The organism is Roseovarius atlanticus, from assembly GCF_001441615.1.
GTDB classification, from domain to species: Bacteria; Pseudomonadota; Alphaproteobacteria; order Rhodobacterales; family Rhodobacteraceae; genus Roseovarius; species Roseovarius atlanticus.
The window spans coordinates 1-54,822 of record NZ_LAXJ01000024.1; the positions used below are offsets into that span (position 1 = coordinate 1).

Annotated in this window: 63 protein-coding genes and 1 tRNA gene (1 of these 64 only partly in view); 19 read left to right on the forward strand and 45 right to left on the reverse strand. The window is 63.3% G+C overall.

The annotated features are described in order from the left end of the window. Positions 1-1,275, reverse strand: a 1,275-nt coding sequence (gene miaB / locus XM53_RS18100) for a tRNA (N6-isopentenyl adenosine(37)-C2)-methylthiotransferase MiaB (protein WP_057795895.1), incomplete at its 3' end; no start/stop codon positions are given. Between the two features lie 114 nt (positions 1,276-1,389). On the opposite strand from miaB, the gene XM53_RS18105 reads away from it, so the two are divergent. Next, entirely contained in the window at positions 1,390-2,259 is an 870-nt protein-coding gene (locus XM53_RS18105; protein ID WP_057795897.1) for a hypothetical protein, read from the forward strand. Positions 2,260-2,266: 7 nt separating this feature from the next. Here XM53_RS18105 and XM53_RS18110 read toward each other — a convergent pair whose 3' ends face one another. The 7 genes from XM53_RS18110 to XM53_RS18140 all read right to left on the reverse strand — a co-directional run bounded on the left by XM53_RS18110 (position 2,267) and on the right by XM53_RS18140 (position 8,093). Next, a complete protein-coding gene (locus tag XM53_RS18110; protein WP_057796002.1) occupies positions 2,267-2,869 on the reverse strand; it encodes a ferric reductase-like transmembrane domain-containing protein in 603 nt (200 codons plus the stop codon). Positions 2,870-2,879: 10 nt separating this feature from the next. Next, positions 2,880-3,380 (reverse strand): hypothetical protein, encoded by a 501-nt coding sequence (locus XM53_RS18115; protein WP_057796004.1) that lies wholly within the window; start codon positions 3,378-3,380, stop codon positions 2,880-2,882. A gap of 191 nt (positions 3,381-3,571) precedes the next feature. Then, the gene (locus tag XM53_RS18120) at positions 3,572-4,003 is read right to left on the reverse strand and encodes a PACE efflux transporter (RefSeq protein WP_057795899.1); all 432 of its coding nucleotides are present in this window, start codon (positions 4,001-4,003) and stop codon (positions 3,572-3,574) included. A gap of 171 nt (positions 4,004-4,174) precedes the next feature. Beyond that, complete coding sequence (locus tag XM53_RS18125; RefSeq protein WP_057795901.1) at positions 4,175-4,489, reverse strand: hypothetical protein; 315 nt, start codon at positions 4,487-4,489, stop codon at positions 4,175-4,177. A gap of 92 nt (positions 4,490-4,581) precedes the next feature. Then, entirely contained in the window at positions 4,582-5,373 is a 792-nt protein-coding gene (locus tag XM53_RS18130) for an enoyl-ACP reductase FabI (protein ID WP_057795903.1), read from the reverse strand. Positions 5,374-5,380: 7 nt separating this feature from the next. Next, on the reverse strand, positions 5,381-6,610 hold the full coding sequence (gene fabB / locus XM53_RS18135) for a beta-ketoacyl-ACP synthase I (RefSeq protein WP_057795905.1): 1,230 nt from the start codon (positions 6,608-6,610) through the stop codon (positions 5,381-5,383). A gap of 76 nt (positions 6,611-6,686) precedes the next feature. Further along, on the reverse strand, positions 6,687-8,093 hold the full coding sequence (locus tag XM53_RS18140; RefSeq protein ID WP_057795907.1) for a PAS domain S-box protein: 1,407 nt from the start codon (positions 8,091-8,093) through the stop codon (positions 6,687-6,689). A gap of 291 nt (positions 8,094-8,384) precedes the next feature. Between XM53_RS18140 and XM53_RS18145 the strand changes: the two genes are divergently transcribed. Beyond that, positions 8,385-9,269 carry a sulfotransferase gene (locus tag XM53_RS18145; RefSeq protein ID WP_057795909.1) on the forward strand — a complete coding sequence of 295 codons (885 nt, stop codon included), beginning with the start codon at positions 8,385-8,387 and terminating at the stop codon, positions 9,267-9,269. A 96-nt stretch (positions 9,270-9,365) separates the two neighbouring features. Beyond that, positions 9,366-9,587, forward strand: coding sequence for a hypothetical protein (locus XM53_RS18150; protein ID WP_057795911.1), 222 nt, complete (start codon positions 9,366-9,368; stop codon positions 9,585-9,587). Positions 9,588-9,611: 24 nt separating this feature from the next. On the opposite strand, the gene fabA is transcribed toward XM53_RS18150, so the two are convergent. Continuing rightward, positions 9,612-10,121, reverse strand: a complete 510-nt coding sequence (gene fabA, locus XM53_RS18155; RefSeq protein WP_057795913.1) for a bifunctional 3-hydroxydecanoyl-ACP dehydratase/trans-2-decenoyl-ACP isomerase — start codon at positions 10,119-10,121, stop codon at positions 9,612-9,614. A 155-nt stretch (positions 10,122-10,276) separates the two neighbouring features. On the opposite strand from fabA, the gene irrA reads away from it, so the two are divergent. Together irrA and XM53_RS18165 are read left to right on the forward strand one after the other, a co-directional pair. After that, positions 10,277-10,702 (forward strand): iron response transcriptional regulator IrrA, encoded by a 426-nt coding sequence (gene irrA / locus XM53_RS18160; protein ID WP_057795915.1) that lies wholly within the window; start codon positions 10,277-10,279, stop codon positions 10,700-10,702. A gap of 10 nt (positions 10,703-10,712) precedes the next feature. Beyond that, the gene (locus tag XM53_RS18165; protein WP_057795917.1) at positions 10,713-11,699 is read left to right on the forward strand and encodes an NADPH:quinone reductase; all 987 of its coding nucleotides are present in this window, start codon (positions 10,713-10,715) and stop codon (positions 11,697-11,699) included. 39 nt (positions 11,700-11,738) lie between these two features. On the opposite strand, the gene XM53_RS18170 is transcribed toward XM53_RS18165, so the two are convergent. Both XM53_RS18170 and XM53_RS18175 read right to left on the reverse strand, forming a co-directional pair. Then, positions 11,739-12,389, reverse strand: coding sequence for a hypothetical protein (locus XM53_RS18170; RefSeq protein ID WP_057795918.1), 651 nt, complete (start codon positions 12,387-12,389; stop codon positions 11,739-11,741). Positions 12,390-12,634: 245 nt separating this feature from the next. After that, on the reverse strand, positions 12,635-13,066 hold the full coding sequence (locus tag XM53_RS18175) for an FKBP-type peptidyl-prolyl cis-trans isomerase (protein ID WP_057795919.1): 432 nt from the start codon (positions 13,064-13,066) through the stop codon (positions 12,635-12,637). A gap of 169 nt (positions 13,067-13,235) precedes the next feature. On the opposite strand from XM53_RS18175, the gene XM53_RS18180 reads away from it, so the two are divergent. From XM53_RS18180 to XM53_RS18220, 9 genes are all read left to right on the forward strand, one after another. Further along, positions 13,236-13,919, forward strand: a complete 684-nt coding sequence (locus XM53_RS18180) for a haloacid dehalogenase type II (protein WP_057795920.1) — start codon at positions 13,236-13,238, stop codon at positions 13,917-13,919. Then, complete coding sequence (locus XM53_RS18185; RefSeq protein ID WP_057795921.1) at positions 13,919-14,752, forward strand: alpha/beta fold hydrolase; 834 nt, start codon at positions 13,919-13,921, stop codon at positions 14,750-14,752. Before XM53_RS18180 ends, XM53_RS18185 begins: the two co-directional genes overlap by 1 nt. Then, entirely contained in the window at positions 14,749-15,735 is a 987-nt protein-coding gene (locus XM53_RS18190) for a threonine ammonia-lyase (RefSeq protein ID WP_057795922.1), read from the forward strand. The genes XM53_RS18185 and XM53_RS18190 overlap by 4 nt, the downstream gene beginning before the upstream one ends. Continuing rightward, on the forward strand, positions 15,732-16,196 hold the full coding sequence (locus XM53_RS18195) for a macro domain-containing protein (protein WP_057795924.1): 465 nt from the start codon (positions 15,732-15,734) through the stop codon (positions 16,194-16,196). Before XM53_RS18190 ends, XM53_RS18195 begins: the two co-directional genes overlap by 4 nt. Positions 16,197-16,311: 115 nt before the next feature. Next, a complete protein-coding gene (locus tag XM53_RS18200) occupies positions 16,312-17,517 on the forward strand; it encodes an endonuclease/exonuclease/phosphatase family protein (RefSeq protein ID WP_057795926.1) in 1,206 nt (401 codons plus the stop codon). A gap of 8 nt (positions 17,518-17,525) precedes the next feature. After that, positions 17,526-18,314: a 3-oxoadipate enol-lactonase gene (pcaD, locus tag XM53_RS18205; RefSeq protein WP_057795928.1), complete on the forward strand. Its 789-nt coding sequence runs from the start codon at positions 17,526-17,528 to the stop codon at positions 18,312-18,314. Positions 18,315-18,393: 79 nt separating this feature from the next. Beyond that, entirely contained in the window at positions 18,394-19,632 is a 1,239-nt protein-coding gene (locus XM53_RS18210) for a TCR/Tet family MFS transporter (RefSeq protein WP_057795930.1), read from the forward strand. Positions 19,633-19,685: 53 nt separating this feature from the next. After that, positions 19,686-20,771: a zinc-binding dehydrogenase gene (locus XM53_RS18215; RefSeq protein ID WP_057795932.1), complete on the forward strand. Its 1,086-nt coding sequence runs from the start codon at positions 19,686-19,688 to the stop codon at positions 20,769-20,771. Between the two features lie 256 nt (positions 20,772-21,027). Then, a complete protein-coding gene (locus XM53_RS18220; protein WP_057795935.1) occupies positions 21,028-22,260 on the forward strand; it encodes a mandelate racemase/muconate lactonizing enzyme family protein in 1,233 nt (410 codons plus the stop codon). A gap of 78 nt (positions 22,261-22,338) precedes the next feature. Here the strand turns inward: XM53_RS18220 and XM53_RS18225 are convergent, their stop codons facing one another. The 10 genes from XM53_RS18225 to XM53_RS18270 all read right to left on the reverse strand — a co-directional run bounded on the left by XM53_RS18225 (position 22,339) and on the right by XM53_RS18270 (position 31,385). After that, positions 22,339-23,631: a S8 family serine peptidase gene (locus XM53_RS18225; RefSeq protein WP_057795937.1), complete on the reverse strand. Its 1,293-nt coding sequence runs from the start codon at positions 23,629-23,631 to the stop codon at positions 22,339-22,341. A gap of 1 nt (position 23,632) precedes the next feature. Next, complete coding sequence (locus XM53_RS18230; protein ID WP_057795939.1) at positions 23,633-24,259, reverse strand: hypothetical protein; 627 nt, start codon at positions 24,257-24,259, stop codon at positions 23,633-23,635. Further along, positions 24,256-24,807 (reverse strand): RNA polymerase sigma factor, encoded by a 552-nt coding sequence (locus XM53_RS18235; protein WP_057795941.1) that lies wholly within the window; start codon positions 24,805-24,807, stop codon positions 24,256-24,258. The genes XM53_RS18230 and XM53_RS18235 overlap by 4 nt, the downstream gene beginning before the upstream one ends. A 119-nt stretch (positions 24,808-24,926) precedes the next feature. Beyond that, on the reverse strand, positions 24,927-25,856 hold the full coding sequence (locus XM53_RS18240) for an AEC family transporter (protein WP_057795942.1): 930 nt from the start codon (positions 25,854-25,856) through the stop codon (positions 24,927-24,929). Positions 25,857-25,860: 4 nt separating this feature from the next. Further along, on the reverse strand, positions 25,861-26,658 hold the full coding sequence (locus XM53_RS18245) for an MBL fold metallo-hydrolase (protein WP_057796006.1): 798 nt from the start codon (positions 26,656-26,658) through the stop codon (positions 25,861-25,863). Then, entirely contained in the window at positions 26,658-27,464 is an 807-nt protein-coding gene (locus XM53_RS18250) for a TatD family hydrolase (RefSeq protein ID WP_057795944.1), read from the reverse strand. Before XM53_RS18250 ends, XM53_RS18245 begins: the two co-directional genes overlap by 1 nt. 22 nt (positions 27,465-27,486) lie before the next feature. Beyond that, a complete protein-coding gene (locus XM53_RS18255; RefSeq protein WP_057796008.1) occupies positions 27,487-28,644 on the reverse strand; it encodes a DNA polymerase III subunit delta' in 1,158 nt (385 codons plus the stop codon). Then, positions 28,644-29,270 carry a dTMP kinase gene (gene tmk, locus XM53_RS18260; protein ID WP_057795946.1) on the reverse strand — a complete coding sequence of 209 codons (627 nt, stop codon included), beginning with the start codon at positions 29,268-29,270 and terminating at the stop codon, positions 28,644-28,646. Before tmk ends, XM53_RS18255 begins: the two co-directional genes overlap by 1 nt. Next, positions 29,267-30,433, reverse strand: coding sequence for a D-alanyl-D-alanine carboxypeptidase family protein (locus XM53_RS18265; protein WP_057795948.1), 1,167 nt, complete (start codon positions 30,431-30,433; stop codon positions 29,267-29,269). The genes tmk and XM53_RS18265 overlap by 4 nt, the downstream gene beginning before the upstream one ends. Positions 30,434-30,446: 13 nt before the next feature. Next, positions 30,447-31,385, reverse strand: a complete 939-nt coding sequence (locus XM53_RS18270) for an SPOR domain-containing protein (RefSeq protein WP_057795950.1) — start codon at positions 31,383-31,385, stop codon at positions 30,447-30,449. A gap of 202 nt (positions 31,386-31,587) precedes the next feature. Between XM53_RS18270 and XM53_RS18275 the strand changes: the two genes are divergently transcribed. Continuing rightward, a tRNA-Ser gene (locus tag XM53_RS18275) sits at positions 31,588-31,677 on the forward strand. Positions 31,678-31,830: 153 nt separating this feature from the next. Beyond that, positions 31,831-33,102, forward strand: a complete 1,272-nt coding sequence (locus XM53_RS18280) for a tyrosine-type recombinase/integrase (protein WP_057795952.1) — start codon at positions 31,831-31,833, stop codon at positions 33,100-33,102. On the opposite strand, the gene XM53_RS23175 is transcribed toward XM53_RS18280, so the two are convergent. From XM53_RS23175 to XM53_RS18305, 6 genes are all read right to left on the reverse strand, one after another. Then, the gene (locus XM53_RS23175; RefSeq protein ID WP_144435605.1) at positions 33,084-33,269 is read right to left on the reverse strand and encodes a hypothetical protein; all 186 of its coding nucleotides are present in this window, start codon (positions 33,267-33,269) and stop codon (positions 33,084-33,086) included. The two genes, XM53_RS18280 and XM53_RS23175, sit on opposite strands and share 19 nt — an antisense overlap. A gap of 98 nt (positions 33,270-33,367) precedes the next feature. Continuing rightward, on the reverse strand, positions 33,368-33,811 hold the full coding sequence (locus tag XM53_RS18285; RefSeq protein WP_057795954.1) for a hypothetical protein: 444 nt from the start codon (positions 33,809-33,811) through the stop codon (positions 33,368-33,370). After that, positions 33,812-34,162: an STAS-like domain-containing protein gene (locus XM53_RS18290; RefSeq protein WP_057795956.1), complete on the reverse strand. Its 351-nt coding sequence runs from the start codon at positions 34,160-34,162 to the stop codon at positions 33,812-33,814. Next, positions 34,155-35,354: an ATP-binding protein gene (locus XM53_RS23180; RefSeq protein ID WP_144435606.1), complete on the reverse strand. Its 1,200-nt coding sequence runs from the start codon at positions 35,352-35,354 to the stop codon at positions 34,155-34,157. The genes XM53_RS18290 and XM53_RS23180 overlap by 8 nt, the downstream gene beginning before the upstream one ends. Positions 35,355-35,597: 243 nt before the next feature. Then, complete coding sequence (locus XM53_RS18300) at positions 35,598-36,299, reverse strand: hypothetical protein (protein ID WP_057795960.1); 702 nt, start codon at positions 36,297-36,299, stop codon at positions 35,598-35,600. A 64-nt stretch (positions 36,300-36,363) separates the two neighbouring features. Continuing rightward, positions 36,364-36,813, reverse strand: a complete 450-nt coding sequence (locus XM53_RS18305) for a hypothetical protein (protein WP_057795963.1) — start codon at positions 36,811-36,813, stop codon at positions 36,364-36,366. Positions 36,814-37,091: 278 nt separating this feature from the next. On the opposite strand from XM53_RS18305, the gene XM53_RS23185 reads away from it, so the two are divergent. Next, a complete protein-coding gene (locus tag XM53_RS23185; RefSeq protein ID WP_057795965.1) occupies positions 37,092-37,574 on the forward strand; it encodes a hypothetical protein in 483 nt (160 codons plus the stop codon). A 41-nt stretch (positions 37,575-37,615) separates the two neighbouring features. Here XM53_RS23185 and XM53_RS23190 read toward each other — a convergent pair whose 3' ends face one another. Genes XM53_RS23190 through XM53_RS18345 form a run of 8 tightly spaced genes read right to left on the reverse strand, consistent with a single transcriptional unit; the run spans position 37,616 to position 43,638 of the window. Continuing rightward, positions 37,616-37,789, reverse strand: coding sequence for a phage tail protein (locus XM53_RS23190; protein ID WP_144435607.1), 174 nt, complete (start codon positions 37,787-37,789; stop codon positions 37,616-37,618). Then, the gene (locus tag XM53_RS18315; protein WP_057795967.1) at positions 37,789-40,143 is read right to left on the reverse strand and encodes a hypothetical protein; all 2,355 of its coding nucleotides are present in this window, start codon (positions 40,141-40,143) and stop codon (positions 37,789-37,791) included. Before XM53_RS18315 ends, XM53_RS23190 begins: the two co-directional genes overlap by 1 nt. A gap of 10 nt (positions 40,144-40,153) precedes the next feature. Further along, the gene (locus tag XM53_RS18320; protein ID WP_082631109.1) at positions 40,154-41,797 is read right to left on the reverse strand and encodes a terminase large subunit; all 1,644 of its coding nucleotides are present in this window, start codon (positions 41,795-41,797) and stop codon (positions 40,154-40,156) included. Between the two features lies 1 nt (position 41,798). After that, complete coding sequence (locus XM53_RS18325; RefSeq protein ID WP_057795971.1) at positions 41,799-42,188, reverse strand: P27 family phage terminase small subunit; 390 nt, start codon at positions 42,186-42,188, stop codon at positions 41,799-41,801. Then, positions 42,185-42,502, reverse strand: coding sequence for a phage head closure protein (locus XM53_RS18330; protein WP_057795972.1), 318 nt, complete (start codon positions 42,500-42,502; stop codon positions 42,185-42,187). Before XM53_RS18330 ends, XM53_RS18325 begins: the two co-directional genes overlap by 4 nt. A gap of 2 nt (positions 42,503-42,504) precedes the next feature. Then, positions 42,505-42,924, reverse strand: coding sequence for a DUF3168 domain-containing protein (locus XM53_RS18335; protein ID WP_057795973.1), 420 nt, complete (start codon positions 42,922-42,924; stop codon positions 42,505-42,507). Continuing rightward, positions 42,921-43,355: an HK97-gp10 family putative phage morphogenesis protein gene (locus XM53_RS18340; RefSeq protein WP_057795975.1), complete on the reverse strand. Its 435-nt coding sequence runs from the start codon at positions 43,353-43,355 to the stop codon at positions 42,921-42,923. Before XM53_RS18340 ends, XM53_RS18335 begins: the two co-directional genes overlap by 4 nt. Next, positions 43,342-43,638 (reverse strand): head-tail connector protein, encoded by a 297-nt coding sequence (locus XM53_RS18345; RefSeq protein ID WP_082631110.1) that lies wholly within the window; start codon positions 43,636-43,638, stop codon positions 43,342-43,344. Before XM53_RS18345 ends, XM53_RS18340 begins: the two co-directional genes overlap by 14 nt. 173 nt (positions 43,639-43,811) lie before the next feature. Here XM53_RS18345 and XM53_RS22715 point away from each other — a divergent pair, with 173 nt between their 5' ends. Beyond that, a complete protein-coding gene (locus XM53_RS22715) occupies positions 43,812-44,621 on the forward strand; it encodes an HNH endonuclease (protein WP_082631111.1) in 810 nt (269 codons plus the stop codon). An 11-nt stretch (positions 44,622-44,632) separates the two neighbouring features. On the opposite strand, the gene XM53_RS22720 is transcribed toward XM53_RS22715, so the two are convergent. The 5 genes from XM53_RS22720 to XM53_RS18370 are packed head-to-tail and all read right to left on the reverse strand — an operon-like array spanning position 44,633 to position 48,665. Next, positions 44,633-44,977, reverse strand: coding sequence for an HNH endonuclease (locus XM53_RS22720; protein ID WP_082631112.1), 345 nt, complete (start codon positions 44,975-44,977; stop codon positions 44,633-44,635). Continuing rightward, on the reverse strand, positions 44,977-45,603 hold the full coding sequence (locus XM53_RS18355) for a hypothetical protein (protein ID WP_057795979.1): 627 nt from the start codon (positions 45,601-45,603) through the stop codon (positions 44,977-44,979). Before XM53_RS18355 ends, XM53_RS22720 begins: the two co-directional genes overlap by 1 nt. 7 nt (positions 45,604-45,610) lie before the next feature. Continuing rightward, positions 45,611-47,164, reverse strand: a complete 1,554-nt coding sequence (locus XM53_RS18360; protein WP_057795981.1) for a phage major capsid protein — start codon at positions 47,162-47,164, stop codon at positions 45,611-45,613. Further along, a complete protein-coding gene (locus XM53_RS18365; RefSeq protein WP_057795983.1) occupies positions 47,161-47,490 on the reverse strand; it encodes a gene transfer agent family protein in 330 nt (109 codons plus the stop codon). Before XM53_RS18365 ends, XM53_RS18360 begins: the two co-directional genes overlap by 4 nt. Continuing rightward, on the reverse strand, positions 47,487-48,665 hold the full coding sequence (locus XM53_RS18370; RefSeq protein WP_057795985.1) for a phage portal protein: 1,179 nt from the start codon (positions 48,663-48,665) through the stop codon (positions 47,487-47,489). Before XM53_RS18370 ends, XM53_RS18365 begins: the two co-directional genes overlap by 4 nt. 425 nt (positions 48,666-49,090) lie before the next feature. Here XM53_RS18370 and XM53_RS18375 point away from each other — a divergent pair, with 425 nt between their 5' ends. Further along, positions 49,091-49,690 (forward strand): hypothetical protein, encoded by a 600-nt coding sequence (locus XM53_RS18375; RefSeq protein WP_057795988.1) that lies wholly within the window; start codon positions 49,091-49,093, stop codon positions 49,688-49,690. A 263-nt stretch (positions 49,691-49,953) separates the two neighbouring features. Here the strand turns inward: XM53_RS18375 and XM53_RS18380 are convergent, their stop codons facing one another. The 5 genes from XM53_RS18380 to ctaD all read right to left on the reverse strand — a co-directional run. Next, positions 49,954-52,266: a matrixin family metalloprotease gene (locus tag XM53_RS18380; protein ID WP_057795990.1), complete on the reverse strand. Its 2,313-nt coding sequence runs from the start codon at positions 52,264-52,266 to the stop codon at positions 49,954-49,956. A gap of 303 nt (positions 52,267-52,569) precedes the next feature. Next, positions 52,570-53,643 (reverse strand): c-type cytochrome, encoded by a 1,074-nt coding sequence (locus XM53_RS18385; RefSeq protein ID WP_057795992.1) that lies wholly within the window; start codon positions 53,641-53,643, stop codon positions 52,570-52,572. Further along, positions 53,640-54,182: a cytochrome c oxidase assembly protein gene (locus tag XM53_RS18390; protein WP_408006092.1), complete on the reverse strand. Its 543-nt coding sequence runs from the start codon at positions 54,180-54,182 to the stop codon at positions 53,640-53,642. Before XM53_RS18390 ends, XM53_RS18385 begins: the two co-directional genes overlap by 4 nt. Before the next feature lie 20 nt (positions 54,183-54,202). Further along, positions 54,203-54,574, reverse strand: coding sequence for a hypothetical protein (locus tag XM53_RS18395; protein WP_057795996.1), 372 nt, complete (start codon positions 54,572-54,574; stop codon positions 54,203-54,205). 10 nt (positions 54,575-54,584) lie between these two features. Further along, on the reverse strand, positions 54,585-54,822 hold the final stretch of the coding sequence (ctaD, locus tag XM53_RS18400) for a cytochrome c oxidase subunit I (RefSeq protein ID WP_236544558.1). Its footprint extends 2,273 nt past the window's final position; only the last 238 of its 2,511 coding nucleotides appear in the window; the start codon falls outside the window, past its right edge; its stop codon occupies positions 54,585-54,587.

A 54,822-nucleotide genomic window follows, 5' to 3' on the forward strand; every position in this document is an offset into this window, starting at 1 on the left:
CCGGCGCAGGTCGCCGGGCCGAACGTCGGAATCACTCACATGCACCGCGTGCAGGTAATCCGACTTGCCCACCATCTGCCCCTCGCGCCGCCCGGCCTTCTCGAACAGCACCCCAACCTCGCGGCCCACCATGGCATCCTGGATGGCCCGCTGCTGCGTGGTGATCAGCGCTTGCAGGCGGTGCAGACGCTCGGTCTTGACGTCCTCGTCCAGCTGCGCACGCTCGGCCGCCGGAGTGCCGGGGCGTGTGGAATATTTGAACGAATAGGCATAGCCGTAGCGCACCTCCTCGATCAGCGCCATCGTGTCGGCGAAATCGGCCTCGGTCTCTTCGGGAAAGCCCACGATGAAATCCCCCGACAACAGGATATCGGGCCGGGCCGCGCGGATGCGCTCGATCAGCCGGATATAGCTTTCCGCCGTATGGCTGCGGTTCATCCGCTTCAAAATCCGGTCGCTGCCCGACTGTACCGGCAGGTGCAGGTAGGGCATCAGCTTGCCGCACTCCCCGTGTGCGGCGATCAGGTCGTCGCTCATGTCGTTGGGGTGGCTGGTGGTGAACCGGATGCGCTCCAGCCCGTCCACCTTGTCCAGCTCCCAGATCAGCTGCGCCAGCGACCAGTCGCGCCCGTCGGGCCCCGCCCCGTGATACGCATTCACGTTCTGCCCCAGCAGGGTGATCTCGCGCACGCCCCGCTCCACCAGTTCCTTGGCTTCGTCCACGATGCGGGCCACCGGACGGCTCACCTCGGCCCCACGGGTATAGGGCACCACGCAGAACGCACAGAACTTGTCGCAGCCCTCCTGCACGGTCAGGAACGCGGTCGGGCCGCGCCTGGCCTTGCCACCGCGCTTGCGCAGCGTCTCGAACTTGTCATCCAGCGGAAACTGCGTATCCAGCGCCTTGGCCCCGCCCCGCGCCTTGGCCTCGAGCTGCGGCAGGTTGTGATAGCTTTGCGGCCCCACCACGAGGTCCACCATCGGCTGACGGCGCATGATCTCTTCGCCCTCGGCCTGGGCGACACAGCCCGCCACGCCGATCTTCAGGTCCGGCTTGGCGTCCTTCAGCCCCTTGAACCGGCCCAGTTCGGAATACACCTTCTCGGCGGCTTTCTCGCGTATGTGACAGGTGTTGAGCAGAATCATGTCCGCGTCGTCGGGCGTGTCCGTCTCGACATAGCCCGCGCCGCCCATGGCCTCGGCCATGCGCTCGCTGTCATAGACGTTCATCTGGCACCCGTAGGTCTTGATGTATAGCTTTTTCGTCTCGGACATGGCCACACCCTGCTTCTCAAGCGGTTTCAAGGCGCCTGCCTACACCACCTGCGGCCCGACTTGCAATGCGCCGCGAATTGCGGAATTTTACCGGCGCAGCCCCGAAGGATGACGATGCAATATCACAGCCTCTCCGCCTTTCTCGACAGTTCCGCCGCGGCGCTGGCCAAGGGCCCCGTCGCCATGATCTTCGTCGAGGATCAGGTCGAGGTCGACAGCGCCATCCGGCACCATCTCGACACCGGGTTCGCCTCGGTGCTGGTGCTCATGCCCCCCGCGTTCTCCCTCGCGCCCGACGTGGCCGACCGGGTCGAGCGGATCGGCTATGACATCGCGGCGGGCGACAGTTTCGTCGAGGCGGTGAACCGCGTGATCGAGGCCGCGCCGGGTCTTTGGCTCTATTACTGCTTCAACGCCGAGTACCTGTTCTTTCCCTTCTGCGAGACCCGCACCGTGGGCGAGATGCTGGCCTTTCACACCGAGGAACGGCGCGACGCCATGCTGACCTACGTGGTCGATCTCTACGCCGGCGACCTCGACCTGCACCGCGACGCCGTCTCGCTGGAGGATGCGCATCTCGACCGTTCCGGCTATTACGCGCTGGCGCGCAACGATCCCGACAACCACAACCACCCGCGCGAACGGCAGCTCGATTTCTTCGGCGGCCTGCGCTGGCGATACGAGGAACATATTCCCCCCGAACGCCGCAAGATCGACCGCATCGCGCTTTTCCGGGCCAAACCGGGCCTGCGCCTGCGCCCCGACCACACGTTCAATGACGAAGAATACAACACCTACGCCTGCCCGTGGCACCACAACCTGACGGCCACGGTCGCGTCCTTCCGGACCGCCAAGGCGCTCAAGCGCAATCCCGGCTCGACTTTCGATATCCACACGTTCAAATGGCACAATTCCGCGCCCTTCGAATGGCATTCGCGGCAATTGCTGGACCTGGGCCTGATGGAACCCGGCCAGTGGTTTTAAGGCGCGCCTAGCGCGACGCCCGCCGCCGCGCCGCCCAGATGCGCAAGTCCCAGATCACTTTTACTGTCGCGCCCAGCGCCAGCGCGAACAGCGCGTATTTGCTCAGCGTCTCCATCGTGCCCTGAATAAGCACCGCGTGCAGACCCGTGCCCGCGACGATCAGCACCGCCAGCGCCGTATGCGCCCGCCGCCACGTCATGGGCCGCATCCCCAGCCGCTTGCGCAGCACCGCCAGCGCGGCCGTGGCAAAGATCAGCCACATCACCAGCACACCCCAGACCGAGAACGGCGTGGGCGAGCGCAACAGCAGCGCGTCCACCACGTCCGGCGGGCTGGTCAGCCACAGGCCGCCCACGTGCAGCACCACCAGCGCCACGATCCCCGCACCGACCCAGCGATGCACCCGCCGCCCCTTCAGCGCGGGCAGTCCGGGCAGGTAGCCCCCAGCCAAAAGCGGCTGCAACAGCATCAGTGCAAAGCCCACGATCCCGGCGAACCCGGCCACGATATAGACGGGTTGCCGCCATTGCAGCAGCGGGCTGAACCCCGCCGCCGCCACCGGCACAAGAAGGGCGGCGCAAACCGCCGCCCATATCATACTCTTTCGCATCATCGGAACTTTACGCCGGAACCAGCGCGAACTCCACGTCAAGCGAGGTCTCGGACGGGCTCGACATCACCGGGCGCAGGAACACGGTCTTGAATCCGCCATCGTCATACTCGGCGTCATAGGCCAAATGCCCATGCGGCTGGCCGAAGGCCGGAACGATCTGCGGCATGTCCATTACGAAGCGCCCGTTGCGGTCGGTCAGGGTCGCGCCATGACTTTCCGGGTCGCGTTCGTGCCCCTCTGTCGTATGCGCCCACATCTGGATGCGGCGGCCTTCCAGCGGCGCACCATCGCCCGCCCGGCGCACCGTCCCGGTCATCGTAAAGCCGCCATTGCCGATCCGCTCCACGATCTGCGCGCCGGGGCGGTAATTGTTGGCCCCGCCCGGCATCGTCGGCGTCGGCTGCACGCCCGCCGCCCGCGCCGGAACGGTCAGGCCGGTGCCCAGCGTCAAGGCGGCCGCGCCGCCGGTCGCGATCAGGCTGCGTCGATTGATCAGTCGGATACTCATATCGGTCTCTCCTGTCAGGTCGGGGGCGCAGGCTGCCACCACGTGCGCGCCATGCGCCATCGTACGCCTTTCAAGATAACGCCAATCCGGCGCTGGCAAACCACCCTCACGCCACCGTGACCGCGCGATTTCGTCCCGGTCGGCAAGGTTCGGCCCAGCCGCCGCCCACGGCGCGGCACCGCCGCTTGGCGTCATGCCTTCTGCCCGGCCCACTCCGGCAACGGAAACACCATGTCGTACAGCCAGTTAAAGCCCAGCGCATAGATCATGTAAAACAGGGCAAACGACAGGTCCATCACCAGCGCGTGCCACAGCGACACCTGCAAATACCACGCGATGAAGGGCATCAGCACCACCAAAAGCCCCACCTCGAACAGGCCCGCATGAACGACGCGCATCATCGCGGTCTTGCGGGTCGATCCTGTCCGGCGCTGCAACACCAGGTCAAAGCCGAAATTGAACACCATGTTCCAAAGCGTGGCCAGGGTCGCGCTGACCAGCCCCACCACCCCGATATCATGCATCGGCACGCCAAAGGCCACAGCCCCCAGCGGCACGATCAGGATCAGGGCGATGATTTCAAAACTCAGCGCATGGCGCAGACGGTCGAACGGGGATCTCATAGAACCCTCCCACATCAAACCGGGCCGTCCCGGATGCAAGCAACCCGACTGGGGAGGTCGTCCTCTGTGATCTCAGATGATGCGGCACCGCGCCGCTTTCAAGCGACACTGCCTGGATAAAAAAGGATGTGGCCGAAAAGGCACCACCGGCACGCCGCCCGGCGCGCCCGGTTACTGCCGCAGGTTCAACAGCGCACGCGTGATCGCGTTATGCTCGTGGTTGCTGCCGATGCCGCCGCCCAGGTCACCCATCGCCGTCAGATAGCTGCTGCCGGTCTCGGTGCTTTCCAGCCAGTCGACGCCATAAGCATAGGTCTCCTGCATCCGGTCGTGCATCCCGGGGTAAAGCGCCCGCTCCTGCCAGACCGCCGTCATGCACAGCCCCATCAGGCAAACCTGAACGCCACGCGCCCACTTGCGGGCGGTCTTGCCCTTGGTCCGGCGTTTTTCGAGGCGTACCTCTTGGGGAGAGCGCATGAAGGTCATGCGCACACAGTCCCCGAATCCCGTGGCGATAATGTGGCAACACCCGGACCAAACCGGGACATCTTAAGGTATAGTCGACTGCGGCCGCGCCCCTAGAGGTTTTCGGGCTGCGGCATCCCCAGCACGTGATAGCCACCATCGACCTTGATCACCTCGCCGGTGGTGCAGGCGCCCGCCGGGCTCGCCAGGTACACCGCCGTGCCCCCGATCGCCTCCAGCGTGGCATTGGCCCGCATCGGCGCGTTTTCCTCGGTGTGCCGAAAGGTCCGTCGCGCCCCGCCGATGGCCGCGCCCGCCAGCGTCTTCATCGGGCCGGGGCTGATCGCGTTGACGCGGATCTTGTCGGGACCCAGGTCATTGGCCAGGTACCGCGTCGTCGCCTCCAGCGCCGCCTTGGCCACGCCCATCACGTTATAGTTCGGCACCACCCGGTTCGACCCCTGGTAGGTCAGGGTCAGCATCGTGCCGCCCTTTTCCTTCATCATCGGATAGGCGCGGCGCGCCACCTCGATGAAGGAATAGACCGAGATATCCATGGAATGCTTGAAATTCGTCCGGCTGGTGTTCAGGAACCGGCCCGACAGTTCGGACTTGTCGGAATAGGCGATGGCGTGCACCACGAAATCGATCGTGGGCCACGTCTCGGCGAGCGTGGCAAAGGCCGCGTCCAGCGACTCGTCTTTCGTGACGTCCACGTCCATCAGCAGGTTCGACCCCAGCGAATTGGCCAGCGGCTCGACCCGCTTGGCAAACGCCTCGCCCTGGTAGGAAAACGCCAGCTCCGCTCCCGCCGCGTGCATCGCCTTGGCAATGCCCCACGCGATCGAGCGGTCGTTGGCCACGCCCATGATCAGGCCACGCTGTCCTTGCATTGACTGTGTCATGGCCGTCCTATCCGTCGAACCGGCTCAGCAGCATCGAGCCATTCGTGCCGCCGAAACCGAAAGAGTTGGTCATCACCGTATCAAGCCCGGCATCGTCCACCCGCGCCGTGGCAATCTCGCCCTCGTGGATCGCGGGGTCCAGCGTCTCGACATTGATCGACGGGATGATGAAATCGTGGTGCAGGGCCAGCAGGCAATAGATCGCCTCCTGCGCGCCCGTGGCCCCCTGGCTGTGGCCGGTCATCGACTTGGTGGAACTGATCGGGGGCACATTGCCTTCGCCGAAAATGCGCCGCACCGCCTCGACCTCGCCCGCATCGCCTACGGGCGTGCTTGTGCCATGCGCGTTGATGTAACCGACGCTGCGATCCTCCGGCAGCGTCTGCAACGCCAGGCGCATCGCCCGCTCGCCGCCCTCGCCCGAGGGCGCCACCATGTCATGCCCGTCGCTGGTGGCGGCATAGCCCGTCACCTCGGCATAGATCTTGGCGCCCCGCGCCTTCGCGTGCTCCAGCTCTTCCAGCACGACAATCCCGCCGCCGCCGGAAATCACGAACCCGTCGCGCCCGGCGTCGAACGCCCGGCTCGCCTTTTCGGGGGTGTCGTTGTACTTCGACGACATCGCGCCCATCGCATCGAACAGGCACGACAGCGTCCAGTCCAGCTCCTCGCCGCCGCCCGCGAACATGACGTCCTGCTTGCCCATCATGATCTGTTCCGCCGCGTTGCCGATGCAATGCAGGCTGGTCGAACAGGCCGAGGTGATGGAATAGTTGATGCCCTTGATCTTGAACGCGGTCGACAGGTTGGCGCTGATGGTCGAGGACATGCATTTCGGCACCGCGAACGGCCCGATCCGCTTGGGGCTGCCCTTTTCCAGCACCGTCTGGTGCGCCGCCAGCATGGCCGAGGTCGATGGCCCGCCGGACCCCGCCACCAGCCCGGTGCGCGGGTTCACGATCTCGCCCTCGTCCAGCCCGGCATCGGCGATGGCCTGCTGCATGGCGATATGGGCATAGGCCGCACCCGGCCCCATGAAACGCAGGGTGCGCTTGTCCACATGCTCGGTCACGTCCAGCTTGACGTCCCCGGCGATCTGGCTGCGGAACCCGTGTTCCGCCATCTGCTCATTGGCGGTGATGCCCGAACGCCCTTCTTTCAAGGCGGCCAGCACCTCCTCGGCATTGTTGCCGATGCTGGAGACGATACCCAGCCCGGTGACGACGACGCGACGCATGTTGCCTCCCTACCTGATTGCTCGCGTTGTAGGCCATGCAAGGCGGCGGGTGCAAGATGATTGCCCGTCCGGGCGCTTATCCGACCAGCGAAAAATGCGCCGGTTCGATGCGGATCGACCAGTGAACGCCCTCTTCGGTCACGTGATACCGCGCCTGGGTGCCCAGCATCGACGGCGCCAGCGACGTCAGCACCGTGCTGCCGAATCCCGGCGCGGTGTCGTCGGGGGGATGGGCCAGGTTGGTTTCCTGCCAGCTCAGGTCCAGCGCATGGCCCTCGGTGTCCTGCGCCAGCGCCCAGCTCAGGTGCACCACGCCATCCTCGTACGCCAGCGCGCCGTGCTTCATGGCGTTGGTCGCCAACTCGTGCAACGCGATGCCCAGCGTCTGAACCGCTTGGGGCATCAGCCGGACATCGGGGCCCGACAATCCCACACGGGCATCGTTCTCGGACGTGAAAGGCCGCAAATGGCCCATCACCAGCGCGCGCAGATCCGCGTCTTCCCATTTCCCGGCGACCAGCAGGTCGGTCGACTCCGACAGGGCCGAAATCCGCGCCCCGAACTTGTCGTGAAATTCCTCGATCGTCGCGGCGCCGCGTGCGGTCTGGCGCTGCACCGCCGACACGATGGTCAGCATGTTCTTGGCCCGGTGAATCACCTCGCGCGACATCAGTTCGCGCGCCTTCTCGGCGCGGCGCAGCTCGGTGATGTCGCGGTGAATGTTGGAAATCGCCACCACGTCGCCATCCGCACCCCGGATCGGCGCGCAGCTGATCCAGACCTCGCGCGCAATGCCGTCGCGCCCCACGCGCACCGCCTCGAAATCGTTCAGCCGCCCGGCGATGATCTCGTCGCGGTACCATGTCACGCGCTTCGTCTCGTCCGCCGGGTAAAGCGTCTCCAAAGATCGTCCGATGATCTCGTCTCCGGCATAGCCATACAGGCGCGCGGCCGCCGGGTTCCAAGACGTGATCCTGCCCTCCAGGTCATAGGTCAAGATCGCGTCCGACGTGCCCGCCACCAGCGCGGCCAGCGCGTTGCTGTCCACCGCCGTGCGCTTGAGGGCATCCCGCTCCTGATGGCGCTGGGTCACGTTGCGGTGCTGGATCGTCAGAAAGGGCTTGCCCTCGCACATCATCCGCGTCGCGGTCAGCTCGAACCAGCGTTTCACCGTGGGGCTGTCACAGGGGTATTCGCACACGAACGGGTCGCCCGAGCGCAACGTCTGTTCCAGCGAGGTCGCGATCAGGTTCGCCTCCATGCTCGACGCGCCATCCGCCGCGCGGCAGATATCGAAATAATTGGTGCCGACATACCCCGACGGCGCACCGCCATTTTCCGCGCCGAACTGCTTCCAGGCGGAATTGGCGGCGACGACCACCCCGTCGCGATCCACAATGACGAACTCGTCGGGCAGCGCATCGATGAACTCGGTCACGCCCATCCGGCCGACCGGCCCGAAAGCATCACTGTTGGTTTGCACGCGCTCTTGCCTCGTCACTCTCTTGCAGTTGCCCAAACACGTGGGAACGTGGTCCCGTTGGTGCAACCTTCGTCAATTGAAGCGGCCTTATCCCAGCGCGACAAGCCGGCTGCAATAAACTCGTTTAAACGTAGTTAACTTGACGTCACGTAAGCAAAAAATCGCCGAAATGCCGCGAAATCAGTCGCTTAACCGGGCGATTCCCCCCTACTCGGCGAAAACTTGAGCGGCACCGCCCGTTGTGGCAGCATTTCGGCCAGATCGCGCCCATCGGCGCGATGGACATTGCAAATGACGTTGCGTAACCCGCCTCCGCCCCGCCAGCCGGGCCTCGACGAGACCACGTTTCTGGTCTGCATCGGGGCGGCCAAATGCGCCACAAGCTGGCTGCACGCCTACCTGTCCGGCCTGCCCGGCTGCGCCCCCTCGCCGCTGAAAGAGGTGCATTTCTTCGATGCCCGCCACCGCGACCACGCCCTGGGCGACCCCGACGCGCTGGCGCTGGCGCGGCTGAAATTCCACCTCGACCAGCCTGGCGCGACACCCGACACCCTGAAACGCAGCGCCGCGTTCCGCGCCAGCCTCGACCGGGTGCAGATGATCCACGACGACAGCGCCTATTTCCGGCATTTCGCCACTCTGCGCGGCCCCGACACCCGTTGCGTCGCCGACATCACGCCGGGCTACTCCGCTATCGGTCCGGCGGGGCTTGCCGATATTCGCGAATTTTTCGCCCCTCAAGCCTGCCGCCTGCGCCTTCTGTTCATCATGCGCGACCCGGTCGCCCGCTTCTGGTCGCAGCTGCGCCACCTGGAACAGATCGCCCCCGACACCCGCGCCACGCAGGACTGGGACAGGGTCCGCCACATGCCCGCCCTTGTCGCGCGGGCCGACTACGCGGGCATCGTCACCGCGCTCGACGCCACCTTCCCTGCAGGCGACGTGCTCTATCTCTTCTACGAAACCCTCTTCTCCACGACCGCCCAGCGCCGCCTCTGCGCGTTCATCGGCATGCCCCATGCGCCCGCCGACGCCGGCACACTGCGCAATGAAACCACGCTAAAGACCCCGCTGCCCCCCGCCGCCCGCGACGCGCTCGCGGCCCAGCTTGCCCCGCATTACACCTTCTGCCGCGACCGCTTCGGCGCAGAGGTACCCGCCGACTGGCAGAACTGACGCCCGAAAAACTTTGAACCGTCCTGCCCCGCGCGCCGACACATCCCTGTAGAAAACGCGCCGTTTCCCTTTGGCGCCTCAACGGAGGATACCGACATGCCCGAAGATCTCGCCCCCAGCTTCACCGACGACACCCTGCGCGATCCTGCGATCCGGTCCCTGGCCGAACGCATGGCCGACGACATCATCGCCCGCAGCGTCATGCAGTCTTTCGAGCCCAAGGATCAGGAAACCGTTCCGATGAAGGATTTCGCCGAGCCCGAATGGGACAGCCTCGTGCCGCCCGACATGACGGACAGCTTCGACTTCCTGCTCTAGCGGTACACCTTCGAGGGTCGCGCCTCAGTTCTCGCTCAGCGCGACCTTCATGTCCTTGACCTGATAGATCACCTCGCCATCGGCCTCGACCCGGCCATCGGCGACACCCATGGTCAGCCGCCGCGTCTGCACGGCCTTGGTGAAATCCACGTAATAGGTCAGCATCTTGCGGTCCGGGCGCACCATGCCGGTCAGCTTCACCTCGCCCACGCCCAGCGCATAGCCGCGCCCCTGCCAGCCGCGCCAGCCCAGGTTGAACCCCGTCAGCTGCCACAGCCCGTCCAGGCCCAGACACCCGGGCATGATCGGATTGCCCGGGAAATGGCATTCAAAGAACCACAGGTCCGGCTTGATGTCGAACTCGGCCACCACGTGCCCCTTGCCATGCGGCCCGCCATCGCCCGAGATATCGGTGATCCGGTCCATCATCAGCATCGGCGGCTCGGGCAACTGCGCGTTGCCGGGGCCAAAAAGCTCGCCACGTGCGCATTTCAGCAGGTCTTCACGGTCGAAGCTGCTCGGGAAGTCGGCCATAGGGTCGCACCCTTTTCTCAGTTGGTTCCGTCACCCGATCCTGTAACACCCCGCAAAACCCCCGCGCAAGCCCTGCCGCGTTGCGCTATGGTGCAGAATTTTGTTTGAAATTACCCTGTGGTGACCCCTATATTGTCATTGAGACAGGAGCTTTCATGACCGATACCGAGGCAACAACCCGAGGCACCGAATGGCTCGCAGGCGCAGGACTGCGCCCGACCCGTCAGCGCGTCGCGCTGGCCACGCTGCTCGTGGGCGACGGCCAACACCGCCACGTCACCGCCGAAAGCCTCTTTGCCGCCGTCTGCGAAAACGGCGACAGCGTCTCGCTCGCGACCGTCTACAACACCCTGCGCGCCTTCTGCGACGTGGGCCTGTTGCAAGAGGTCACGGTCGACGGCTCCAAAAGCTATTTCGATACCAACACCCACGATCACCCGCATTTCTTCTGGGAGGATGAGCAGCGCCTTTCCGACGCGCCCGCCGACGAGCTTGAGATCGCCCGCCTGCCCGGTGCGCCCGAAGGCGCGGAAATCGCATCGGTGGACGTGGTGATCCGCCTGCGCCGCAAATCCGGCTGACCCGCCCGGAATGCGCGCCGCCCATTACGAACAATTCGGACCCGCCGAAGACGTCCTCAGCGTCGGAGAGGTCGACACCCCCACCCCCGGCCCGGGCGAGGTTCTGGTGCGGCTCACCCATTCCGGCGTAAACCCGTCCGACGCCAAGTCCCGCGCGGGCTCCCGCCCCGGCGTGACCAAACCCGATTTTCCGCGCATCATCCCCCATTCCGACGGTGCCGGCACGATCTTCGCCGTGGGCGAAGGCGTCGATCCCGCCCGCATGGATCAGCATGTCTGGCTCTGGAATGCCCAGTGGCAACGCGCCCACGGCACCGCCGCCGAGATGATCGCCCTGCCCGCCGACCAGGCCGTGCCCCTGCCCGACGGCGTCAGCCACGAGGTCGGCGCGACGCTGGGCATCCCCGGCCTCACCGCATGCCAGACAGTCTTTGGCGGCGGCGAAGTGGCGGGCCAGACGCTGCTCATTTCCGGCGGTGCGGGGGCCGTGGGCCACATGGCCGTGCAACTGGCCAAGTGGGGCGGCGCCACCGTCATCACCACCGCCTCGGCAGACGCCGCCGACTATGTGGGCCGCACCGGCGCGGACCATGTGCTCGACTACCGCGACGACGATCTGGCGGCAAAGATCAAGGACCTGGCCCCCGGCGGCATCGACCGCGCGGTCGAGGTCGAGTTCGGCACCAACGCCGCCCTTCTGGCCGAGGTGATGAAACCCATGGGCACCATCGCCACCTATGGCTCGGCCAAGGCCATGACGCCGGAACTGCCCTTCGGCCCGATGCTGTTCAAGGCGCTCAAGATCGACATCACCTTGATCTACATCCTGCCGCCTGCGGAGCGCGCCGCGGCCATCGCCCGTCTGCACGCGGCCCTCACCGAAGGCGCGCTGAAACCCGCAATCCACGCCTGCCTGCCGCTCTCCGACTGCGTGACAGCGCACAACATGGTGCTCAGCCCCGGCCGCCGCGGCGCGGTCCTGCTGGAAACCGTCTAGGCCACCTCGCGCACGGCGCAACAGGCCCGCGACCCGGCCTCACAACCGCGCGAACTCCGCCCCGATCTCGGCATTGCCGTCATTGCGCTCAAGCCGCTCCAACATCGACGTGATCTTCTTTCTCAGCCGTCGCGACCGGATCTGCCGCGCCTCCAGCTTGCGGGGCGCCAGCCGCACGCCCTCGCCGCCCGGAACCAGATCGAACTCGCGCACCGCCGCGACCACGTGATTGGCCTGGTTGGTCGCACAGACCGCCACCAGTTTCAGACAGCGGTCCTTAAGGTCGCTTTCGTCCGCACTATGCCCCGCCCGGCGCGCCACATCCTCGAAGGTTCCGATATCCACGTACCCGCCCGACGGGATCGGCCCCTGCCCGGTCACGTTCGTCGGCTGCTCCAACTCCTCCTTGCGCAACTCCTCGCGGTCGACGACGCTGGCGACATCGACCTCCTCGCCCCGATCCAGGGACGCCAGCACATCCAGCAGATAGGCGGGCTGCGCACCCATGTTCGACACCAGGCACCGCGCCTTCATGTCCTGCCCGCCACCGCGGTTGATCAGGATGCTCGACCGGCGTTGCTGGATATAGCCGCTCAGGAAGATATGCAGGTAGACCAGCCACACGAAAGTCGTCGTCAGGCTGGCCGCGATCTGAACGATCTCCACATTCTCTTTCAGAAAATCCAGCATTGCCGCAGTGTCTCTTTATCTCATTGGCTTCGGTACAAGAAGGCAACGCAGACCCTGCACCCGTGTTCCTGCCGGCCCGTGACAACTAGGCCAACGGCCCGGCGATCCTCCGGCCTGCACAATGCAAATCGCGCGCAACGAGCCTTCGTCACGCGCGTTCAAAATATCAGACGCCTCGCTTTATCCCGAGACGCGTTCGCCAAGGGCGCGGCGAGGCGCGCGCCCCGCCCTCGCGCTTCATTCTATCACTTGTCGATCCCGACAAGCTCCACGTCGAAGGTCAGGTCCTTGCCCGCCAGCGGGTGGTTGGCGTCCAGCGTCACCTGCTCTTCGGTGACTTCGGCCACCATCACCTGCAGGGTCTGCCCCTGCGGCGTCTGCACCTGCAACTGCGTGCCGATGTCCAGCGGGATGTCGTCGGGAATGTCGGCGCGCGGCACCGCCTGCTTGGCGGCCGGGTCCAGCGGGCCATAGGCTTCGTCCGCGGGCACTTCGACGGTCTTCTTGTCGCCCACTTCCATGCCCGGAATCGCCTTGTCGAGGCCGGGAATGATCTGGCCCGAGCCGACCTGAAATTCCAGCGGATCGCGCCCTTCGCTGCTGTCAAAGGTCGTGCCGTCGGCCAGTGTGCCCTTGTAATGAACTTTTACCGTATCGCCGGATTTTACCTGCGTCATGTGGTTTCCAATCTGTTTGGGGGATGGGTTTCCAAGGCCGCGCCGCGCGCGGGTGCTTGCTTGTCTGACCCAAAACTAACCCGCCATGGCCGCGATTGCAAACAGGGTTCCAACCCTTCCCCAGACGTGCCACTCTGCCCCCCGAACCACCCCGCACGCGAAGGCCCACATGCCCATCACCACCTGTATCTTCGACGCCTACGGCACGCTTTTCGACGTCGCCGCCGCCGCCCGCACCGCCGCCAATGAGCCGGGCCGCGAGGCGTTCAAATCCCACTGGCCCGCCATCGCCGAGCACTGGCGCCTGAAACAGCTGCAATACACCTGGCTGCGCGCGATCACCGGCGATCACACCGATTTCTGGACCGTCACCCAGGACGGCCTCGACTGGGCGCTCGAGGCCGAGGGCCTCTCGGACGACGCCGACCTGCGCGAACGCCTTCTGGCCCTCTACTGGGAACTCGAGGCCTACCCTGAAGTGCCCGCCATGCTCCACGCGCTCAAGGACGCCGGGAAAAACACCGCGATCCTGTCCAACGGCTCGCCGGACATGCTGGACGGCGCGGTCAAATCGGCGGGCATTGGCGACGTTCTGGATGACGTGCTCTCGGTCGAAAGCGTCGGCATCTTCAAACCCCACGCCTCCGTCTATGACCTCGTCGGCCACCGCTTCGGCTGCGCCAGATCCGAGGTCCTCTTCGTCTCCTCCAACGGCTGGGACGCCGCCGCCGCGGCGGGCTATGGCTTCACCACCGCCTGGGTCAACCGCGCCGGCGCGCCCATGGACCGCCTGCCCGCCACCCCCGACCATATCCTGTCGGACCTCACCGGCATCCCGGAGCTTGCCAAGTAATGCCGCACTTCACCACCACCGACGGCCTCTCGCTGCACTACACCGACGAGGGAACCGGCACGCCCATCCTCTGCCTCGCCGGTCTTACCCGAAACGTCACCGACTTCACCTACCTCGTGCCGCACCTGTCGGACCACCGCGTCATCCGGCTCGACTATCGCGGTCGCGGTCAGTCGGACCATGCCGAGGATTACATGACCTACAACATCCTGCGCGAAGGCCAGGATGCCATCGAACTGCTTGACCATCTGGGCATCGAGAAAACCATCCTCATCGGCACTTCGCGCGGCGGCCTCATCGCCATGGCGCTGTCGCACAGCAACCCCGATCGCCTCGCCGGCGTCGTGCTCAACGACATCGGGCCGGAGGTCGCCCCCATCGGCATCCAGCGCATCATGGACTACGTCGGCAAGACGCCACCCTTCGCCAATCTCGACGCCGCCGCCGACGCGCTGGCCGCAGGCCACGCACAGGACTTCCCCGACATCCCCCTCACCCGCTGGCGCGAACAGGCCGAGTTCATGTGGCAGGACGCCCCCTCGGGCGGCATCGTCCTGCGCTACGACCCCCGCCTGCGTGACGCGCTGGTCGGACAGGCCGGCGCGGGCGAGGCCGTGGATCTCTGGGCGCTCTTCGACGGGCTGAAACCCATCCCCACCGCCTCGATCCGGGGCGAGAATTCCGACCTCTTCACCGCCGAGACGCAAGCGCAGATGCAGACCCGCCATCCCGGCATGATCACCGTCGTGGTGCCGAACCGCGGCCACGTCCCCTTCCTCGACGAGCCCCAGTCCCTCGCCGCCATCCGCCAACTGCTGGACAAGGCCTTATGAGCGACATCGCCCTCATCCGCGCCGCTGCCGAACGCCTCAAGGGCCACGTCCGCCGCACGCCGCTCCTCTCCTCACCCTTCCTCGACGAAATCGCGGGCCGCCGCATCCTCGTCAAACCCGAATGCCTGCAACATACCGGCAGCTTCAAGTATCGCGGCGGCCGCTCCGCCGTTTCCGCGCTCGACCCCGAGACCCGCGCCAAGGGCGTCATCGCCTTTTCCTCCGGCAACCACGCGCAGGGCGTGGCGCTGGCCGCCTGCCAGATGGGCGCCCCCGCCGTCTTCATCATGCCCGCCGACGCACCGCAGCTGAAAATCGCCAACACCCGCGCCCTCGGCGCCGAAGTCGTCCTCTACGACCGCGCCGCCGGCGAAAGCCGCGAGGAGCTGGGCGAGGCACTACAGGCCGAGCGCGACCTCACCCTCATCCGCCCCTATGACGAACCCCAGGTCATCGCCGGCCAAGGCACCTGCGGGCTGGAAATCGCCGAACAGGCCGCCGAGCTGGGCATCCATGAGGCCGAAATGCTGGTCTGCTGCGGCGGTGGCGGCTTCACCTCCGGCATCGCCCTGGCATTGGAGGCCGACGCGCCGGGCCTCAAGGTGCGCCCGGTGGAACCCGAAGGCTTCGACGACGTCACCCGCTCGCTCGCCTCGGGGCGGATCGAGACCAACGCAGGCGTCAGTGGCAATATCTGCGACGCCATCCTCACCCCCGCGCCGGGCAAGATCACCTTCCCGATCCTCAAACGCTTCTGCGGGCCGGGCCTCGTCGTCAGCGAGGATGACTGCCTGCGCGCCATGGCCCACGCGTTCCAGCGCCTGAAACTGGTGGCCGAACCCGGCGGCGCCGCCGCCCTGGCCGCCGCGCTGTTCCATGGCGATCAGCTCAGCGCCGACACGGTCATCGTCACCATCTCGGGCGGCAATGTCGACGCGCCCATGTTCCAGCGCGCCCTGCAAACCCTCGGAGACACCTCATGAGACGCATCGAAGGCGACCTGATAGCCCTCGCCAAATCCGGGCAGTTCGACGTGCTCGTGCACGGCTGCAACTGCTTTCACACGATGGGCGCGGGCATCGCGAAAATCATCGCCAAGGAGTTTCCCGCCGCCGCGCAGGCCGACATGGAGACGCCCAAAGGTGACCGCGCCAAGCTGGGCACCATCTCCCACGCCACGGTCGAATGCGACGGCCACAGCCTGACCATCGTGAACGCCTACACCCAGTTCGATCACAGCGGTCACGGACAAAAGGTCGACTACAACGCCCTGCAATCGGCGTTCGAGGCCGTGGCCCGTGAATTCCCCGAAGCCCGCATCGGCTATCCCCTGATCGGTGCAGGGTTGGCAGGCGGCGACTGGGATGAAATCGCCCCACGCATCGACACTGCGCTCGACGGGATGGACCACGCCCTCGTCGTCCTGCCCGTCGCCGACGGCTAGACCTGTGGCCCGCCCCGGGCGCACCCGGAATTTGCGCAAATTCCGGGATAGAAAATACGCATTTTCTATCCCGTTTTCCGCGCGAAAAACGCCAGGACCATAGGATAGGCCCCCCATGACCGACGTCACCATCGCCAGCTTCAACGTCAAGAACCTCATCGGCCCCGACCGGGAATATTACGAATTCCAGTCCTACACCCCCGAGGAATACGCCTGGAAACTCGACTGGATGGCCGACCAGCTTCTGACGCTCGACGCCGACGTGGTCTGCTTTCAGGAAATCTTCGAAAAAGACGCCCTGCACGCCGTCATCGACGAGGCGTCCATTCGCGCCCGCGCCCTCAACGACGCGTCCATCCCGGACCGATCGAAGCGCTATCACCGCAAGGCGATCTTCCGCAAACTGGCCGTCACGCCCTATGACAACGCCACGCTCGCCTTCGCCCCCAACGCCGCCGACACCGGCGAGCCGGGCAAACGCCGCCCCGGCGTCGCGATCCTGTCGCGGCTGGGCTTCATTGGGACGCCCGAGATCATCCAGGACCTGGAAGAGCCGCTCACCATCCCCTTCACGCCCCTGCGCGGCATGGAGGGCACGCGGGACGCCGGCCATTACGTCCTGCGCCGCCTCTCGCGGCCCGTCATCAAGGCGCGCATCCCCATGGGCGGCCAGACCGTGACCGTCTTCAACTGCCACCTCAAATCCAAGCTGGGCGAATACATCACGCCCCCCGGCGCCGACTATGCCCCCGAAGAGGACCTCACCGATTACGATCCCATCGGCCGCGCCATGGGGTCATTGCGCGCCACGGTCCGCCGCATGGCCGAGGCCTGGGTACTGCGCCGCGAGGTCGTGCGCGAGATCGAGGCGGGTCATCCGGTCATGGTTCTGGGCGATTTCAACGACGGTGAACACGCCGTCTCGTCCGAGATCATCACCGGCGAGGCCCCCTTCAGGAACTATTCCTGGATGCTGCGCCACGACGCGCAGGACCGCTCCGACCGCTACTCGGACGAGGAAAACCGCCAGATCACCGAGGATGTCGAACGTGTGCGGCTGCACTCGGCGGAAAAGATGTTCGTCCGCAAATCCCTGCGCGACATGGTCTACACTGCGGCCTTCGGCGGCGTCTACGAGAGCATCGATCAGATCTTCATGTCCCGCCACTTTCACCCAGACAATGCCGACCGGGCGGGCGAGATGACCTATTTCAGCGTCTTCAACGACCACCTGACCGACGGCTCGCACCCCGAGGCGCCCTATAACAAGCTGGCCTCCGACCACGGCCAGATCATGGCCCACCTGCGCATGAAAGGTTGAGCTTTCCGATGCCCAATGTCCACCTGAACGACATCGACATCCACTACCTTGACGAGGGCGACCCGCGCGGCGCCCCCGTCGTCTTCGCCAATTCGCTGGGCACAAACCTGCATCTGTGGGACGCTATCCTGCCCCACCTGCCCGCCAGCCTGCGCCTCATCCGATATGACAAGCGCGGCCACGGCCAGACCAGCGTGCCACCCGCGCCCTATGCGATGGGCGCGCTCGTCCGCGACGCCGAGGCGCTGCTGGACCATTTGAACGTCCGCGACTGCGCCTTTATCGGCCTCTCCATCGGCGGGCTGATCGCGCAAGGGCTGGCGGTCAAACGCCTCGACCTCGTGCGCGTGATGGTGCTGTCCAACACCGCCGCCAAGATCGGCAACAAACAGATCTGGCAGGACCGGATCGAGACCGTCCGCGCAGGCGGGATCGAGGCGCTGGCCGACGCCACCATGCAGCGCTGGTTCTCCCGCGATTTCCTTACCAAGCCCGAACTGCAAACCTGGCGCGACATGCTCACCAGCCAGCCCGACGAGGGCTACATCGGCTGCTCTGCGGCCATCTCCGGCACCGATTTCTATACCCCCACCAGCGGCCTGCGCCTGCCAACGCTCGGCATCGCGGGGTCCGAGGATGGTGCCACCCCACCCGATCTGGTGCGCGAAACGGTGGATCTGATCCCCGGGTCCGAATTCCACCTGATGCGCCGCACGGGCCACCTGCCCTGCGTCGAGGCGCCCGAGGCCTATGCCGCCCGCCTGACGCAGTTCCTGCAAGAAACAGGCCACATCTGACTGCGCACGCCCGACGCGCCCTTCCCGCCATGACCGGCCCCGACTACAGTCGAAACCATAGATCCAGACCGGAGCCTTCATGTCCTCGCGCTTGCCAACAGCGTTCATCCTGATCACCGTCATGATCGACGCCATGGGCATCGGGATCATCATCCCCGTGATGCCCGAGCTTATCATGGATATCGACGGCGGCACACTGGCGTCTGCGGCGCTCTGGGGCGGCGTGCTGACCTCGCTGTTCGCGGTGATGCAGTTCCTTTTCGGCCCCATGGTGGGCAACCTCAGCGACCGTTTCGGACGCCGGCCCATCCTGCTGGGCTCACTCCTGATCCTGGCGCTCGACTACCTCGTGATGGCCGTGGCCCATGCCATGTGGCTGCTCGTTCTGGGCCGGCTGGTGGGGGGCATCATGGCCGCCACGCAGTCGACAGCGGCCGCCTTCATGGCCGACACCTCGCCGCCGGAAAAACGCGGCGCGGGTTTCGGCCTCGTGTCGGCGGCCTTCGGCATGGGCTTCGTGCTGGGCCCGGTGATCGGCGGTTTGCTGGGCGACCTCGGCCCCCGCGCGCCGTTCTATGCCGCAGCGTCACTCGCCTTCGCCAACTTCCTCTTCGGCTGGGCGGTCCTTAGCGAGACCATAACCCCCGACCGTGCCCGCCCCTTCGTCTGGGCCCGCGCCAACCCGTTCGGCGCCCTGCGCCAGATCCGCGCCCTGCCCGGCCTCGGGCGCCTGCTGGTCGTGTTGCTGCTCTATCAACTGGCGTTCAACGTCTATCCCGCCATTTGGTCCTACTACACCACCGCCGCCTTCGGCTGGGACCCGTCGATGATCGGGCTTTCACTCGGCATCTTCGGCATCTCGATCTTCGCCGTGCAGGCGGGGCTGATCGGGCTGGCCATCTCGCGGCTGGGCGAGGCCGGGACCGTGGTGCTGGCCCTCGGCTTCGCCATCCTCAGCTTCGCCGTGCTGGGCGTCATCTCGAACGGCTGGCTCGCACTCGCCCTCACCCCCGTCTCGGCGCTTGCGGCCATGTGCGTGCCCGCCCTGCACGCCATCATGTCCCGCCGCACGCCACACGACGCACAGGGCGAGCTTCAGGGCATCTTCACCTCGGTGGGCGCGCTGGCCATGATCATCTCGCCGCTGATGATGACCAACATCTTCGCCGCCTTCACCAATCCCGATGCAACTTTCCGTCTACCCGGCGCCCCCTTCCTCGCCGCGCTTCTGCTGGTGGCCCTCGGCCTCGTGCTCTTTCTCACCCGCAGGCGCCACGCATCCGCCGATTACGTCGCGACAGGTCGCAATCGGCCTTGAAATCGCGCGGAAAAACCGATCAGGCTGGCGGTCAACGAACTTCGGGAGGGATCATGAAAACCATCAAAGCCGCCGTGTGCCACGAATTCGGTTCCCCCCTCGTGATCGAGGACGTGCGCCTGCGCGCGCCCGAACAGAACGAGGTCGAGGTCGCGCTGGAAACCGTCGCCATCTGCCATTCCGACATCTCCTATGCCGACGGCGCCTGGGGCGGGTCGCTCCCGGCGGTCTACGGCCACGAAGCCGCGGGCCGCATCTCGGCCATCGGCGACGGCGTGACCGGCCTTGCCGTGGGCGACCCGGTGGTGGTGACCCTCATTCGCGCCTGCGGGCAATGCCCCAGCTGCGGCGCGGGCCGGCCCACGGGTTGCGAAACGCCGTTCGACGGCGACCACGGCGCGCTTTCCACAGCCGACGGCGGCAAGCTGCACCAAGCCATGGCCTGCGGCGCCTTTGCCACCGACGTGGTCGTGCATCACTCCCAGGTCGTGAAGATCCCCGAAGGCATGGCGATGGACGCCGCCTCGCTTCTGGCCTGCGGCGTGGTCACCGGCGTCGGCGCGGTGGTCAACGCGGCGCAGCTGCGCGCCGGTCAGGACGTGGTGGTGATCGGCGCAGGCGGCGTCGGCCTCAACGCCATCCAGGGCGCGCGCATCGCCGGTGCCCGCCGCATCGTCGCCGTCGACATGACCGAGGACAAGCTGGCCGATGCAAAAGCCTTCGGTGCCACCGACGGCGTACTGGCCTCCCAGGACAAACCCTGGCGCGCCGCGAAAGAGGCGATGGGCCGCGGTGCCGACGCCGTGCTTGTCACCGTGGGCGCCGCCCGCGCCTATGACGAGGCCCCCCGTTATATCGCGGGCGGCGGCAAGGTCATCATGGTCGGAATGCCCGCCACGGGCGCGGAATCGACCTACGAGGCCGCCAACTTCGCCGCCGCCGGGCAGAGCATGGTCGGCTCGAAAATGGGCGACGTGGTGATCCGGCGCGACATCCCGTGGATGGTCGATCTCTACCAGCAAGGTCGCCTCAAGCTCGACGAACTCATCTCAAACCGCTGGACCCTGGACCAGATCAACGACGCCATCGCCGACACAAAATCCGGCAACGCCCGGCGCAACGTCATCATGCTGCGCTAGGCCGACCCCGAGGGCGGCATTTTCTGCGCAGAAAATGCCCCGGAAAATGCGCATTTTCCGCCCCCAACCGTGCGCCCTGTTAAAGAGGGGCGCCTGACAACGGCACCGTCGCGGTACCGACGTAATACCGACGCGATACCGACACGGATTTCGGGGGTTCGCCGCCGTTAACCCTTTGCAACACACCTCGCCGATTTCCGGCTTGCCACCTCGCGCCGCCCGGGCCACCGTGCACTTTACCAGCAGGGAGACCGTCATGAAGCTCAAGGACCTCGACATCCTCGTCACCTCGCCCCCCGCGCCGGGCTGGGGCGGGCAGTACTGGATCCTGGTGAAACTGACCACCGACAACGGCATCACCGGCTGGGGCGAATGCTATGCCAGCAGCGTCGGCCCCGACGCCATGAAGGCCGTCATCACCGACGTGTTCACCCGGCACATGCAAGACCAAAGCCCTGAAAACATTGAATTCATGTTCCGCCGCGCCTATTCCTCGGGCTTCACCCAGCGCCCCGATCTGACCGTCATGGGCGCCTTTTCCGGTCTGGAAATCGCCTGTTGGGACATCCTCGGCAAGGCGCGCGAGCGCCCTGTCTGGGCGCTTCTGGGCGGCCGGATGAACGACCGCATCCGCGCCTACACCTATCTCTACCCCCTGCCGCAGCACGACATCACGCCGTTCTGGACCTCGCCCGACATGGCCGCCGAGTCCGCGCTCGACCTGCTAAGCCGTGGATATACCGCAGTAAAATTCGACCCCGCCGGCCCCTACACCATGCGCGGCGGCCACATGCCCGCCGGCACCGACATCTCGCTCTCGGCCGCCTTCTGCAAAGCGATCCGAGAGGCCGTGGGCGACCGCGCCGACCTTCTCTTCGGCACGCACGGCCAGTTCACCACGGCGGGCGCGATCCGTCTCGCCAAGGCGATCGAGCCCTACGATCCGCTCTGGTACGAAGAGCCGGTACCCCCTGATAACGTTGCGGAAATGGCCAAGGTGGCCGCCGCCACCTCGATCCCCGTGGCCACCGGCGAGCGCCTGACCACCAAGGCCGAGTTCGCGCCTGTCCTGCGCTCCGGCGCCGCGTCGATCCTGCAACCGGCGCTCGGCCGCGCGGGCGGCATCTGGGAGGTCAAGAAGATCGCCGCCATGGCAGAGGTCTATAACGCGCAGATGGCGCCGCATCTCTATGCCGGGCCGGTGGAATGGGCGGCGAACATCCACCTCGCGGCCTCGATCCCGAATATCCTGATGGCTGAAACCATCGAGACCGAGTTCCATAAGAACCTGATAAAGAACACCATTCAGGTCGAGGACGGCTTCATCATCCCGCCCGAAACCCCTGGCCTGGGGATAGACGTGGACGAGGATCTGGCCCGCGCGCATCCTTTCACAGGCGACGGGCTGCACCTGCAAATGCAGGACGCGCCCTGCGATTACGTGAATGGCAATTCCTTCGCCGGGGGAGCTCCGGTCAAGACAGGCTGAACCCCCGTCGCAAGGCGTCGATCCGGCGCATTAAGAGTGGCTTAACACCTTCATGGTCTGATCTCGGAGAACAAACGCTCAGCAGCCGCCCGACTGCACCAGGCCATAGCCATAATGCGAATCGCGCCCGCCGGGACCAAGGTCCTTGGCCGAACTGCGCAAAAACGCCCGTGCACCGTTCAGCGACAGCCCCCCGCGCGACGCCTGCCGCGCCAGGATCGCGGTCACCACCGGCGCGGCAAAGGAGGTGCCCGAGCGATAGCTGCCGCCGTTGCCCCAGGCCACGTACAGGTCCACGCCGGGGGCTGCAAACTCGATATGCCTGCCGTAATTGGCGCGACCGTACAGCCGTCCGCCGGCATCCACCGCCGTCACCGCGATGGTGCTGGGCGACGCCGCGGGATAGACCGGCGCGCCGGAACGGTCGTTGCCCGCCGCGGCCACGATCACCACGCCCCTGCCCTGTGCCAGGCCCAATAGCTTGGCAAAGACCTGGTTGCTGGCCCCGGCAAAGGACATGTTGACCAGCCGCACGCCGCTGCCGACCAGCCAGTCCAGCCCGGCCGCCACGGCCTCCAACCGGCCGCCGTCGCTGGTCTTTTCCAGCCCGAACGCCTCGGCGGCATAGACCTGCACCCCCGGCGCCAGCCCCGCCAGCGGCCCCGCCCCGCTGGAGCCCGCGATCAGCCCGGCCACGGCGGTGCCATGGCTGGCCCCGGTGCGGCGCGCGCCCTCGCGCAGAAAGCTCTGGCGCACGATCCGCACACCGCCAAAGGCCGGGTGGCCTGCATTGACCGCGCCGTCGATCACGCCCACCCGGATGCTGCGCCCGACGCGGCAGCTCTGGCCCGGCGCGTCGCCCACCATCAAAGCGTGATAGACCCGCGGACCGGCAGAGCGGACATAGATCTTGTGCAGATCCAGCACCGCCGACGGCGTGCGGCCCGCCAACAGCGCCCGCCCCTGTTCCAGGGTCAGGGTGCGCGGAAAGACGAAGAAATACATCTGCTGGCCGAACTGCGGCAGGGGCCGCTCACGCAGCAATGTCGCGCCAGCGCTGATTAGCGCCTGCGCCGCCGCCGTCGCCTGTCCCCGGTTGACCAGCAGCACGTATTCCGGCGAGCCGTCGGTGGCCTGCACCTCGTCCCGCGCCGCCCGGCGCAGCCCGCCGGTCGGTTTCGTGCGCGGGTTGTTGCCCGCCTCTCCGCCGCGTCCGTCGGTACCTTGCTGGACCTCCACCAGGCCCGGAATGCCACAGGCTCCAACACAGTCCGGCCCCGCCACGGCCACCGCCGCACGCGCCCCCTGGGGCATCACCGCCAGCATCAGGTACAAAATTCCGAAGTAAAGGAGGTTGCGGAAAAAAGTCATATCATTCAGCGCTTTCAACAATATCGTCGCGCGCCACCAAGGCCGTCACGGCCTCGGCCCGCGCCGCGTCATCGGGGGCGGCCAGCGTGTAAAGCCCGATCGCCGACGGCCCGTCCACGATCACCAGCCCCTGCTCCAGCAAGAGCGCCCGGATTTCCGCCTCCGAGGCATCCTCGGCAAAGGCCACCCGGATCGTGAACTCCGCGCTCGCAGCCGGGCTTTGCCCACCGGCCAGTTCAAAATCAGTGCCGCCATCATACCCGATATAGGCGGTTTGCGCCACAACCAGACCGAACAGGACGACCGCCGCGATCTTCCAGAAGCTGCCGGGCGCCGATGGCAGGTTCGCGGCCTCCGGCAGACCGGCCTGCGGCACCACGGGGGTGGCGGCCTCGGCGTCGATCTCGCGCATCAGCCGGGCAAGGCCCATTTCACCGGGCGAGGACACATCCTCGGATTGCATCTCGCGGCGCATGGCCTTCAGCGCCTCCAGTTCTCCGGCCAGCTGCGGGTCGGCGGCCACGGCGGCCTCGACGGCGGCGCGTTCCTCGCCTTCGAGCGTGTCGTTGGCCAGAAAGACCAGCAGCGCCTCGATCTCGTCACGCGACAGTTCGGGTGTATCGCTCATGACGGCACCTCCATCCGGGACGATAGGCAATGCAGCAAGAGCTTCTTGGCGTGAAAGACCCGCGTCTTGATCGTGCCCTCGGGCACCTCGGCCACGGTGGCGATCTCGCCATAGGTCATGTCCTGGTAGAACGCCAGTTCCACCGCCGAACGGTGCTGCGGCTTCAGCTGGTCCATGCAATAGCGCAGGTGTTCCGCCTCCTGCGCCGACGCCAGGCAGGTCGCCGCGTCGGGGCTGTCATCGACGCGCTCGTCGATCTCGTCGGTCAGGTCGACCCGTTTGTGTTTGCGAAAATGATCCATCGTTTTCCTGTAGGCTATGCCGAATACCCATGTTTTCACCGTCGACCGGCCCTCGAAGCGCCCTGCAGAGCGCCAGATGTCCATGAAGACGTCATGCTGTATGTCGGCCGCCTCGTGCGGATCGTTCATTTTCGAGACGATGAACCGGAAAACCGGCTTTTCCAGCGCCTTGTAAAAGGCGGCAAAGGCGGTCCGGTCACCGTCGGCCATGCGCCTCAGAAGGTCTGCCAGTTCGCTGTTGTGCATCCTGTCCCGTCCGTTTCCCACGGCACAGGGTCCCAGTGCGCCGCCGCTGACAGGATGCAATGAGACGGACCGCCCGGTCAAAGCCTAACATGCCGCCCGTGTTGCGCCAGGTCCCGCCCCTAGGGCAACTGCCCCAGCCACAGCCAGACCGTCAGCACCGACAGCGCCGTCGCCACCAGCACCGTCGTCGCCGCCACCCGCATCGCCCGTCCGTACATGCTGGCAAAGATATAGGCGTTGATCCCCGGCGCCATCGCCGCCGTCAGCACCGCCGAGCGCGTTGCCTCGACCGGCAGGGCAAAGACCAGGCCCAGCCCCCGCGTGATCAGCGGATGCACCACCAGCGAGATGAGGCAGAGGGTGAACACGAGCCGCAGATCGCCCTCGGGCCGGTAACTGGCCAGCACGCCCCCCAATCCGAACAGCGCCGCCGGCAGCGCCGACCGCACCAGCAGATCCAGCGCGTCATTCACCGTGCCAGGCAGGGGCAAACCGCTCAGGTTCACCGCCAGCCCCAGCAGAATGCCAAGGATCAGGGAGTTCGAAAACATCGCCTTCGCCACCCGCATCACAAAGCCCGCGCCGGTCTGGCCCTTGGCGCGGACGATCTCCATCGCGGTGATCCCGACGCCGTAACAGATCGGCGAATGCAGCGCGATGATGGCATAGTTTGCTTCCAGCGCGTCCGCGCCATAGGCCCGCTCGGTCAGCGGCAGCCCCAGCAGAAGCGAGTTCGAGAAGAGGCAGCAAAACCCGATCGGAACGCAATCCTCCCACGGGCGACCGAACAGGAAGCGTCCGCCGAACATGCCCAGAAAGAAACCCGCCAGCGCACCGGCATAGAAGCTCAGCAACATGCGCCATTCGAAATGCTGACCAAGATCCAGCCGCGCGATGGCCACGAACAGAAGACAGGGCAGCGCAAAGCCTTGGGTGAATTTCATCAGTCCGTCGACACCGCTCTGGCTGAACCAGCCGCGCCAGACCGCCACGTAGCCGAAGCCGATCACCATGAACACCGGCAGGATGACGTCCAGCAGGGCCTGCATTCCGCTAGTCCCTGTAGGTGATCACCATGCCGTCATAGGCTGGGGTGATGTGGTCGGGGGTTTCGTCGACAAGGGTCTGGTAATCCATGTCGATATGCATGTTGGTCAGTACCGCGCGGCGCGGGGCGGCGCGCGCGATCCACTCCAGCGATTGTTCCAGGTGGGAATGCGTCGGGTGCGGCGTGCGGCGCAGCGCGTCGAGGACCCAGCAATCGAGGTTTTCCAGAACCTTCCAGCTCTCCTCGGGGATCTCGGCCACATCCGGCAAATACGCGAGGTCACCCATCCGGAACCCCAGCGCGTCGATCGAGCCGTGGTTGACCTCGAACGGGCGCAATGTGATGGCCCCGCCCTGGCCCTCGATCACCACGTCGCCCTTGATCGTGTGCATGTCCAGAATGGGCGGATACGGGCTGTCGTCGGGCTGGATGAAGGCATAGCCGAACCGCGAATACAGCGCGTTCTGCGTGTCGCCATCGGCCCAGACGGGCAAGCGCTGGCGCATGTTGAAAACGATCATCCGCAGATCGTCCAGCCCATGCACATGGTCGGCATGAGCGTGCGTATAGACCACAGCGTCCAGCGCACCCACGCCCGCATCCAGAAGCTGCGCGCGCAGGTCGGGCGAGGTGTCGATCAAAACGCGGGTGATGCCCTCCTCGCCCTCGCGCTCGATCAGCATCGAGCAGCGGCGGCGATAATTCCGCGGGTTTTCAGGGTCGCAATCGCCCCAGTGCCCGCCAAGGCGCGGCACCCCGCCGGACGAACCGCAGCCCAGGATGGTGAATCGTGTCTCTCCCATCAGGCGGCAGCTTTCCATTTTGCGGCCTTCCAGAACAGCCGGTCGAAATTGGCCTGCGTCTGCGCGGCGAAATCGGGCCAGTCCATGCCAAACACCTCGGCGCCCACCTTGGCCGTATGCACGGTATAGGCAGGTTCGTTCCGCTTGCCGCGATAGGGCGGCGGCGCGAGGTACGGCGCGTCGGTTTCCACCAGGATGCGGTCAACCGGGGCGGACGCGAAGATGTCGCGCAACTCCTGGCTTTTGGGAAAGGCCGAGATACCAGACATCGACAGGTAGAACCCAAGGTCGAGCGCCGCCTTGCCCAGTTCCGCACCGGACGAAAAGCAATGCATCACGCAGCTATATGCGCCGGCCTTGTGCTCTTCGGTCAGGATCCGCGCCATGTCTTCGTCGGCGTCCCGCGCGTGGATGATCAGAGGCAGGCCGGTCTGCCGTGCCGCCTCAATATGCAGGCGCAGGCTCTTCTGTTGCGCATCCGCGCTCTCGGCGGTGTAGTGATAATCCAGCCCCGTCTCGCCGATGCCCACGAACTTGGGATGCTTCGCCAGCGACACCAGCGCATCGACCGTCGCCATCGGCTCGTCCGCCACGCTCATCGGATGGGTGCCGGCGGCATAGAAAACTTCCGGATGCGCCTCGGCAATCGCCCGCACCTGCGGCTCCAGCCGCAGCTTGGTGCAGATGGTGACCATCCGCGTCACCCCGGCCTCAACCGCGCGCGCGATGACGTCGCCACGCTCTTTGTCGAAGGTCTCGAAATCAAGATGGCAATGGCTGTCGGTGATCTGGACTTGGTCGGTCATGGGGCCTTGGGTCTGATGGTGCTCAGAGGGATGTAGCGGTCTGCTGCAACTTGAACACCGTATCAAGCACCAAGGCGGCAGGGTCAAGGTTGACCGCCCGCCCGTGACGCGCCCGTGCGCCCACCTCCTGCGCGCAATCGGCCCAGGCCCGCGCCTGCACCGGGGTGCCCGCCAGCTTGCCGATGACCTCGGCCTCGCCCGGCACGGCCTCGGGCGGCACGGCACCTGTGGCCCCCGCCCGCGCGACCCGGGCCAGGAACATGTCCATCAGCGCCAGCAGCAGGTCCAGTTTCTGCTCGGCACCGCGCTGTGCCGCCGCTTCGGCCAGTTTCAGCGCGCGCGGGCGGTCCAGCATCGGCAGGCTGGCCGCCAGCCCCACGATCTCGGCATAGATCTTCAGGCCGTCGAGATTGTAAAGCCGCACCGCCTCGCCGGCCGAGCCGCCGGACAGTTCCGCCAGCCCCGGCGCCTGCGCGCCCGGGTCGATCCCGGCCTGATCCAGCGCCGCGATCACGTCGTCCGGGCTCAGCCGCTCCAGCCGCAACTCGCGGCAACGCGAACGGATCGTCGGCAATAGCCGCGCCGGCTGATGCGCCACCAGCAAGAGCGTGGTGCGCGAAGGCGGCTCCTCCAGCATTTTCAACAGCGCGTTCGCAGCCGAGGTGTTCATCTCGTCTGCGGCATCGATGATGACCACCCGCCGGCCGCCATCCACCGCGCTCAGGTTCACGAAATCGGCCAGTTCGCGCACCTCGTCCACCCGGATCTCGCGCGAGAACTTACCCTCTTCGAAATTCTTCTGCCGGTCGCTGTCGCTGGTGCCCTGTCCGCCGCGCCGCACCAGGTGCAGCCCCGGCTCGGACCCCGCCAGCACGCGCCGCGTGACCGGATGATCCTCGGCAATCTCCAACGTGTCGGGCGCAGGCAGCGCATCGCCAAACAGCCCTCCACCATCCGCCTCCGGGTCGGGCGTGGCCAGCAGGAACCGCGCGATCCGCCAGGCAAGCGTCGCCTTGCCCACGCCGCGCGGCCCGTGGATCAGCCAGCCGTGATGCAGCCGGCCCGCGTTGAACGCCTGCAGGAACGCGCCCTGCGCGCCGTCCTGCCCGTAAAGGCGGGACGTCTCGGCCGGGCGCGGCGCGCCGTCGATGCGATCGGGAAGCGGGATGTCACGGTCCATCATGTCAGGCGCGGTTCTACCGCGGCCCGTACATCCGCCGCAATCGCTTCGATCCCGCGATTGCCGTCGATCACCACGAAACGGTCGGAAAATTCCACGGCAAGGTCTAGGAACCCCTGCCGCATCTGCGCTTGAAGGCTGGCACCGAAGCTCTCGAACCGCTCTTCGCTGCCGCCCCGCGACAGCGCACGTTCCAGTCCCGTTCCCGGGTCCATGTCGATCAAAATGGTTAGGTCCGGCTCGCGCCCGATCATCAGGTCATGCAACGCGTCGACCTTTCGGCGCAGATCGCCCCGGCTCAGGCCCTGGTACATCCGCGTGCTGTCGGCGAAACGGTCGCAGATCACCACCTTGCCCGCCGCCAGCGCAGGCTCGATCAGCCGCTCCAGGTGATCGCGGCGCGCCGCCGTGAACAGCAGTAATTCGGTCTCGGCCGACCAGCGGTCGGCATCGCCTTCCAGCACCAGCTTGCGGATTTCCTCGGCGCCGTCGCTGCCGCCCGGCTCGCGCGTCAGAACAACGTCACGCCCCGTGCCTTGCAAATGCTCTGCCAGCAGTCGCGCCTGCGTGGACTTGCCCGACCCGTCGATGCCTTCAAAGGTGACAAAGCGGCCCTGTCCGCTCAAAGCGTCCCCTCGGGCCCCTGTTGCAGCCGTTTCAACAGCACGCCCGCCACCGTCTTCAGCCGCACCGCAAAGCCGCCGACGGCAACGCTTTCGGCGGCCACCAGCGGCACGCGCATCTCCGGCAGGCCCTCGGGCGTAAAGACCAGCTGGGCCAGTTCGTCGCCCTGTGCGATCGGCGCGCTGACCGGTCCTTCATAGACCACTTCGGCCTTCATGTTGTCCGAGCCCAGCACCGGCACCAGCGTCGTCAGGTCCTCGGCGGGCGTCAGCCCTACGGTTGCCGCGCTTCCCATCCAGACTTCGGCGCGCGAGACTTCGTTTCCGGCTTTGACGATCTCTTTTTCGGCAAATTGGCGAAAGGACCAGTTCACAAGGGCTTCCGCCTCTTGTGCTCTTTGGGCAGCGGTTTCCAGTCCCGACAGTACGAACACCACCCGGCGCCCGCCTTGCTCGGCCGATCCGGTCAGACCATAGCCTGCCGCCTGGGTATGCCCGGTTTTCAGACCATCCGCACCGATCCCCAGCTTCAGCAAAGGGTTGCGGTTCTGGGTGTTCTGCGGCGCACGGCCGTCGAACTCGTACTCCGTTTCGGCGAACATCGGGTAGAAATTGGGGAAGTCCACGATCAGCCGCTCGGCCAGGATCGCCAGATCATGCATACTCATCCGGTGTCCCGCGGCGGGCCAGCCGTTCGAGTTGGCGAAGGTCGAATTGGTCATGCCCATGTCGCGCGCACGCTGGGTCATGAAGCGGGCGAACCCGGCCTCGGTGCCGTCGGGGCTCAGCGCCTCGGCGATCACGGCGCAGGCATCGTTTCCCGACAGCACGATGATCCCACGCAGCAGATCCTCGACGCTCACGCGGTCGGTCGTGTCGAGGAACATGGTGGACCCGCCATAGCTCATGGCGTGCTCCGACACGGGCAGTTTTTCCTGCAACGAAAGCCGCCCGTCGCGAATGGCCTCGAACGCCACGTACAGCGTCATCAGCTTGGACATCGACGCCGGCGGCAAGGGCTCGTCGGCATTGTGGCTCAGCAGGACGGTCCCGGTACCCAGATCCTTGACATACGCAGCCTTGGCGCTGGTGTCGAACGCCTGCGCCGGCAAGCAAAGCGCAATCACCGCGACACAGGCGGTCAGTAGTCGTGCAAGAATGGTCATGGGCGTCCCCGTATCAGTTGGTCACAGCGTACGCATCATCAAAACCAACGTCTTTGACCTTTTTCAACAGGACAGATTGTTCAGACTTGCTTTGTGCCGGCCCGACAATCACCCGCCAGAAGGTCTTGCCCTGCGAGCTTTGTTTTTTAACGATCGGAACCATGCCTTCCTGCCGCATGGCGGTGGCGGTATTCCGCGCATTCTGCTCGACCGAGAAGATGCCGATCTGCAAATAGGGCTTCGACAGCGGCGAGTTCGAACTCACCGGCGTCGCTGCGGCCTGGGTCGGTTGCGGCGCAGGCTCGGTGGCGACGGCGGCCGTGGCCCCGGCCGTCTGGGTCGCCGGTCTGACTGGCTCGGCGGCCTCGGCGCTCTCGATCGCGGCGGCGGCCCCGGCCAGCGGATCCAACGTGGTCTGCTCGACCGCGGCGGGGGCGAGCGAACCCTCTGCGCCCTCGGTCTCGGCGGCGGCCAGCGCCTCGGGATCGGGGGCGGACTCGCGGCGCAGGGCCGTCACGTTCAGCTGCGCCGGCGCACCGGCCAGCATCCCCAGCGCATCGGCGGCATCGGACGACACCTGAAGGATCGGTCCCGGATTGCTGCGTTCGCGGCGGAAAAGCGCGCCGATGACGAACTTGCCGTTCTTGGTGTTGCGGATGATAACGCGCTCGGGTTCCTGCACGTCCGGGTGCGCGACCCAAACGCCGCCCAGCGATGGCCGCCCGTCCCACAGGCCCTTGTCGGTCACCTGGAAGACGTCGGGTGCTTCCACGTCGCGTTCGATCAGCTTGACCGAGTTGTCCGCCGAGGTCACGTCCTCGGCCTCGCCCTGCTGGGATTTGAAAAGGCCGAATTCTCCGCCCTCGGTACAACCGCTCAGCACCAGCGCAATCACGCTGGAGGCGGTGATCAGGCGCACGCGCGCACCTCTGCCCGTCCATTGAAATGTCATGTTTCGTCCCTTGCCTGTCATGCACCGTTTTGGGTGCGGGTGCCGGTTGTCCGGCGTTCGCTCGAGCGCGCAGCCACCTGCGCTTGGCCGCAGAATAGCCGGTCCGGGCCGTTCTGAAAAGTCTGCAAAGTCAATTGGGCAAAAATCGACGGAAACTGATGTCTTTAAGAATCGCCAAAGCCACAGTAACAACGCCGGACGCGGAGGCTTGGCAGAGTGGTCGAATGCACCGGTCTTGAAAACCGGCGGGCGTGAAAGCGTCCCCAGGGTTCGAATCCCTGAGCCTCCGCCAATTCCACAAACACTGCAAACCTCTAAGCACCTGAAAATAGACGCTTAATTCGGATTTCACGCCCTCGGCAACGTCGGTATCCGTCATTTTTGCTATACAATACGCTATACATTTTGCTATACCTTTGCTGGCGACAATCAGGGGTTTCACAACATGGCGATCAAGAAGCGCGGCAAGAAGCTGTCGCTCTATAAGCGCGTTCCGAAACGGTATGCGTCAGTAGAACCACGCAAGTTCGTGTGGCTTGCCCTACACACAGACAGTCAGTCAGAAGCCGAACGCAAAGCGGGTCCAGCCTGGGAACAACTGGTTGAGGCATGGGAAGCCAAGCTTGCAGGCGACACCCAAGACGCTGAACAGCGCTTCGCCGCGGCGCGTGACCTGGCAGCAGCCCGTGGCTTCCGATACCTCCGCGCCGAACAAGTTGCCCAACTACCCAAGAGTGAATTGCTTGAGCGGATCGAGGCTGTAGGCGGCACCGACACAGATCCAGACATACGCGATGCAGAGGCTCTGCTTGGCACCGCGAAGGAATCAGAGATAACCGCCAGCCGGGCGCTCGAACTGTATTGGACACTGACCCAGGACAAGACGCGCGGAAAGAGCGACGATCAACTTCGGCGCTGGCGCAATCCCCGGATCAAGGCGGTCAACAACTTCGTTGCGGTAGTTGGAGACAAAGCCATCAGCGATATTACTGGCGACGATATGCTGGATTTCCGCGCGTGGTGGCTTGAAAAGATGGAAGCTGACGGACTGACGCCGAACAGCGCGAACAAGGATCTGATACACCTTGGCGATGTTCTGAAAACCGTGAACCGCATGAAGCGGCTTGGGTTGGTTCTTCCACTCAGTGACCTGGCGTTCAAAGAGGGTGAGAAAAAGCATCGCCCACCCTTCTCCGAAGAATGGATCCGCGACAAGCTACTCGCGCCAGGTGCGCTAGATGGGCTGAATGATGAAGCGGCGAGCATCATCCTTGCAATGATCAACACTGGGGCGCGACCTTCCGAACTGGCGGCGCTGACCGCTGAAAACATCGTGCTGAATAGCAACGTGCCTCATATCAAAATCGAGCCGGTTGGACGCCAGCTCAAGAGCAAGAACGCGCGCCGAGCCATTCCCCTAGTTGGGGTTTCGCTTGAGGCCATGCGCAGGCACCCACAGGGCTTCCCACGGTATCGCGAAACGTCTGCCGGTCTGTCTGCTACCGTGAACAAGTATCTGCGCCAGAACGGCCTGCTAGAGACGCCAGAGCATTCCCTATACGGCCTGCGTCATTCGTTCGAGGATCGGCAACTTGCGGCGGGTGTAGATGAACGAGTTAGGCGCGATCTGATGGGCCATACATTGAACCGGGAACGCTACGGCAAGGGCGCGTCCCTTGATCATCTGCAATCGCTTCTTCAAGCGACTTGTTTGTGAAGGGCGGCAACAGCGCGCGCACGACTGATCACATCGCCACTTTCGTTGAGTATCGCGATTTCCTTTTCGATACGCTCGAAAATGGGAAGGTATGCCGGATCATGGCACACAAGAACCGCCAGCCTGCGGTGCGCGGATTGCAATGATCTGAGTTCGATACCTTCCATACCAAACACTATAGCAACCGCGCCAACAGAATGACTTGGAGAGTGAAAAAAGTTTGCCCTTGAATCGCGCCTCGCGGGGCTAGCAACCAAGACAGGTTTCAACGCCAAAGATAAACAAATTTTCTACAAACTCTAAGGTGGGATACGAGCTCACCGGTAACGCGCATAGCAGCTACGACACGAGCCGGATCAACGTCTTTTAGATCGTCTTCGAAGTCGCCACCAGTAACAATATCATCTAACTCCAACACCAAGTCCGAGTATTTTGAGAAGCGACAGCCCAAGACTTGTGGACCTATTTCTTCGAAGCTAGACGAAGCCATAATGGCTCCCCGTAGCTTCGTTGCCAATTCTTTGTTCAATTGCGGATCGTGCTTATCGGCTAACCAATATTGGATTGCAAACTGCTCGATACGCTTCAAATCTGCGATTTGGTCAGAAATTGCGCTGACCTCAGAGCTGCGAACTGACAGAAAAACCTGCACCAAAAAACCTAAGAGCGCACCGATCAAACCGCCAAATACAGCTACGACAAATTCCATTTAATTATCTGGCTTTGCACTTTCCACATGCTTCCAAAGGCGACGCTCGAAGCGAGCGTAGCCGGGCCAATCATAGTCGATTTTCATGAATTTCTTAAGGTCACTCGATTTCCAACCCTCCTTACGGACCAGGCCGCCAAATGCTTCTTCGAGGAATGAAGAACCGAAGCTCTCTACACCTTCGAATGAGACTATAACCTGAGTGCCATCAGCTTTCGCCTGTTCGAGCGCTGGTGCTAAAAACTCCACGCGGAATTTCTTACCATTGCTTTCGACGCTATCGGTTTCGTCGCGGCCTATTGGATAGGCACTAAAATCTTCCGCGATGCTAATCCGAATAGCTTCAGTCATTAGTTTCACCTTCGGACAGCTTGAGCTTCCATTCAATGAGCGTCCCCCCAATAGAATTTGGGAACGATTTCCGGACTGTAGATCTACCGTGCTCATATTGCCATAATCCTCCGCGACTACAAATAGTCAGACATCCGTTCTCGACCGTATCAATCAACTCCTTCATCTGAGGAAGGCCCTGACCGCGATACTCTAGATCGGAATGCGAGTTCCCAAACCGCATCGCGCAGTCAATATATGCGCTATCGTCCTGAAATTTAAACTCTCCCTCGCTCGATAAAAGACTCTTGAGGTATTCCCAAGCTTTCTCTTTCAGTGGCTGCCGTGGATACGACACCGGAATGGATATTCCCTGATCGTATATCGAAACTGTGAGCAAATTGTTACGGCCATCGACCGACGCGGTTACCCAGAATTTACCCAGGTTAGGAAATGCGTATTCATAGTCAGAAGGATACGCCCATTTAGAAACATTTACCATTGCCTCGCCTAGGGCGCTGTTCAACGCCATGCGTGTATCACGAGATAGCCGACTGCCATCAAGCGAAGCTATCAACTCAAGAAGAGCTTTCGAAATTCGCTCTAGGTCAGTGCCGCTTTTTCCGCTCAAAGCGCGAAGGTAGAACACGTCGTCCGAATCCACTAAATCCAACTCGCTCTCTTCGAGTTGGCCAATTGCCTCAAAGAAGCCCAACCGGAACAGGGGGAGGAAAGCTGCATCGCTCCATTTGTCCAATTCGATCGCTGGCGGCGCACTGCCTATGATTTCCGCTGCGCGGTGATACTCTGCGGTCATGACTAATGCGACCGCCGGCGAGAGGTTCTCAATCACGGAGAAGTCGAAATATGTCTGCGTTCTTTTCAAACCTGTGACCCGCCTAGGCACCTGCAGCCAAGCAAAAGTCCCAGGTTTTTCAAGAGCTTTTCTTGTGTTTAGCCTGTTCCTGACTGTATCTAGAAAACCAATTGTTTCCTCAGGGCAGCTAGAGATACATAGATTTGAAGGTGGTGCGAGCGGTCGTTGCAAAGACAGTATTTCTTCGGAGGCGTAACCCTGCCATGCTGTCACGCGATGTGCACCGACATACCTTGGCTTACCTTTTCGGTGAATTGGCCTTCGATTGAAAGACCTTTGCTGTGCTCTCGCTCTGTTTAACAACCAACGCTTATAACGAGGGGTCAGCTTCTTCATGCGCCATCGAACTCTTCGTATATTGTCGAGGCAGCATGGTTTCTTGCGGGAGGAAGAACAACCGTAAGAAATAGCCTTTCAGCCAACTTTACTAGTGCTTGCGCCTAAAATGCCAACTTATGCTGGTTCGAACCCCGCGCCGATGACTTACTTACGGTGGAAAATGGCGCGGGGTTCGACTTGGAGAAGCGGCCTTTGCGCCGCATGTTGTAAATATGCCACAGTGCAGATCTAGGCGCAAGGTCAGAATGCGCCAAACTTTGGGTTGTCTTCGTATTTGCCGGGGTCTGGCTGGCGGTGAAGGCGATCAGCCGCGCGTTGCTCGTGAAGTAAGGCCAGGCCTTCCTCGATCTGCTCATCAGACCAACCAGCGGCCTTCTTCCGCTTCACATACTTTTTGTCGGCTTGGCGCTCTTTGGTCGCCTGGTCTGCGTTGGCACGGCGTTCGCGTTCGCGATCTGCCTCACGCGCCTTGGCATTCTCTGCGCGCTCTTCAGCAGTCTTGCCAGGCACCTTCTCATAACCCCGAACCTCGCGACCTTCCTCTGCCGCGATCTTGTTCGCATAAGCCTCGCGCGCCTCTTTCAGTTCCAACTGGTATTCCAATGAGGCCCGACGCGCGGCTCTACGCCGATCATTCCTTTCTTCCTTTTTTGCGAGGTTGTCTGCCTCAATCGCCTTGATCTTGGTCTTCACCAACTCGCGCAAGCGCTTCGACAAGCCACTTGTGGCTGCCTCTCCGGCGTCTGCCCTATGCTCGACCTCATCATCCGAAAGCAGGTTATCAAGCTCGGCTTCGAACCGCTCGACCTCGTTAGCCCTCAGCACTTCATGACTGAGGCCAGCGTCGGAGTCTTCTGCGCCGGAACAGAAGGCGACCTTGTGCCCGGAAGCTTCAGAGCTTTTCTGTGGCTCCTCCTCGCCGTCGATGCTATACTTTGGCATTAAGTTGCAAGTTCCTTCTGCTAGAAGATCTGGGCTGGTGCGCCAACACCAGCCCATTTTCGTTTCAGCCCTTTGTCGCCATCTCGATCAAGCGCGCAAATTCACTTGCAAGGCCACGGTCGAAGACCTTGGCTTCGCCATCTGCGGGAATGGACACAGCAATGCCCTGCCCCTTGCCCTTCAAGCTGAATTTCCCATGCGTCGCAGAAGTGCCTTCTTTGGCTTTGCCGTCGCGCTCACCTGAGAGAAAGCTGCGTATCTCAGATGCCAGGCTACCAGCCTCGTCAAAAGAGAAGCCGGTCAACTCTCCATCGTCAAACCTGATAACCAGGCCATCCTGTAACTCGTTGATATGCACGCCGGGTATTTCGTGGTTGATCAGCCCTTGGCTCTGAGCAAGCTCGATCAGCTTGGCGAGAACTTCGCTCATGTTTACCGCGCCCATGTTCGCGGCCATCTGTTTGAGTTGGGTGATACGTTCCTGTGGAACCTTCAAAGTGGGGTGGTTTGACATCGTGTGTCCTTCATTGGTCAATACTCAGCCAGCATAAAGGAATACCCTTGAATTGTCAACAAGGGAACCCCCTTGCATTCGCATTTTCTAACGAGTCACCAGAGCCGCACCAGGAGCGCGCGAAGCGCCTCTCGGAGTCCCTACCCAGCCGGAATAGCTGGAGCCCCACTCAGCGGCGCGCTCAGAGTCCCTGGCAGCGCACTACGGGTCCAGGAAAGGCACGGCAGCCGCGCCACTTCCAAGAGACGCTGAAAACGGAACAGCCGCCGCGCTGTTTAGTGAAGGGTCTCGAAGCCGAGACAGTTCGTGAGACCGAGAGGGTCCAGTTCCTTCGGGTGAGAGAGAACTTCTGGATCGTCGCGCGCAGCGCGACGGGCAAGGCCGAAGGCCGCGCAGGCGAGGGCCGCAGGCCCGAGGTGTCTCCCCAGCCGCAGGAGGATGTCCGTGGGAATTTCCTGAACCGTTATGATTATATATCTTTTCTCATTTCCATATACATACAGGAAATTCCCACGGACACGCCTTTTTCGGGTGTTTTTCTGTGTTTTTCTCTCACATTCCACTCTCCGGGCGCGTTCTGTTTCTTACATGCTACGCTCCGGGCGCGCGAACCCTTCCGTTCCGGCTACGCTTCCGCGCCGAACCATTCCTCAAGCTTAACCTCGAAGGTCCACGGCGTGGAATCTGAGCCGGACCAAGCCGGTGCCGTCCATTTTTTGACTGCATCGAAGCCGCGCGGCTGGAAGAAGAACGGCCTGTAACCGCCCTGCCCCTCGAAGAATTCCCGGATGGTCGCGAACTGTTATTGTGTGAGCGCGTCCCAACGCAGATCAATCGCATATGCGACGTGATTGAGGCCGTTCGGGGCGGCTTGTGTGTAACCGTCACCGAACTCAGCTTTCGCCAAATTGATCTTTGGCGTGTGTTTCGTTCCCGGTGAAGGCGCAACCGGCGGGATGAACGTCGCAAGTGCCATCAGCGGTTACGTCCATTGTTCATCATGTTGCCAGGCCGATGCTGGCGACGCAGCTCATCTACGACGACACCACGCATCGTGTTTTCCATTTCGCGCGCCATCTTCTTAGCCAAATCGTTGTTCTGTTCCGGCGTCCCGGCGCCAGCCTCGACCGTCACAGGCGCGTTGATGTTGATCACCTGCCCAGCCATCGCCGGAGACTCAGAGCGCCCTTGTGAGGCGGTTCTGAGGCGTGCTGTGCCTCCTACCAGCCCGCCAGCGGCATAGCCCTTCTTGGCGGCGCTGTGCAGCGCTTCCAGGTTGCCAACGCCGATCCGGTTGGTGGCCTGTTTCGACATGACGTATTCGCCCTTGTGAACGATCCCGGCAGGCTGAAACTTCCCACCAGGCCCGGTAAAGCCGCCTTCCGAAAAGCCCAAGCCACTCAGCAAGCCACCGAAGAGACCGCCACCGGCCCCTGTGAATATGGATTTGAACACGCGCGATGCGGCCATTTGCGCCAGGTCCGCGATGATCATTTGCAGGGCAGACCGGAAGTCATGCGCACCAGTGATCAGCCCCACGAAGGCGTTCTCTGCCGCGCCGCGCATCCGCTCCTTCGCCGTCTCGAAAGCTTGAAGGCGTTCTTCAGCCTGGGCGACCGATTGATCCGCTTTTGCATATGCCGCTGCCGCTGCTTTGATCTCCGCGCGAAGCTGCGGCGTGATCGTCACTCCTTGCCGCTGGGCTTCGTGCAGCAGTTCAGCTTCGCGGCGCGCTTGCTCGATTGCCGGGGCCAGATCACGGCCAGCCAGCGCAACCGCTGCAAGGGCGGCTGCCTCAAGCTCAAGTGCGCGCGTTTCGTCACGAATTGCCGTCGCAGTGCGCGCATAGTCATCGGCCGTGCGGCCGCCACCGCCACCTCCGCCACTCGACCGGCTCGGTGTGGTCACGTTCTCGTGCAACATCGGCGGCGCAGCCCTTGGCCTGAGTGAAGTGGTAGGCGCCTGCGGTGTTGCCTGACCGTTATCCTGCCTGCGCCGCGCTTCGACCTCTGCGCTACCATCGCCACGCCCAGAGCTGACGTAACCGCCCGGCAGGTTGTTGCGCAGCTTCACCGCTTCAACCGTGGCCGTGCGGATTGCATCAACCAGGTTCCCGATGTTGGCGATTGCGTTCTGGAACCTCGCACCGTCTACCGCCGCCAGCTCTTTGCGCACCGCGTCTGCCTCGTCGGCAAGGTCGGTCATTTCGCCGGTGAAGTCTTCGGCGCTCATACCGCCGCTATCGAACTTGCGCGTCACATCGTCGATCCCGGCGATGATATCAGCCAGTGCATATCTGGCGTCTTCGTTGTCGATCTCGAACACCCGAATGCCGCCCGGCTGCGTCATGGCGTTCACTTCGCGGAAAAGCTCGGCATAGGTCTCGCGAAGGTCGATGACCTCGCCCTTGTTCTTCTCAAGCGCTGCGGCGTTCTGGTCCAGGGTGTCGAACACCTGGTCCCCGAGGATTGCGCGGCCTTGCGCCTCACTCTCGAAAAGCGAGTCCAGGGACTCACGCAATCCCGCCACGCTGGCGATACCGTCCGCGATCTCAACCGCGACACGCTTGCCGAAGCTGGAAACGCGCGTGGTCAGCTCTGCGAACTTGCGATCAAGCTCGTCAGCGCGGCGCACCATGCTTTCATCCATCACGAAGCCCAGCTCATGCGCGCGGTCGATAGTTTCGCGCAAACCGGCGGCCCCTTGGTCGATCAGTTCGACGAAGCGCTCACCGGCGCTGCCTCCGAAAATTTCATCGGCCACGCGTATGCGTCCCGCTGTATCAAGACGGCGAAGCCGCTCGATAATTTCCAGCATGAGCGCGCTAGGGTCTTTCAGCTTCTCACGAAGATCCTCTGCACCGAAACCAAGCCGTGCGAACGCTTCGGCTGCCGGTCCCTTGCCGGTCACTACGAATTCATCGGCGCGCAAGTTCAATTCCTTGAAGCCATCAACCATCTGGTCAATGCCGATGCGGTTCTGCTCTGCGATGTATTTCCATTCCTGAAACGGCTCGACCTTCATACCAGCACGCTCCGCTTCGTCGCCAAGCTTGGCAACGGCCTTGGTGGTCTGGCCGATTGCCCGAACCGTGCCAGCCGACGCGACACCGGCAGCGATCGGCAAGGCAACGCGCTTGAACGCAGCAGCGGCGGCGGTCCCCGCCCTGGCGTAGCTCGCGCTCATGCGGTCTGCCGACTGCTTCGCGCGGCGTTCCATGTTCTGCGCCGCCCGACGCTGCGCCCGGTTGGCGCGCGCCAGACCCTTTTCAAGCTGTGTGATCCTGGCTTCGACAGGAACGATCAGGCCGGGAAGGTTTGTGTCATTCATTGCTCATACCTCAGAAGGTGAAAATCTCGGCGTCTTCGCCGGTGTAGCTCGATTTCATGGACTCGCCCGCCACCGCACGGTGAACAGCCATAGCCGCCGCGACTGCACCGTCGATGCGGTCGGTTTTCCGGTCCTTGTGCATCCGCACGAGGCCCGATGACGGGTTGCGCGATGCAACCACGCTATCAAAGTGGTGGCGCAGCACCGGATGCGCGTCGTGCCGGATCAGGTGGCCGTTAACGACACGTTCCAGATCACCAATCGCCACGCCCATACTCAGCGGAGCCTGGCGCAGCTCGATCACCGGCAAGCCGTCATCGTAAAGCCGCTGCATGATCTGCCGGGCAAGATGGGGGTCAAAGGCGATCTCGCGCACGTCATGGCGCGCGGCCAGCTCGCGCAAATGATCCTCGACAGCTTCAGGGTCGATGATCGGCCCAGGCGTGGCCGTGATCACCCCTTCGTCGCGCCAGCGCTCATACGGCACCCCGTCCCGCTCACTGCGCCCTTTCAGGTCATCGCCAGGCACGAAGAACCAGGGCTTGATGGTGATCTGCCCATCATCATGCAACCAGGCGGCGACAACGGCGGCTGTGTCGCCAGAAAGGGCCATGTCCACGCCGATCCAGCACGGCAGCGCTTCCAGGTCCGTTTCGTCATCATCGAAGTGCCGGGCATCGTAGGCCATCATGCTGAAGAGCGGGTCGCGGCTGTTCCCGTGCCAGATATTGAGGTTGTATTGCTGGAAGCTGTAGCGCTCTGCCGGGTGATCCTTGGCTTCATTCGCCAGGCTGCGCAGACCGGACAGGCTCGGGAAGCCGTGCTGCAAGCCGGGGTTTACCCGGTGCCAGACTTCCTCGCTCTGCCAGTCGTCATCCGGCTCAGCGGCAAAGATGATTGGCAGGAACTCGGGGTTGTCGATCTCGCCCAGGGCCACGCGCCTGGCGTAGTCGTATTGCTCTGCGGCCAGGGTCTCGTGGCCGCGCCCTGCCGTGGTGGCGATCACCAGAAGGCTATCGTCGGTCTTTGCCAGCCCAGACTTCAGAGCTTCCCAAAGATCACGCCCGGTCCAGGCGTGGATCTCGTCAGCCAGAACGAAGGCCGGTGTGGTGCCGTGCTGGGCGCGGCCATCACTCGACACCGCGCGCAACCGCGCACTGCTACCAAGGTGCGTGATCTGCTTGGCGCTGTTGAAGGCGTCGTGGATCCGCGTAGCCGCCACCAGGCGCTGGTCTTCGCGGATGATATCGGCGGCTTCCCGAAAGCCGATACCGGCCTGTTCCCGATCAGAAGCCGCGAAGATCACCTGCCCGGCAGGCACCTTCTCAGGGCCGATCACATGCAACAGCGACAGTGCAGCGGCCAGGCTGGTCTTCCGGTTGCCCCTGGGCAGCATCAAGAAGACTGTCTTCACCACGCGCCGCCCGTCTTCATGGCGCGGCCCATAGATGCGCCGCACGATCCGCTCTTGAAACGGCGCAAGCTGGAAGGCTCTAGGGTGGCTGTTCGCGGCTTTGGGCGCGCGGTTCTCGTTCACCGCTGCCGGGTGGCGCAAGCGCTTGAGAAACGTGACCGCGCGCTGCCCATGCCCCAACGGGTCAGGGATTGCGCTGCCATCGTCGATCCAGGCAGGGTATGCGCTCGCCTTGGTCACGTTACACCGCCAGCGGATTGTCGGCGTCGTCATCGTCCGGCACGGCAGCACCGATCCGGGCGCGGCTGGTCGGGGTCAGGCCGTATTCAGCGGCAAGCTGGCGGGCGGTCTGCATGTAGCGGATTTGCAGACCGCCCAGCTTCAGATCGGGCAAGGCACCGGCGCTCATCGTGTCCGCGATCTGGTGCGCGGCTCCTACCGCAACGCAGTAATGCTCCACGCCTGCCAGGTCGGCTTTCGTGATGATCTGCCGGGCAATGAGCTGCGGCATGATCCGCTTCCACTCTGCCTTTGCATGGGCCGAAAGATACTTCGGCACCGGCGGCGCTTTCATCAGGGCGTCACTGTCAGGGCCAAGGGCAGGCTTCACGCCGCGCGAATGAACACTCATGCCACCCTCGCGCAACGCAGCTCAAGACCGCGCTTGCGGCCCAGCTCTGCGATTTCTTCAATGTCATAGGTCGCGCCGTCGAAGGTCACGCGGTCGGCGGTCGTGATCCCTGCCAGGTAGCGGATGCGGAACACTGCGCCGCCCGTGTCAGCCTCACCGAAGCCTGCGAGGTATTCTTCGGCGGCAAGCTGCACCAGCTCAGCCCGAACCGTCGCTAACGTGGTCCAAGCCTTCGACACCGAACCGCTTGCCGCGACGGTTTCTGCCTGGCGCTCAATGGTGATCTGCCGATCAAGTTTGCCTGCCTTGATCATAGTCACACGCTCCACCGGATCACGCCTTCAACGGTGCCGACGCCGTGGCAGTAGGCCCGTTCGGGGTCAGGGTCGCGCATGTAGGTGAAGCTGGGGCGCTCATAGCCATCAATACCAACCGTGGCGCTCTGCGGCGCATCCCAGAGCGCCACTGATACCGCTGCGCCGATCTGCCGGGCCATGTCTGCCCCGTCTTCAAGCGCCCAGATATGCAGGTCGATGAACACGCGCGACAGGAACGCGCCGCCACCGGCGCGGCCCAGGTTGATAAGTTGAGGTGACGCCAGGATGATGCACGGCAACTTGTCCGGGCGCGTCGATCCTGCCCGAACGTGATCAGCCGGAACAAGCTCGCTCACGACCTGGTTCTCGATCAGCGCCGCGCGAATGGCTGTCTGGAATTCAAGGCTGGGGTCGATCATTTGCCGCCCTCCGCTGCCTTGCGAACGGCCCTACCCACGGCGCGCTGAATACGGCGCAGCGCCTTCGGCTTCGCGATCCGCGCACCAGGACGCATGAACGGCTGGGCTTCGGCCTTCACCGTGCCGAACTCTTGCAAGTGGCCGTGGCGAACGCCTTCGTTTCCAACCGTCACAAGCGCCTGGTTCTCGCCTGCCGTGCGCTCGCCGCCACCCTCTGCGTAAGGCGGCGTGGTCTGGCCGGGCGGGGTCACTGTGATTGACGCTTTCAGGTCGCCTTCATCGACTGGCACAAGCGCGCCCATTGCGCCGGCGACTTCCTCTGCACCTTTGACCAGGGCAGGTTGCACGTCGCGCAGGACCGTTTCGGGAATGGCTTTCAGGCGCTCGCCCAGGATGCGCGACTGTTCCGCCAGGCTCTTAGTCTTCGACATGGCCGGTCACTGCCTCCCTGTAAGAAGCCAGCAGATCGTGGACGCCGAACGGCACCGGGCGCAGGGTCACGTCGCTTGCGCTTTCGCGTTGCTCATACCAGTAGGCGGCAAGCTGAAGTGCGGCTTCGGTCAACACGGCTTCACCAGGCGCGAACGGGCTGCCGGTGTAGTTGCCGATCCAGATCTCGGCGGCGTCCAGCTTGTGCGCCAGCAGCGTATCATCAAGATCGTGTTCAAGGTTGAGCTGCGATTTCAGCAAAGCAACCGGGGTCAGTGCGGCCATCAGCTCGCCTCCAATTCTGAAAAACTTATTTTCGGGCTGTCTTGTGCGGACCTCCCCCCGCCGGTCCCCGAAGTTAACGAATAATTAGGGATACCCCCCTCACGCTTGCACTCGACTTGGAGCCGGCGAGCTGCGAGTTTCAAACCAGGGAATTGAGTGAAAGAGGTTCTTCTGTGACATGGGGATTTGAGGTTGGTCGCACCTACAATCGGCGCCAAGACATCCACGCTAGGTTTGCCGGCCAACAACAAGGCGGCATTATCACTCCCAAAGAGCACAACCTGGTGATTGTCATCACTGGCGAGGAAGGCGGTCAGCACGGTTACAGTGATGCGTTGCGCCCGGATGGAGTGTTTGAGTATTTCGGCGAAGGCCAAATCGGAGATATGCTCATGGTTCGCGGCAACAATGCCGTGGCGAACCACACCGAGAACGGAAAGGATCTCTTGCTCTTCCGAAAGACCAAAGAAGGTCTGAGATTTGAAGGGCAGTATGTCGTCGAGGGTATTCTTGAGCGCCCGGCGCCGGACACAGAAGGCAACATGCGCAACGCATTCGTTTTCGAGCTGCGCCCGCTCGAAGCAGTTATAGAAGCTGTAGATGAAATGCCGATCGAACCTGCGACCGATGATCTCAACGCGATGCGCCAGCGCGCACTTGCAGCAGCATCCGATAGTCCGCAGCCGGGCAAGTCTAAGAGGGGCACGGTGTTCGAGCGAAGCAAAGTTATTCGTGATTACGTCTTGGCGCGCGCCAAAGGCAAATGTGAAGATTGCGGTGAGCCTGCGCCATTTTTCACTCCCAGCAACGCGCCGTTTCTGGAAGCGCATCACATTCGCAGGCTGAGTGACGGAGGACCGGATGATCCGCGGTTCATGATCGGCCTTTGTCCGAACTGCCATCGTCGGGCGCATTTCGGGCGCGATGCGAAGGTGCGGAACGAAGAAATGCTGAACTTCGTCAAACTTATCGAAGGTTTCTGAAGAGAGCGCGATCATGCTCCGCGCTCCTGCCGTTGCTTCCGGCGATTGTGGCAGGACGTGCAAAGCGGCTGCCAGTTAGTGCGATCCCAAAACAGGTGCATGTCGCCACGGTGCGGCTTGATGTGATCCACCGTGGTCGCAGGTGCACCACAGCCGGGCCAGGCGCAGTGATCATTCCGCTTAAGGAACGCATCACGCGCAACGCGCCACTCACGGCCATAGCCACGCTGTGAGGCCGTAGGGCGATTGGCATCGTGCCGGCGATTGCGCTCACGGGTGCGCGCCACCTGGCAGGCGCAGCGGTGGCCGTTCGGCACTGTCTTGCCGCATATGCAGATATGGAGCGGCTTCGGCATCAGACGGCCATCCCCTCACGCATGACGGCCAGCCCTTGCAGGCTTTGCAGCCCTGCCCTGTCGAACTCGGGATCAAGGCCTTGCTCAACGTTCGCCCGGCGCTGGTCTTCGTTTTGGGCGGTGTCCGCTTCATCTGCCTCACCGTGAATAGCCTTCAGCTTGGCGACGTGCGCGTTGAAGGCGTCGGTGATCTCTTGCGGCGTGGCATTCCAGGCTGTCTCCGGGGTCCAGCCAAGCCAGCCGGTTGCGAAGCCGTAAAGCTCTTTGAACAGCTTGCCCCAAGGTGTCGGTTCTGCCGTGCTGGGCTGTGGCTCTACTTCATCCGGGGGTGCGGGAAAAAACGCGGCTACCAGGCTTAGGCAGGGCACCTGGGCGGCTTGCTGGAAGCTTCTCAGCGATTGCCTGGCCGCGTGGGCGAACAGCGGGTCACTGGCTTCTTTACAGGCGGCTGCGGTGATCACATGCCAGATCGTGCGCGTATCGAATTCCTCGATCTTGTGCAGCAACGGGGCGAACCCGCCGTGCAGCCGCTCAAGATGGATTGCAGCCCGCAAAGATGGACGCAGGAACACGGTGTTGCCACCGTATTCCAACGCGATTTCGTCATATGCGAGCTGCGCTTTCATGGTCGGCTTAGGCAGCCATCTTCAGCTTGCGGAACGCATCAGGGCGAACCACACCAGCGCCGACGCGGCGGCGGGCGTGATAGCGCATCAGGCCGTTGGCGCGCTGCGTGTAGGGGTCTGCCAGGACCGCCAGGGACAGGCGGTCATAGATCCGATAGCCACGCTTGAAGTCACCGAAGATGATCGGCTCAGCTTCAGCGCCGATATCCGGCATGTCTACGGCTTCGACCACCGGGCGGCCGAGGATGGTTTCGGGCTGGCCTGCCTGGTAGGACGGCTGCCACAGGTAGTTGCCGTGGCCGTCTTTCAGGGTGCGAATTGCAGCCAGGGTCTGGCCGTTCATCACCCAGGCACCGGCGTTCCGGTAGGTGGCAGGCAGCCCATACATGAGCGCGATCAGCTCATCAGGTGCGATTTCCGCACCGCTTGCCGCGTCGGTCGCGCCGATGTTCGCATCGACCATGAACCCGGCAGGCTCAAGCGCGGTGTTGCCGCTCACGAACGAGACGTTCTCTTTCTGGCCGAAGTCTTCAGCCAGAGCGAGGTTCACTTCGCTCAGGACGTTGGCGCTGTCTTCGGCAAGCTGAAGTGACATATCCACGAAGGTCGCGATTTCCTTCACGGCGATCTCTGCCTGGCCGAAGCTCGGCTCACTGCCGGTCCGTGCGTCGGTTTCACCAACCCATGCGGCGTTGGTAATGCCGGTGCGCTTCGGCAGGATGATGTTTGCCGCGCCGGTCGTGCGCACGTCAGCAATGCCACGGATGGGGCTGTATTCCACCAAGTTGCGGATGAACTCGCCGCTCACGTCTTCCGGTGCCAGGATATGGTTCGCGGTGTCACTGGCCGTGGTCAGCGATTTCTTCTCGCCCGTGGACAGGTAATGCGTGAAGGCTTTGACCTCTTCTGCGCCCATGACAGGGTTTGCAGGGCCGGTGATCTGGGGACGGTTGCCTTTGGCTTCCAGCCGGTCGAGCCGGTCCTTGATTTCGTTGAATGCCTTGGCGTCGATCTGCGGCACCTGGGGCGTGTCATTGGCCGGGGTTGCGGCCTTCTGCTCGTGTTCGATTTCCTCGTTTTCCACTGCGGGGTTCTCCTTGAGGGCTGTGGGGATCGTGGTTGCATCCGATTTGATGGAAGTGATCTGTGCGCCGGGATGCGCAGGAACGGCGACAACAGAAATTTCGTGAAGCTCGGCGGCTGTGATCGTGCGGCCTTTGGCGTTGCGTTGCGCCTTCTTCGTGACGAAACCGATAGACAGGCCAGAGACGGCTTTGGTGCGGATCATGGCGCGCACCTCGCGCGCCCGCTCCACGTCTTCGACCAGCAAGCGGCCTTTGACGGTGAGGCCCTGGTCGGTCTCTTCGATCTGCTCCCAAACGCCGATCACCTGGCCCTGGTCATGGGCAAAGAGCATCGGCAGCGAACCAGGCGCAGTAAGCGCACCCTTCTCGATCACGTCGCCTACCCGGTCAGGGCTGCCGAACGGCCAGGCTACCCCGGTGATCTCGCCTTCATCCGTAACGGCCAGAGCTGCCTTGATCTCTACGCGCTCAGTCATGCCGCGTCCTCACTCTGAGGTTCGGCTTCGACGGCACCACCCCAACGCGCGTCCAGGATATTCAGCGCCAGCGGATACAGGTCATCAATCGCCTGGTTCCGGGCGTAGGTATCGACAAGCTGCGCTGCCCTCTCCGGGGCGGTGCCGCCACCGATCAGACCCAAGCGGATCACCTCGATCAGATCGGCAAGATTGAACTGCATGTTGACCGCGCGCAGGTAGAACGCGCCGATCCCAAGCTCGGCCAGGCGCTCAAGCTCTGCGATCATGCTGTCAGTCAGGGCGAAGGTGTATTCACCGTCACCGAAGAACGCCTTGTGCTTCATGCGGCAGGATCCTTGTCTGTGGATGTGTAGGGGTTGGAAAGCTCATTGCCGCCAGGAAGGGGCGGAAGGTTCTGGGCGGCGCGCACCTCGTTCGCGGTCATCACGCCCATGCTGCGATATTGGCCGTAGGCCGTGGCACGGGCTGCGGTGTCGGTGCGCAGCAGATCGTCGGTGACGGCTTCGAAGTATGCGGCCTTGCGTTCTTCTGGGGTCAGCAGGCAGCGCGCGTAGGCCCAGGCCCAATCGGTCAGCCACGGCTTCAGCGTGATCTGCATGAACTGGCGCGCCATCTCTTCGGTGTTTGACCAGGTGCCGCGCGACAGCTCGAAGAGCATGGTAGGCGGCACCCGGAAGACGCGCGCAATCTCGCGGATCTGCTCAAGCCGGTTTTCGGCAAACTGAGTGTCGGCCAGGGTCATGCTCAGGGGCGTGTAGTCCATCCCTTCATCAAGAATGGCGGTGCCGCCTGCCTTGCTGCCGCCATGCGTGGCGAACCAGCTAGAGGCCACTTTCTTCTTCGCTTCAACGTCCATCACCTTCTGCGCCTTGATGACGCCAGAGGGACGGCCACCATTGGCAAAGATACCGCCGATATGGCTTTCGAAGCTCAGCGCCAGCGCGATAGCCTCGCGGCCCATCACGATAGGTGAGACGCCACCGATTGCTTCGATGCGCAGCACGTCGCGGAAGGACAGCTGCACCTGCCCTGCATTGGTCGTGACGCGGTAGAAGGGTTCGCCGTCCGGTTCCAGGTCACGCTGGACCTTGCCAGGTTCCATGCGGTGCAGCTCGTAGGGCGTGCCGTCATTCGTGCGGATCACCTGGGCGTGGCCTGCCCCGTGCTGAAGCGCATCAAGAGTCAGGTCACGACGCAGTTCTGCCGCGCTGGTCCATTCGTTCGCTTCATCATGGACCAGACGATAGGCCGGGTGGTTCGTCAGCGCGGCCTTGCTGGCGCGATCATGAAGTTTGACCGGCAATGAGCCGATGGTTTCCGAGATAAGCCCAACGGCACAAGCCACGGCAGGAACGCGCATCGCTATGCCTGGGCCGATGGAGACGCCGGACGTGGTAGGCAGCACCCCGAACAAGGTCAGGGCGTCGGGGTCCGCCAGGGTGAGCGCTTTTTCTTCGGCGCTGAAACCGAGGGCTTTCTTGAGCTTGTCGAAGGGCATGGGGTCCGCTGCAAAGTGCTGAGTTGTGGCAAAAATACCACACCCCTCGGCGCGACGAAAGTAAAAAGTTATACTGTAACAATTTGACCGAAAATCCGACACTGGATTGAAAGCAGAATTCGCAGCGCCTAGTATCTGCTAAACGATGCAACCGAGGAGAGGCAGCTATGGGCGCTACCAAAAGGCTTATTGCCGAACAGAAGACTTGTCCGCACTGCGGCGCAGATATGAGCCCCAATTCGGATGGTGACTTGGAGTGTGACGCCTATCAGGATTGCGAAGCACATTTTGAGGCTGTGCATTCCGAGAGCGACTAGGCTGACAAGAGCGCCGAACAGACTCGGAGCTGGTAGTCTGGCAGTTTGTTTGTAGCGTCAATCTTCGCCGGACCTCGACATTGACACCATGACCGCCGGAGACCTCAATTGGCAACGCAGCTCAAATTCACACTGGATTGGAACTGCGTTATCGAGGTTGAAGAATGTAGGGCCGATGCGCCGACGATAATAGAGTTGGTGGATCATCATCGTGCTGGTGCCGCAGAAGTCGCTCTTTTGGCTGCGTCCGCTTCAGAAAACGCGAAGTCAAAGCGATTTCCCGGAAACAGCCGCCTGTTCCAAGATAGAATTTCTCTGCTTGGATGGAGTGATCTACCTCTAGTTCCAATGCCAGCCATCATAGGGCTGAGCTACATCGACTTCTGTTACATTGTTGGAGATGGTGACGACTTTGAGCGCAAAATGGATGCTCTTTGGCAGGTAATTGCGCCGAATGTTAATAGACATGCAGTTAGCTATCTAAAGGAAGGTGAAAAGCTCACAGACGATGCAATCCAATCCGTAGAATTATCGCGGTGGCGAAACACCTGGTGCGATGTCGTATCCGCCTATTCGCATATCGCTGCAGGCAGAGATGTATTCGTCACTAAGAACACAAAAGACTTCCAGAGAAACGCCCACAAGCTTGCGCGTCTAGGAATGGAGAAAATTTGCAAGCCGAAGGAAGCGCTTGCACTGCTTAGCTGAGTGCTACGAGAATTCATCGCTAAGACTGGATAGCACCTGCCACTCGGCACAACTCAAATTTGCTATACATTTTGCTATACAAAATGCGATACGTGAAGAATGTTTTTAGATTATAATTCAATACCTTACATAAATTCATTCGAATGATCGTCGGACTGAGCCTCCGCCAATTGATCTCCTGCGGACGAGACCTGCATCCCGCCATGTTCGATGACCGGATGCGGGGCCGCTTTGCCCATGCTATCAGGCAGCTGATTATACCCTCAGAAGATAAAGTCGTTCGCATCCAGATCGTCGAGATTGACGCCAACCAACGTGATAGAGTTACCGCCACCGGTGTCGATTTCAACATCAGCCCCCACCTGCGAGGCAGCGCCCGAGGTGCTCGACATCAGGTTCAGATCCGCCAGCGAGTTGATTGTCGACAAGCCGCTTAGATCAATTTTTTCAAAATCATTCATCGCGTCGAAATCGCCAACGACGTCCGAGCCGTGACCATCCTCGAATACGAACGTGTCAGCGTTGAAATCACCGAAAATCGTATCGTTGCCAGCGCCCGCGTTGATCGTGTCAAAGCCCGAGTTGCCGCCGATCCGGTCATCACCACCGCCCGCATTGATCACGTCATTGCCCTGCTGGCCAAAGATGAATGTAGCCGCGTCTCCACCGTCGATCGTGTCGTTACCGGTGCCTCCGAAAAAGCCACCCAACCCATCGAAGTCCTGTAGCAGATCGTCGCCATCGCCGCCAAACAGCCGGTCGAAGCCGTTGCCGCCGATCAACGTGTCATTGCCTGCGTCACCATAGAGGTTGTCGGCCTGATTGCCGCCTCGGATTAGGTCGTTGCCGTCGCCGCCGATCAGCAAATCAAAGCCGACGCCGCCATCGATCGTGTCATTCCCGGCGCCGCCTTCGACCCCGTCCACCGAAGGGCCAAAGTTGAATCCCGCGTCGATGCTGTCATCGCCGTCACCGCCATATATCCGGTCCGCGCCCGAGCCGCCAAGCAGCGTATCGTCACCGCCATCGCCATAGATCTGGTCGGCGCCGTCGCCCCCATCGGCAAAGTCATTGTCATCCCCACCGCGCAGCAGGTCGGCTTGTTCACCGCCCGAGAGGGTATCATTGCCGGCCCCGCCTTCCAGCGTGTCAAAGTTCGAACCGCCGATAAGGCTGTCATCCCCCAGTCCGCCGATCAGGCTGTCGCGTCCGCCAAGGCCATCGATCGTGTCGTTGCCGCCAAGCCCGTCAATCGTGTCGCCCGCACCGGTGCCGGTCAGTGTGTCTGCAAATTCGGTGGGCATCGTGCCTACAAGTGCGGCGAGCTGCGCATAGCTGAGCGTGCCATCGGTGAACTCAACGTCCTCGACCGAGGCGTCGATCAAGTCAGTGCCATCGGCGCTGAACACGACGAGGCCGGTCCCGCTCGCGCTGCCACGCACCGTGATTGCGGTTTGGGCCGCATTTATCACCGCAATGTCACTGCCGCCGCCTCCCACGATCGTGTCATCGCCCAGCCCGCCGGTCAGCGCATCGTTGCCAAGCCCGCCGTCAAGGTGGTTGGACGCCGAATTTCCGATCAGCGTATCGTTGAAGGATCCGGCCTGGGCATTCTCGATCACGGCATTGCGACCGATCACCAGTTCGGTGACCCCCGACAAGGTGGAAAACGCGCCTTGCCTCAGATCAATATGCGCGGGACCGTTCAAATGCCGGATCATATCGGTGCCGCCGGCATCCCAGATCACGTGAAATCGGTTTTCGCCACGCGCGGTATAGACGTCATCTCCAGTGGCATAGGAGTCATTCGCGCCCCACCATTCTTGCAGGGCCGCGATATCGAACAGCATCAGTTCGCGGCTTTCCTGATTGCCGACCGCATTGCTGGAATAGGACATGATCGAGTATTGATCACTGTCCAACGCTTCGGGCAGGAAGGGACCGTTCGGGTTGTTGCCGCCGATGTCATAATCGCCCGGATGTCGCAGCCCCAGGCTATGCCCGATTTCGTGCAGGATAAGGTCGAATTCGCGGTCTTGCGACAGGTCGCGCGCCGAATTGAAGATCACGGCCCCGTCCCATTGATCCCCCGAATACTGCCAGCGCCCACGCCCGCCATAGACCGCCGCGACATCTGTGTTCAGATCGCCGGCCTGAAAGAACGCGATATCCGCATCGCCACCCGAGGCGATCTCTACGAACTCGACATTGATGACCCGTTCGAATTCTTCAAGCGCACGCCGAACCGCGGCTTCCTCCGCGGCTGTATAAGCCGAGAATCCGCCTCCCACATTGCTCCACGGGAAATCGGCGGTCGGGGCGGTTTCAAAGCTATACGTCAGTTGGATCGGGCCAGTCGCAGGCGTGAAGGGCCACGTCGAGTACGAAAAATCGTTGGCCTGCAACACTGTCTCGAGATAGGCGTCGAATTCGGCGTCGGTAAAGCCGTCGGTCAGATCAGCAGAGGGCTGCGCGTTATTTGCGGCCGGTGCGGGCTGCCCTGCGTCATCGAGGCCAAGACCCTCATAATCACAGCTGTTTGCATAGGGTCGAAACTCGGCACAAATCTGGCACATGGAAAATCCCCAATATTCAATTTGGATTCACGAGAAGGGTCGCTCTGTCACGTTACGAGGCCCATGCTTTTGGTGCAATTCTTTAAAGGGGTCTGGCAAAACGTGTCTCGGACGTGCCACACAACGCGCTTGGACGCACGGTCCATGGGGTTGGTCACGGAAACCCGGTGCAGGCTACGTCCAGCGGCGGCATGTTTAGACGTCGACCGCGGAAAGCAAACGCCGTTTCAAGCCGTCATGCGTCGGGCATGTGCTTTTTGATGAACCGGCCCGAAAAAGACCGCAGAGACCGGCCGAGGCAGCCTACTCCGCCGTATCGTCAAGCTTTGCGGGCTTCAGCCCGGAATAATAGGCCGCGAGCGCCGCGATTTCCTCGTCCGTGAGGTCTTTCGAGGCCTTGAACATCAACTCCGCCGCCCGGCCTCCGCCGCGGTTGCCTTCGCGCCACAGCGTCAATTGCTGCGCGAGATAGGGCGCGTGCTGTCCGGCCAGCGACGGAAAGGCCGGATTGATCGGCGCGCTCCACGGCCCGTGACAGGCCCGGCACGCCGGCACGCTTTGCGAGCCGCCTTCGGCAAAGGCCAGCGCCCGACCTTCCGCGGCCAGCTCCGCCGGCGCCATCGCCGTGCCCTCGGGCGAGACGTCCGCAAAACTCCGCGCCAGCCGCTCGACCGACGCCTTGGGAAGCTGGCTCATCACCTCGTACATGATCCCGCTGTCGCGCGTGCCGTCGCGATAGGCGGCAAGGCTTTGCGCGATATACGTCTCCGACAGGATATCCAGCCGCGGCACCTGCGCGTTCTGGCTGACACCGTCCGGTCCGTGGCACACCGCACAGCCTCCCTCGGCATCGTCCGTCATCGCCTGCCATGTCTCCGGCGTCATTCCCTTCTGCGCTCGCAGGAAAGCGACCAGCGGCCAGACATCGTCTTTCCGCTCCGCAGGCCAGGCAGGCATCCCGCTCATCTTGATGCCATTATGGATGATCCAGTGCATCTCGGGCGCGCTCCAGTGGTCGGCCACCAGCGCAAGCGAGGGCGGTTCGGGCAGCATCTGCTGCACCGTGGCGCTGCGCGGCACGCCCGGCGCGCCGTGACAGTCCATGCAGGCGGATTTGTAATGTCCGGCCCCCAGCGCCACCATGTCGGGCGTATCCAGATTGTCCGGCACCGCGCTATCTGGCGGCGCGCGAAAGCCTACCGAGCTTTCGAAGGTGGTGTGCATCGCCCAGGTCACGCCGGGCCAATGCCCCTGCCGCGCCGAGACGTTGAACAGGCCCACACCGATGATCAGAACCGCCACCACAAGGCCCAGCACGGCGGCGATGCCCGCCATGGTGATCACCGTCCTGCCGTGCAGCTCCCGCACCCACCTCATGCCGTCTCCTCCCGTATCACGCGCGCGGCCAGCACCAAGGCCCCCACAAGGTAGACCGGCGTGCCGATCGCCAGCATCAGGATACCGCCCAGCTGCTGGCCCGAAAGGTCCGGCGCCCGGCCACAGATCTCGGCGTAAAGATCACCGGGGGCCAGAACCAGCAGCGCGCCCAGTAAAGTCATGTGCATCGACGTCAGGAACAGCCCCCCTGCCCCCACCAGCGGCTGGCGCGCATGAAGCGCCCCGGACCACACGGCCAGCCCGGCGGCCAGGAACGCCAGCTGCTCCAGCACCCGCCCGCCAAGGCTCAGCTGCGCGAACCCGTGCAACTGAGGCAGGTGCCACGCCCAGACGATGGCGAACTCGACGACCGCCGCCAGCATCACCGGCACCGCGAACCGCCGGGCCAGGCCCGGCCACGCCAGCATCATCAAGGGCGCCACGCCCGCCACCAGCCCCATATGCCTCAGCATATGCGCCGGAAACGGCCCCGCCCATGCCTCCCAAGGCGGCAGGTAAAGCCCGGCCAGCAGCGCCAACGCAGAGATCCCTGCCAGCCTCAAAGGCAGGTCTCTATGAAGAGCGCCGGCATCGCCACGAAGATCACCCCGATGGCCGACGCGATGCTCAGCAGGAACCCCGCGTGCCCAAGGAACTCGCGCCGGTCCTCGACTGTGGGCTTGTCATGCACGTAGTCCTGGTCATCCGGGTAATCCCACTGCACCCACGCCTTCCACGCGATGACACCGATCACCGCAAGCGCCGCCACGGTCAGCACCAGGATCGACAGCCGCGCCACCTCGGGCGTGCCGATCTTGCTGCATTCCACTGCCGTGATCGCGTAGATGATCGCGAAATGCAGCGTCCAGACCGTGGGTGCGGCGACCATGTGCCAGATGCTTTCGTGCCGGAACGGGGTTTCCTCGGTCATCCTATCCGCCTCACATCAGCCTCGGGGCCACGCCGACCAACAGCGTCGTGATCACCCCTGACAGGCACATGAAATGCCAGAACAGCGTCGTGTTGCGCAGATCGGCATCGTAACGTTGGGTCAGCTTGCCGAACACGCTGCCCGCCAGGCAATAGAGCAGCATGATCACCGCCAGCACGCAATGCGCCGAGGTCCAGACCGTCATCGCGTACATCACCGCCGGAAAGGCGTGGGTTTCGGGTTGAAGC

Bases quoted from the DNA above. Each gene is read 5' to 3' on its own strand.
- XM53_RS23175 (WP_144435605.1), bottom strand. From the start codon at position 33,269: ATGGAAGGTATCGAACTCAGATCATTGCAATCCGCGCACCGCAGGCTG.
- XM53_RS18315 (WP_057795967.1), bottom strand. From the start codon at position 40,143: ATGAATGACACAAACCTTCCCGGCCTGATCGTTCCTGTCGAAGCCAGG.
- XM53_RS18215 (WP_057795932.1), top strand. From the start codon at position 19,686: ATGAAAACCATCAAAGCCGCCGTGTGCCACGAATTCGGTTCCCCCCTC.
- XM53_RS18110 (WP_057796002.1), bottom strand. From the start codon at position 2,869: ATGCGAAAGAGTATGATATGGGCGGCGGTTTGCGCCGCCCTTCTTGTG.
- XM53_RS18265 (WP_057795948.1), bottom strand. From the start codon at position 30,433: ATGACCATTCTTGCACGACTACTGACCGCCTGTGTCGCGGTGATTGCG.
- XM53_RS18130 (WP_057795903.1), bottom strand. From the start codon at position 5,373: ATGACACAGTCAATGCAAGGACAGCGTGGCCTGATCATGGGCGTGGCC.
- XM53_RS18285 (WP_057795954.1), bottom strand. From the start codon at position 33,811: ATGGAATTTGTCGTAGCTGTATTTGGCGGTTTGATCGGTGCGCTCTTA.
- XM53_RS18330 (WP_057795972.1), bottom strand. From the start codon at position 42,502: ATGATCAAGGCAGGCAAACTTGATCGGCAGATCACCATTGAGCGCCAG.
- irrA (WP_057795915.1), top strand. From the start codon at position 10,277: ATGACCGATACCGAGGCAACAACCCGAGGCACCGAATGGCTCGCAGGC.
- XM53_RS18395 (WP_057795996.1), bottom strand. From the start codon at position 54,574: ATGACCGAGGAAACCCCGTTCCGGCACGAAAGCATCTGGCACATGGTC.
- XM53_RS18335 (WP_057795973.1), bottom strand. From the start codon at position 42,924: ATGATCGACCCCAGCCTTGAATTCCAGACAGCCATTCGCGCGGCGCTG.
- XM53_RS18225 (WP_057795937.1), bottom strand. From the start codon at position 23,631: ATGACTTTTTTCCGCAACCTCCTTTACTTCGGAATTTTGTACCTGATG.
- XM53_RS18230 (WP_057795939.1), bottom strand. From the start codon at position 24,259: ATGAGCGATACACCCGAACTGTCGCGTGACGAGATCGAGGCGCTGCTG.
- pcaD (WP_057795928.1), top strand. From the start codon at position 17,526: ATGCCCAATGTCCACCTGAACGACATCGACATCCACTACCTTGACGAG.
- XM53_RS18370 (WP_057795985.1), bottom strand. From the start codon at position 48,665: ATGCCCTTCGACAAGCTCAAGAAAGCCCTCGGTTTCAGCGCCGAAGAA.
- XM53_RS18280 (WP_057795952.1), top strand. From the start codon at position 31,831: ATGGCGATCAAGAAGCGCGGCAAGAAGCTGTCGCTCTATAAGCGCGTT.
- XM53_RS18340 (WP_057795975.1), bottom strand. From the start codon at position 43,355: ATGTCGAAGACTAAGAGCCTGGCGGAACAGTCGCGCATCCTGGGCGAG.
- XM53_RS18360 (WP_057795981.1), bottom strand. From the start codon at position 47,164: ATGACTGAGCGCGTAGAGATCAAGGCAGCTCTGGCCGTTACGGATGAA.
- XM53_RS18200 (WP_057795926.1), top strand. From the start codon at position 16,312: ATGACCGACGTCACCATCGCCAGCTTCAACGTCAAGAACCTCATCGGC.
- XM53_RS22720 (WP_082631112.1), bottom strand. From the start codon at position 44,977: ATGCCGAAGCCGCTCCATATCTGCATATGCGGCAAGACAGTGCCGAAC.
- XM53_RS18270 (WP_057795950.1), bottom strand. From the start codon at position 31,385: ATGACATTTCAATGGACGGGCAGAGGTGCGCGCGTGCGCCTGATCACC.
- XM53_RS18180 (WP_057795920.1), top strand. From the start codon at position 13,236: ATGCCCATCACCACCTGTATCTTCGACGCCTACGGCACGCTTTTCGAC.
- XM53_RS18210 (WP_057795930.1), top strand. From the start codon at position 18,394: ATGTCCTCGCGCTTGCCAACAGCGTTCATCCTGATCACCGTCATGATC.
- XM53_RS18125 (WP_057795901.1), bottom strand. From the start codon at position 4,489: ATGACCTTCATGCGCTCTCCCCAAGAGGTACGCCTCGAAAAACGCCGG.
- XM53_RS18300 (WP_057795960.1), bottom strand. From the start codon at position 36,299: ATGCCAAAGTATAGCATCGACGGCGAGGAGGAGCCACAGAAAAGCTCT.
- XM53_RS18220 (WP_057795935.1), top strand. From the start codon at position 21,028: ATGAAGCTCAAGGACCTCGACATCCTCGTCACCTCGCCCCCCGCGCCG.
- XM53_RS18105 (WP_057795897.1), top strand. From the start codon at position 1,390: ATGCAATATCACAGCCTCTCCGCCTTTCTCGACAGTTCCGCCGCGGCG.
- XM53_RS18380 (WP_057795990.1), bottom strand. From the start codon at position 52,266: ATGTGCCAGATTTGTGCCGAGTTTCGACCCTATGCAAACAGCTGTGAT.
- XM53_RS18115 (WP_057796004.1), bottom strand. From the start codon at position 3,380: ATGAGTATCCGACTGATCAATCGACGCAGCCTGATCGCGACCGGCGGC.
- XM53_RS18195 (WP_057795924.1), top strand. From the start codon at position 15,732: ATGAGACGCATCGAAGGCGACCTGATAGCCCTCGCCAAATCCGGGCAG.
- XM53_RS18290 (WP_057795956.1), bottom strand. From the start codon at position 34,162: ATGACTGAAGCTATTCGGATTAGCATCGCGGAAGATTTTAGTGCCTAT.
- XM53_RS23190 (WP_144435607.1), bottom strand. From the start codon at position 37,789: ATGGCACTTGCGACGTTCATCCCGCCGGTTGCGCCTTCACCGGGAACG.
- XM53_RS18345 (WP_082631110.1), bottom strand. From the start codon at position 43,638: ATGGCCGCACTGACCCCGGTTGCTTTGCTGAAATCGCAGCTCAACCTT.
- XM53_RS18145 (WP_057795909.1), top strand. From the start codon at position 8,385: ATGACGTTGCGTAACCCGCCTCCGCCCCGCCAGCCGGGCCTCGACGAG.
- XM53_RS23180 (WP_144435606.1), bottom strand. From the start codon at position 35,354: ATGAAGAAGCTGACCCCTCGTTATAAGCGTTGGTTGTTAAACAGAGCG.
- XM53_RS18120 (WP_057795899.1), bottom strand. From the start codon at position 4,003: ATGAGATCCCCGTTCGACCGTCTGCGCCATGCGCTGAGTTTTGAAATC.
- XM53_RS18240 (WP_057795942.1), bottom strand. From the start codon at position 25,856: ATGCAGGCCCTGCTGGACGTCATCCTGCCGGTGTTCATGGTGATCGGC.
- XM53_RS18325 (WP_057795971.1), bottom strand. From the start codon at position 42,188: ATGAGTGTTCATTCGCGCGGCGTGAAGCCTGCCCTTGGCCCTGACAGT.
- XM53_RS18235 (WP_057795941.1), bottom strand. From the start codon at position 24,807: ATGCACAACAGCGAACTGGCAGACCTTCTGAGGCGCATGGCCGACGGT.
- XM53_RS18170 (WP_057795918.1), bottom strand. From the start codon at position 12,389: ATGCTGGATTTTCTGAAAGAGAATGTGGAGATCGTTCAGATCGCGGCC.
- XM53_RS18250 (WP_057795944.1), bottom strand. From the start codon at position 27,464: ATGACCGACCAAGTCCAGATCACCGACAGCCATTGCCATCTTGATTTC.
- fabB (WP_057795905.1), bottom strand. From the start codon at position 6,610: ATGCGTCGCGTCGTCGTCACCGGGCTGGGTATCGTCTCCAGCATCGGC.
- XM53_RS18165 (WP_057795917.1), top strand. From the start codon at position 10,713: ATGCGCGCCGCCCATTACGAACAATTCGGACCCGCCGAAGACGTCCTC.
- XM53_RS18185 (WP_057795921.1), top strand. From the start codon at position 13,919: ATGCCGCACTTCACCACCACCGACGGCCTCTCGCTGCACTACACCGAC.
- XM53_RS18245 (WP_057796006.1), bottom strand. From the start codon at position 26,658: ATGGGAGAGACACGATTCACCATCCTGGGCTGCGGTTCGTCCGGCGGG.
- XM53_RS18305 (WP_057795963.1), bottom strand. From the start codon at position 36,813: ATGTCAAACCACCCCACTTTGAAGGTTCCACAGGAACGTATCACCCAA.
- XM53_RS18175 (WP_057795919.1), bottom strand. From the start codon at position 13,066: ATGACGCAGGTAAAATCCGGCGATACGGTAAAAGTTCATTACAAGGGC.
- fabA (WP_057795913.1), bottom strand. From the start codon at position 10,121: ATGGCCGACTTCCCGAGCAGCTTCGACCGTGAAGACCTGCTGAAATGC.
- XM53_RS18150 (WP_057795911.1), top strand. From the start codon at position 9,366: ATGCCCGAAGATCTCGCCCCCAGCTTCACCGACGACACCCTGCGCGAT.
- XM53_RS18255 (WP_057796008.1), bottom strand. From the start codon at position 28,644: ATGGACCGTGACATCCCGCTTCCCGATCGCATCGACGGCGCGCCGCGC.
- XM53_RS18190 (WP_057795922.1), top strand. From the start codon at position 14,749: ATGAGCGACATCGCCCTCATCCGCGCCGCTGCCGAACGCCTCAAGGGC.
- XM53_RS18385 (WP_057795992.1), bottom strand. From the start codon at position 53,643: ATGAGGTGGGTGCGGGAGCTGCACGGCAGGACGGTGATCACCATGGCG.
- XM53_RS18365 (WP_057795983.1), bottom strand. From the start codon at position 47,490: ATGAAGCACAAGGCGTTCTTCGGTGACGGTGAATACACCTTCGCCCTG.
- XM53_RS18355 (WP_057795979.1), bottom strand. From the start codon at position 45,603: ATGAAAGCGCAGCTCGCATATGACGAAATCGCGTTGGAATACGGTGGC.